This window comes from Pseudomonas sp. LFS044, from assembly GCF_047978245.1.
Classification (GTDB): Bacteria; Pseudomonadota; Gammaproteobacteria; order Pseudomonadales; family Pseudomonadaceae; genus Aquipseudomonas.
Genome location: NZ_JBFPFX010000003.1, coordinates 56,158 through 113,828, shown reverse-complemented (window position 1 = coordinate 113,828; position 57,671 = coordinate 56,158). Strand labels below are relative to the sequence as shown.

Below are 57,671 nucleotides of genomic sequence, written 5' to 3'. Positions count from 1 at the left end.
TGTCATCGTCGTCAATCATTGGTTTACTCCTGTAGAGAGAAACACCAAATGGTGTTCGACGATGATTTAGCCTGTCGAAGATAACGGGGGTGGTGTAAATAATTATTCCCTGGTGCGGTCGACGGCTTGTCCTTCCCTGACCCAGAACAACGTGGCCCCGGCCACCGCCGCTGGCATCATCAGCACGTTCACCCCTGGAATCATCAACGCCAGGTAGGTGATACCGCCGAAGCCCAGCGACTGCCAGCGCTTGCTGCGCAGCCAGGCGAGCATGTCCTGCCAGCTCATCTTGTTGTTGTCCGCCGGGTAGTCGATGTACTGGATGGCCATCATCCACACGCCGAACATCAGCCACAGCGGCGCGGCTATCACGTTCACCACTGGGATGAACGACAGGATGAACAGCGCGATGGCCCGTGGCAGGAAGTAGCCGAGCTTGCGCATCTCGCGGCCGAAGGTACGGGGCACCATGGCCACCAGCTCACCCCAGCTGAACGCCGGGAAGTGGTCTTCGCCACGCACCACGACTTCGACTTTTTCGGCCAGGAAGCCATTGAATGGTGCAGCGAGGATGTTGGCCACCAGGGTGAAGGTGAAGAACACCATCAATACCAGCAAGGCGACGAACAGCGGCCAGAGGATATAGCTGAGGAAGCTCAGCCAGTTGGGCAGGGTAGGCATGAGGGCATCGAGCCACAGGCCGAACTGGTGGCCGGCGAAGTAGATCATGCCGCCGAACAGCAGCAGGTTGATCGCCAGGGGCAGCAGCACGAACAACCGCAAATTGGGGCTCAGCACCAGTTTCAGGCCTTCGCGCAGGTATTGGGGGCCAGAGAGGACGGGGGCTTGCATCGAGATACTCCGCAGAGAAGGGAAAACGCGCTGACCTTACCGGCTTTGCCGCGCCGACGAAAGGTGAGCAAGGTTCGGGAAACCGGCTGTAACAAAAGCCTTGGAGCCCCTGTCAGAGGTGAAATTCACATATAGAGGATGCCTATGAGGTGGATTGTCGAAGGATATTTCCTTAATCTTTGCCACCTCGCTACAGTGCGCTCAACTTTACGGTTTCTGGACCTGCGCGTTGTAGCCTTCCCCAAGTGCTGCGTGGGTCCTTTTTAATTTCCAGCTGGCGCAGCCGGTCTACCGATGCCGGCCCCTGCGGCCCGCTCGACAGGAGTTCGACATGTCTGAAGTACGTCATTCGCGCGTCATCATCCTCGGTTCCGGCCCTGCCGGTTACAGCGCCGCGGTGTACGCCGCCCGCGCCAACCTCAAGCCGCTGCTGATCACCGGCATGCAGGCCGGTGGCCAGCTGACCACCACCACCGAAGTCGACAACTGGCCGGGCGACCCCCATGGCCTGACCGGCCCGGCGCTGATGCAGCGCATGCAGGAACACGCCGAGCGTTTCGAGACCGAGATCGTCTTCGACCACATCAACGCTGTCGACCTGGCCAACAAACCGTTCACCCTGCAAGGTGACAGCGGCAAGTACACCTGCGATGCACTGATCATCGCCACCGGTGCCAGCGCGCGTTACCTGGGCCTGCCTTCGGAAGAAACCTTCATGGGCAAGGGCGTTTCGGCCTGCGCCACCTGCGACGGTTTCTTCTACCGCAACAAGCCGGTCGCCGTGGTCGGTGGCGGCAACACTGCCGTTGAAGAGGCGCTGTACCTGGCCAACATCGCCAGCAAGGTGACCCTGGTACACCGCCGCGAGACCTTCCGTGCCGAGAAGATCCTGGTCGACAAGCTGAACGCCCGTGTTGCCGAAGGCAAGATCGAGCTCAAGCTCAACGCCACCTTGGACGAAGTGCTGGGTGACAACATGGGTGTGACCGGCGCGCGCCTGAAGAACAACGACGGCAGCAGCGACGAAATCAAGGTCGACGGTGTGTTCATCGCCATTGGCCACACCCCGAACACTTCGTTGTTCGAAGGCCAGCTGACCCTGAAGGACGGCTACCTGGTGGTCCATGGCGGCCGTGAAGGCAACGCCACCGCCACCAACGTCGAAGGCGTGTTCGCCGCAGGCGACGTGGCTGACCATGTCTACCGTCAGGCCATCACCTCGGCGGGTGCGGGCTGCATGGCGGCGCTGGACGTCGAGCGTTATCTGGACGGCCTGGCCAACGCCTCGTTCTGATTCACGCATAAAAAAACCGGCCATCTGGCCGGTTTTTTTTTGCCTTTGATGTGCTGCGGCTGTACCGGCCTCATCGCGGGCAAGCCCGCTCCTACAGGCTCAGGCGCATCGACAGGTCGACCGCCTTCACATCCTTGGTCATGGCGCCAATCGAGATGTAGTCCACGCCCGTCTCGGCAATCACACGCAGGGTGCTTTCGTTGACCCCGCCACTGGCCTCGAGCTTGGCCTTGCCGGCAGTGATGCGCACCGCTTCGCGCATTTCGTCCAGGCTCAACTCGTCGAGCATGATGATGTCGGCACCGGCGTCCAGCGCCTGGCGCAGCTCGTCCAGGCTCTCCACCTCGATTTCCACCGGCTTGCCCGGGGCGATGCGGTGCGCCGCCGCGACGGCTTCGGGCACGCCGCCGCTGGCAGCGATGTGGTTTTCCTTGATCAGGAAGGCGTCGTACAGGCCGATGCGGTGGTTGTGGCACCCGCCGCAGGTGACCGCGTACTTCTGCGCCAGGCGCAGGCCGGGCAGGGTCTTGCGGGTATCTAGCAAATGCACCTGGGTGCCCTCGACCAAGTCTGCGAGCGAGCGCGCACGGGTGGCCACACCCGACAGCATCTGCAGGAAGTTCAGCGCGCTGCGCTCGCCGCTGAGCAGCGAACGGGCCGGGCCTTCAAGGTGGAACAGCACCTGATTGGCCGTGGCGCGTTCGCCATCGACCACCTGCCAGTGCACCGCCACGCGCGGGTCGAGCTGGCGGAACACGGCATCGACCCAGGCGGTGCCGGCAATCACGCATTCTTCGCGGGTGATGATGGTGGCCTTGGCCAGGCGCTCGGCCGGGATCAGCTGTGCGGTGATGTCGCCACTGCCTATGTCTTCCAGCAGCGCGCGGCGCACGTTGGCTTCGATCTCGGCGGTCAGGTCGGCAAGGCGTAGGTTCGGCATGGTCGGCTCCACAAGCTAGGTGCCGCCGATTATAGGGCAGGGGGGCGTGGTGTACAGCCGCCTTGCGGCACACCTTTGGTCAGGTCGCGTGAGCATTTTGCAAAAAATACAGTCATTTACCCGCAAGCCAAGTGCTGCTGGCGGGCGTCGGCAATTTTACCGATAATGGCGCCCACTATTTGGCGTCATAGCTTTGACGATCCGTCGCCCTATCAAACACGTCACCCTGCAAGGAGTTCGGGATGCATGAAGAAGGCAAGGTGGTGTCCCTGGTGGCCGCCATCGATCGCGGCGCGCGTACGCCCTTGCCTTGCCTCCCGGTGCTGCTTTTGCAGGTGCGCGACAAGGCCGCCCTGCAATTGCGTCAGGGCCTGCTGGCGTTGTTCAACAACGCCGACAATACCCTGTTCGAGATGGCCGACAAAGCCACCGAACGCGCCGACCAGAACCTGTATTTCGAAGCCATGCGCGACTTGCGCCTCAAGCGCAAAAGTATCGAGCGCGGCTTTCTCGACAGCTTTCACGACAGCTTTGCGCGCATCTGCCAGGCCGCCCCTCCGGGTTTCATGGCCGCGACCGATAGCCTGCGCAACACGGCGCAACGCGAGCGTGCAACGACCATCGACGGCATGGTTGCACGCGTGCTGGCGCGTGACGGTGTTGCCCTCGGCCAACTGAGCCTGCGCTTGCAGGCCCTGCTCGAGTGCCCCGTGGATCCGCAGCGCAACCCGCTCGGCCCTGCTGCGCTGTGCGGGTACTTCCTCGAAGCCGGGCGTAACCTGGGGGTGGGCCTGCGGGTCAAACTGATCCTGCTGAAGCTTTTCGAACGCTATGTGCTGCGTGACATCGACGTGCTTTATGGCGATGCCAACCAGTTGCTGGCTACCGCCGGCGTGCTGGCAGAACTGGCCCCGGCGCCACGTCGACGAGTTGCGGACCGCCGCCTGGGCGCGCGGCGGGTGCCCCCAGGGGACGCGCCGGGCGATACCCTCGGCGCGGACGATGCCGGGCAGGCTTTCTTCGCCTCGCTGCAGGGCTTGCTTGCACCGGCGCGTGGGCGCATCGCACCACGCTTGCAGCGGGTCGCCACGGCCCAGCCGATCAGCAACCCCGACCTGCTGCGCCTGCTTTCGCACCTGCAGCACTATGTGCCGGCCACCCTCGATGAGGACGGTTTCGATCTCGGCCAGCAACTCGAACAACTGCTGTTGCGGGTCAGCGTGCGCAGTGGCACCCGTCGGCGTATTGCCCCGGCCGATGAAGACACGATCAACCTGGTCGGCCTGTTGTTCGACCACATCCAGGGCGACGACAACCTGCCAGCCAGCCTGCGCGCGCTGATCGTTCGTCTGCACATCCCCCTGCTCAAGGTGGCGCTGCTCGACAAGGGGCTGTTCAGCCGCGCCAGCCACCCGGCCCGTCGCCTGCTCAACGAGATCGGCGACGCTGCGATTGGCTGGGAGAGCGGCAACGAAGGCTTGCGTGATGGCCTGCACCTGCGCGTGGAACACATCGTCCAGCGCCTGCTCAATGACTTCACCGACGACTGCGCACTGTTCGCCGAACTGCTGGAAGACTTCCTCGCCTACAGCCAGGACGAACGTCGACGCAACGAGTTGCTCGAACAACGCACCCGCGACGCCGAAGAGGGGCGGGTGCGTGCCTTGCAGGCCCGCCAGCAGGTGCAGCAGGCACTCAACCAGCGGCTGCGCGGGCGTGTGCTGCCCGAAGTGGTGGTGCAGATGCTGGTGCAAGCCTGGAGCCAGGTATTGTTGCTGGCCTGGCTGAAAGAGGGGGAGCGTTCCCCGGCGTGGGTCAAGGCGTTGGCCACCATGGATACGTTACTTGCCAGCATCATTCCCAACCGTGACCCGCAGGCACTCTTGCAGCAGGTACCGGGCCTGCTCAAGGCCCTGCGTGAAGGCCTTGCCAGCGTGGCACTGGATTCGGTGGCGACGCGCGACTTTTTCCAGCAGCTCGAGCAACTGCACCTGCGTGCTTGCGCGGGGCCCCGACAGCCGCCTGTCGAGGTGGCCGAGGTGCTGGTGGCCGAAGACATCGTGCTGGCCATCGCTGACGAGGCCGCTTGCGCCCCGCTGCACCAACCCGGGGACTACGTTGCCCACCTGCGTGCGGTGCAGCGGTTGCGTATCGGTAGCTGGGTGGAAGTGCTTGATGAGGATGAGCCGCTGCGCTGCAAGCTGGTGGCGCGCATGGAGAGCAGCGACCGCCTGGTGTTCGCCAAGCGCAACGGGATGAAGGTAAGCCAGTGGACCGTGGCAGGCCTCGCCCAAGCGCTGCGTCGCGGCGAAGCACGGGTGCTTGATGACCGCCTGCTGTTCGAACGGGCTTTGGATGCCGTGCTCCAAGGCTTGCGGCAAAAGCAGGTGCATTGACCCACGGCTGCAGGATTCACATGCACAGCGCCGCCCTCGCAGGGCATACTGCGCTCGTGTACCCGGCGCTTTACAGGATCTGCCCCATGCAATTGGACCGTGCCACCGGCTGGTTCCACGGAAACGGAATCACCCACTGCCCTTCGCCGAACTTCAACGCGCGCCCCGAAGGCGAATCGATTTCCCTGCTGGTGATTCACAACATCAGCCTGCCGCCGGCCTGCTTTGGCAGCGGCAAAGTCCAGCAATTCTTTCAGAACTGCCTGGACCCCAACGAGCATCCCTACTTTGCCAGCATCAGCCACCTGACCGTGTCGGCGCATCTGTTCGTCGAGCGCGACGGCGCGGTGACGCAGTTCGTGTCGTTGCTCGACCGTGCCTGGCATGCGGGCGTGTCATGCTTCGACGGGCGTGAGGGCTGCAACGACTTTTCCATCGGTATCGAGCTGGAGGGCACCGATGACCTGCCCTACAGCGATGCCCAGTACAGCGTGCTGGAGCAACTGACCCGGCAGATCCAGGCGGCTTGGCCGGCCATCGACATGGCCCGCATCCAGGGCCATAGCGATATTGCCCCGGTACGCAAGACCGACCCGGGCCCTGCATTCGACTGGTTGCGATACCGAGCCGCCGTGCAAGCCAAAGAGGACAAGGCATGAGTTTTCTGGTGTTGATGCTGGCGCTGTGGTTCGAGAAATTCTCCGCCCTGCGCCATCAGGTGCAACGCGATGGTTTCTTCCTCGGTGAACTGGTGCGCCTGGAGCGCAGCGGCAAAGTGCACCCCTGGTGGAGCCTGGCCATTCTGGTGCTGGCCCCCGTGGCGGTGCTGGTATTACTGCTGCATGTGCTCGACCCGGTTGCCTATGGCTTGCTTGCCCTGCCGGTGCACCTGCTGGTGCTGATCTACAGCTTGGGCCGCGGGGATGCCAAAGCCGCCCTCGGGCCTTTCCGCGATGCCTGGCGGCGTGGCGACGACCAGGGGGCGCTGCATGTGGCCGAGCGTGACCTGGGGCTGGTGGCCGAAGAGCCCCATGGCTTGTTGGTGCGGGTGCAGGGTTACCTGCTGTGGCAGGCGTATCAAAGCTTCTTTGCCGTGATCTTCTGGTACTTCGTGCTCGGCCCAGGGGCGGCGCTTGCCTATCGCTTGTTGGCGTTGACTGCCGATAACAGCCACCAACCTGCGCTCAAGGCCCGTGCCGAACAGTTGCGGCACATCATGGACTGGCTGCCGGTGCGGGTGCTGGCCGTGAGCTTTGCCTTGGTCGGCAATTTTGTCGCGGTGACCCGCGTGATGCTGCACGAACTGCTCAACTGGCACATCAGTGCCGCGCATTTGGTGGCCAGGGTCGGGCGGATTGCCGACGACATCCCCGACGAAGAGGAAAGCCTGCGTGGGTTGGGCCGGCTGGACAGCCTGTGGGAACTGCTGCTGCGCTGCGCGGTGCTGTGGTATGCCGGGTTTGCGCTGTGGACGGTGCTTGTGTAGGGGCGCCCCGGCAAGGCCGCTCCCGCACCTTGCTGCTTTTGGTTAACCTTAAGTTACAAACCTCCGATCAGTTCTGCGCTATACAGGTGGCCTAGTGCTACCCCTCGCAGAACAAAAAGAATCCAAGGAGGTGCCAGTGAAGCGTCTGCTCTACCCGGCCATTGCACTGATGAACCGGCTGAGCTTCGGCCAGAAGTTCAGCCTCATCAGCGTCCTGTTTTTCCTGCCCATGCTGGTCACCAGCAGCTACCTGATGCGCGACGCGTACCAGCAGTACCAGGCCACCCGTGCCGAGTTGCAGGGCATCGACCCGCTCAAGGCCAGCCTGGGATTGCGGGCAGACCTGGAAACCCTCGGCAACCTCCTGCAGATCAACGCCGTGCTCGGTCAGTCGGGCCAGGCCGGTGACCTGGAAGCTCGCATTGCCACGCTGCAGGGCAAGGCCCAGGCGCAGTTGCAGGCATTGCAAGGCCATGACTCCGTACCCCAGGCCAAACTCGACGAACTGGCTGCAGCCTTCGCCATCGCCGAGGCCGAATCGTCCTTGCAGAACAAGGTCGCCCTGGTCGAGCAGTTGCTGACTCAAGCCCAGGTGCTGAACAAGCTGATCGCGAGCCAATCCGGTTTGAGCCAGGACAGCCAGGCTTCGCTGCGCCAGCTGAGCGAGTTGCTGGGCACTGCCACAGCCCAGGTCACCCAGGCCTTGGGCGAGGGCCGGGCGATGGGCGCGATTGCGCTGGGCAGAGGCTTCATCGACTCGTCCGGTAGCGCCCGCTTCGAAGACTTGCTGCAACGGCTTGAACGGTTGGCAGCAGACTATGGGCTACGTGTGGATGACGCCCTGGCCAGTGATGCCGGCCTCAGAAAAAGCCTGGCTGATGTGGCCGAGGCAAGCAGGCGTTCAGTCAAGCAAGCGGCTGCGTTATTTGAAGAGCAGGTGGTGGTCGCGCAAACCCTGGATGCGCCTTGGCCGGAATTTTATCAACAGGCCAGCGCGTTGATCGCCGACACTTATCGATTGAATGAGGCGATCGTTGCGTATCTGCAAGAGCAATTGCAGGCGCGCCTGGCCCAGCAACACCTGCGCATGCTCGCTTTGGGTGCAGTGCTGGCGGGCGTATTTGCGCTGATTCTCTACTTGTATGGCGGCTTCTACGTATCAACCCGGACGACTTTGCGCAGGCTGAGTGGCGCGATGGACAAGGTGGCGGCGGGTGACATGACCGTCAGCTTCCAGGCCCACAGCCGCGACGAACTCGGCGAACTGGCCCAAGGCTTCAGTGAAACCGTACGCCGTATCCGTAGCCTGATCGACCAGGTCGGCCACACCGTGGTGGCAGTCGAGGAGCAGGCCGGTCAAGTGCTGGCGGTGTCGGCGCGCAGCAATCAGGCCGTCAGCGGCCAGCGCGAACAGATCGAACAGGTCGCCACGGCGATGAACCAGATGAGCGCCACCGCGCAGGAAGTGGCGCGCAGCGCCGCCTTGGCCGCCGATGGCGCGCAGCAGGTCAATCGCGAGAGCGCCAATGGCCGCACGCTGGTGGAAAGCCAGCAAGGCAGCATCGGCCGCCTGGCCGCAGAAATCGACCAGACCGTGCTGGCGATCAATCAGCTGGCAGATGACAGCCGGGCGATTGGCCAGGTACTGGAGGTGATCCGCAGCATCGCCGAGCAGACCAACCTGCTGGCGCTCAATGCCGCCATCGAGGCGGCGCGGGCCGGTGAGCAAGGGCGTGGATTTGCCGTGGTCGCCGACGAAGTGCGTACCCTGGCCAGGCGCACCCAGGATTCCACCGCGCAGATCGCGCTGATGATCCAGCGCTTGCAGGACGGCGTCGGCGCGGCGGTACGGGCCATGGGCAGTAGCCATCAGATGGCCGCCGGTACGGTTGATGAAGCGCGGAAGGTGCAGCAGGCGCTGGGCAACATCCTGGGTGCGGTCGAAGGCATCGTCGAACAGAACCAGCAGATCGCTGCAGCGGTCGAGCAGCAGACGGCGGTGGCCCATGACATCGACCAGAACATAGTCGCGATCAACCGGGCAGCGCAGGACACGACCCAAGGGGCTTGCCAGACCGAGGATGCCAGCCGGGCATTGTCGGGGCAGGTGGTGGAGTTGAAGCGGTTGATCGGGGCGTTCAGGGTTTAGTCAGGCATTGAGAAATGTGGGCGCGGGCTTGAGCCGCGAAGAGGCCCGCCCTACCAACCAAACAACTCACAGGCATTTTTGCTAGTGGCCTCAGCCAACAGTTCCGCCTCGATGCCGATCACCTCGGCCAGTGCCTGGGCGATCTCGGGCAGATGCTCGGGGCTGTTGCGCTCGCCGGCAAACATCACCGGCGCCATGTCCGGTGAATCGGTCTCCAGCACGATGCTTTCCAGCGGCAAGCGCGGCAGGGTCTTGCGCAAGCGCAAGGCTTGCGGCCATGTCCCTGCACCGCCAAGGCCAAGGCGAAAACCGAGCTTGATGTACTCCCGCGCTTCTTCATAACTGCCGGCGAAGGCGTGAATGATCCCCGCCCTTGCCGGCTTGTAGCGCTTGAGCGTGGCAATCACCTGCGCATGGCTGCGGCGCACGTGCAGCAGGGCGGGCAGGTCGAAATCACAGGCCATCTGCAACTGTGCTTCGAACAGCGCTTGCTGGCGCTGCTTGTCCAGCGTTTCGACATAGTAGTCAAGGCCGAACTCGCCCACGGCGCACAACCGCGGGTCACCGCGCAGGCGTTCGAGCCACTCGCGCAAGTGCACCAGGTGCTCGGGGCGATGCTTTTCCAGGTAGATCGGGTGCAGCCCCAGCGCGGCATGAATGCGCGCATCGCTGCAGGCCAGGTCCCAGACCCGCTGGAAGTTCGCCTGATACACACCCAACACCACCATACGCTCCACCCCGCGCGCCGCCGCGTTGGCCATTAGGCGCGGGCGGTCGGCGTCGAAGTCGGGGAAGTCCAGGTGGGTGTGGGTGTCGATCAGGCGCATGTTCAGGCCGCTGGAATGCGTTGCTTGAAGGTGCGACCGATGGCGTGCACGCCGGGTTCGTAGCGCTTGTCTTCGATCGCGGCCAGGGCCAGTTCCAGGGCCGTAGCGGCGATCAGGCCGTGTTGCTGGGCCATGGCGTTCACCGGCAGCGGCAGGAAGTCCAGCAACTGGTTGTCACCGAAGGTGCCCAACTGCAGCTGGCGAGAATCGGCCGGGCGCGCTTGCAGTGTGTCGAACACACCCTGCAGCAGCACGTAGGACGTGGTCACCAGGGCATCCGGCAGGCCGCCCAGTTCGTCGATCAGTTGCTGCATCAGGCGCTGGCCGCACTCGCGGCTGAACGCCTCGCCCTGATAACGGCGGACATCGCCGGCGAACCCTTGCACCGCTTCGTCAAAACCACCGGCGCGGGCCTGGCTGACCGACAGTTCGGGGCGCGCACCGATCAGGGCGATGCTCCGTGGTGCGGTGGCCAGCAGGCTGTCGGCCAACTGGCGGCTGGCATCGCGGTCGTCGCTGATGACCGAACAGAAATGGGCCGGGTTCAAGCGCCGGTCGATGGCGATCACCGGCAAGCCGTTGTCCTGCAGCTCACGGTAGCTGTCATCCTCTGGTGGCAGGCAGCTGGCGACGAACAGGGCATCGCAACGACGGGCACGGAACAGCTGCTGCAACTTGCGCTCACTGTCGGGCTGGTCATCGCTGCTGGCGATCAGCAACTGATAGCCACGGGCGCGGGCGCCTTGTTCCAGTTGCTTGGCGATGCGTGCGTAGCTGGGGTTCTCCAGATCCGGGAGAATGAAGCCCAATGTGCGCGTGTGCCGGCTGCGCAGGCCCGCCGCTTGCGGGTTGGGCGTGAAGCCATGGGCCTCGACCACCGCACGCACGCGCTCGACGGTGCTGTTGCTGATGCGCTGCTGTTCGGCCTTGCCATTGATGACGTAACTGGCAGTGGTCACGGACACACCGGCCAGACGGGCGATATCGCTGAGTTTCACCGAATTTTCCTTGTTATTACCGGGGCTGGCTGTACAACCAGACCACGTAGTTTGACCCGGGCTGGCCGCCACGCGCAGACGACCATTGTCGCAATTGTCCGACAGGATGGGGCTTTTTCCCCGGAAGATTATCGAGTAACGTGGCCGCTTGGTCAGATTAAACGTTTCAGCTATTAATTTTTCTGCCTCGACGGCCGTTTGTGCAAGGCCGTTGAACTGGCTGAATACGTGAATTTCACAACAATACCTCAGTACCCGGCGCAAAAGCGCAAACCGGGGCTGCAAAAGGAGAAGGTCATGCTCGAGCTCGCCAATGAGCAGATAGCCATGGGCCAGACGGCCGCCGACAAGGCCGAGGCATTGCGCCTGCTGGCCGACCGACTGGTTGCCGACGGCCTGGTTGCCGAGGGGTATCTGCAAGGTTTGCAGGCGCGCGAGGCGCAAGGCTCGACGTTCCTTGGCCAGGGCATCGCCATCCCCCACGGCACCCCGCAGACCCGCGACCTGGTTTATGCCACGGGCGTGCGCTTGTTGCAGTTCCCCGACGGTGTGGACTGGGGCGACGGCCAGATCGTCTACCTGGCCATCGGTATTGCCGCACGCTCCGACGAACACTTGCGCCTGCTGCAGTTGCTGACCCGCGCCCTCGGTGAGACCGACCTGGCCGAGGCCCTGCGCCGCGCTAGCTCCGCCGAAGCGCTGCTGAAACTGCTTCAAGGCGCGCCCCAGGCGCTGGCGCTCGATGCCCAGCTGGTAGGCCTGAACCTGCCCGCCGAAGATTTCGACGAGCTCGCCTGGCGCGGTGCCCGGCTGTTGCAGCGGGCCGGTTGCGTCGACAGTGGTTTTGCTGCCGTGCTGCAACAGGCCGAGCCACTGCCCTTGGGCGAAGGCTTGTGGTGGCTGCACAGTGAGCGCCAGGTTCGTCAGCCTGGCCTGGCTTTCATCACCCCGCAGCAGCCGCTGCGTTATCGCGACCAGCCCCTCAACGGCCTGTTCTGCCTGGCCAGCCTCGGTGCCGCCCACCAGGCGCTGTTGGAGCGCCTGTGCGAAGTGCTGATCGAAGGGCGCGGGCAGACGCTCTACCAGGCCACCAGCAGCCGTGCCGTCCTTGAAGTGCTGGGTGGTGAGGCCGCTCCCGACTGGCCCAGCGTGCGCATCGTGCTGGCCAACCCGCATGGCCTGCATGCCCGCCCGGCGAAGATTCTTGCGCAGCTCGCCAAAGGTTTTGCGGGCGAGATCCGCATACGCGTGCTGGACAGCGCGCAGCCGGCAGTCTCGGTCAAGAGCCTCAGCAAGCTGCTGAGCCTGGGTGCACGCCGTGGCCAGGAACTGGAACTGCTCGCCGAGCCTGCTATTGCCAGCGATGCCCTGCCGGCCTTGCTGGCAGCCATCGAACAAGGCCTGGGTGAGGAAATCGAACCCTTGCCGAAAACCGCTGCGCCGGTTGCCGCCACGCCTGTCGAGGTGCTTCAAGCGCCTGCCGCCGGCAGCCGTATCCAGGCCGTGGCTGCCGCCCCGGGCATTGCCAGTGGGCCGGCGCATGTCAGCGTCGAGCGTGACATCGACTACCCGCTGCGGGGCGAATCGCCGACCCAGGAGCGGCTCAAGCTGCGCCATGCGCTGGAGGCGGTGAACGCCGAGCTGCAGGCCTTGGTGCAGCGCAGCGACAAGGCCATCGGCGAGATTTTCGTCACCCATCAGGAAATGCTCGCCGACCCGGCGCTGGCCGACGACGTCGAGCTGCGCCTGGCCCAGGGCGAGAGCGCTGCGGCCGCGTGGATGGCCGTCATCGAGGCGGCAGCGCGCCAGCAGGAAGCGCTGCACGATGCGCTGCTTGCCGAGCGTGCTGCCGACCTGCGCGATATCGGCCGCCGGGTGCTGGCGCAGCTGTGCGGTGTGCAGGCCCAGGCCGAGCCCGAGCAACCTTACGTGCTGGTGATGGGCGAGGTCGGGCCTTCCGATGTCGCCCGGCTTGATCCGGCGCGGGTCGCCGGTATCGTCACCGCTTATGGCGGCGCCACGGCGCACAGCGCGATCGTCGCGCGGGCCCTGGGCATTCCCGCGGTGGTCGGCGCTGGCGCCGGCATCTTGCTGCTGGCGCCGGGCACGCCACTACTGCTCGACGGCCAGCGGGGTGTGGTCAGCGTTGCGCCAGCGGCGGACGAGTTGCAACGTGCCCTGGCCGAGCGCGACCAGCGCGAACAGCGCCTGCAGGCCGCCTGGGCCCAACGCCACGAACCGGCGGTCAGCCGCGATGGCCATGCCATCGAGGTATTTGCCAACATCGGCGAGAGCAGCGGCATCGACAAGGTGGTGGAGCAGGGCGCCGAAGGCGTCGGCCTGCTGCGCACCGAGCTGATCTTCATGGCCCACCCCCAGGCGCCCGACGTTGCCACCCAGGAAGCCGAGTACCGGCGGGTGCTCGATGGCCTGGGCGGCCGGCCGTTGGTGGTGCGCACCCTCGATGTGGGTGGCGACAAGCCGTTGCCTTACTGGCCGATCGCCGCTGAGGAAAACCCCTTCCTCGGTGTGCGTGGCGTGCGCCTGACCCTGCAACGCCCGCAGATCATGGAAGACCAGTTGCGCGCCCTGCTGCGCGCCGCCGATCAACGGCCTTTGCGGATCATGTTCCCCATGGTCGGCCAAGTGCATGAATGGCGGGAGGCGCGGGCAATGGTCGAGCGCCTGCGCGAGGAAATCCCGGTCGCCGACCTGCAACTCGGCATCATGGTCGAAGTGCCGTCCGCCGCCTTGCTGGCGCCGCAGCTGGCCCGCGAAGTGGACTTCTTCAGCATCGGCACCAACGACCTGACCCAGTACACCCTGGCCATCGACCGTGGCCACCCGAGCCTGTCGGCCCAGGCCGACGGCCTGCACCCGGCGGTGCTGAACCTGATCGACATGACCGTGCGCGCCGCCCATGCTGAGGGCAAGTGGGTGGGCGTGTGCGGTGAACTGGCCGCCGACCCGCAGGCGGTGGCGGTGCTGCTGGGCCTGGATGTCGATGAACTCAGCGTGGCTGCCCGCAGCATTGCCGAAGTCAAAGCCCTGGTGCGCCAGGCCGAATATCAGACGGCCCGCGCCCTGGCGCGCGAGGCCCTGCAACAGGACAGTGCCGCGGCGGTTCGCGCGCTGGTGGAGCGTTACTGAATGGCCAAGATCCTTACCCTGACCCTGAACCCGGCGCTGGACATCACCGTCAGCCTCGACGCCCTGCGCCCTGGGCACGTCAACCGTGCCCAGGAGCAGCACAGCCATGCCGCAGGCAAGGGCTTGAATGTCGCCCAGGTGCTGGCCGACCTAGGGCATGAGGTGACCGTCGCCGGCTTCCTTGGCCAGGACAACCTGCAGCCGTTCGAAGCGCTCATCGCATGGCGCGGCTTTGCCGACTGTTTCGTCCGGGTGCCGGGCGAAACCCGCAGCAATCTCAAACTGGTCGAGGCGGATGGCCGCGTGACCGATATCAACGGGCAAGGCCCAGACGTTGATGAAGCTGGCCGCGCCGCCCTGGAACGCCTGCTGGCGCAGGTAGCCCCCGGGCATGACGCGGTGGTGGTGGCCGGCAGCCTGCCGCGCGGGGTGAGCCCCGAGTGGTTGCGTCAGTTGCTCGGGCAGTTGAAGGCCCAGGGCCTCAAGGTTGCCCTCGACAGCAGTGGCGAGGCCCTGCGTGCCGGCCTGCAGAGTGCCCCTTGGCTGGTCAAGCCGAATACCGAGGAGTTGGGCGAGGTGCTGGGCGTCGCTGTCGACAGCCCAGCCGAGCAACTGGCAGCCGCACAGCAACTGCTGGCCACCGGTGTCGAGCACGTGGTGGTGTCGGCCGGCGAGCAGGGCGTCAGCTGGTTCGCCGCTGCCCAGGCGCTGCACGCCCAGCCGCCGCAGGTGCGGGTCGCCAGTACCGTGGGGGCGGGCGACTCGCTGGTGGCGGGTATGGTCCACGGCCTGCTGCTGGCCGAAGCGCCTGCACAGACCCTGCGCCGCGCCACCGCCATCGCGGCCCAGGCCGTGACCCAGGTCGGCTTCGGTATCCGCGACCGCGAACAATTGGCGCGGCTGGAAGCCGCCGTGCAACTGACAGAACAACAAGAGGGTTGCCGATGAACATTGCCATTGTCACCGCCTGCCCCAACGGCCAGGTGTCCAGCGTGCTGAGTGCCCGCCTGCTGGCGGCTGCGGCCCAGCGCCGTGGCTGGAGCACGAGCGTGGAAGTGCAGGATGCCGAGCATCCCGAACGGCAGCTGACGCCCGCGCAGATCGCCGATGCCGACTGGGTGCTGGTGATCAGCACCGGCCCGGTGGATCTGGCCCGTTTTGCCGGCAAGCGCCTGTACCAGAGCACTCCGTCGCAAGCGCTGGCCGACCGTGAAGGCTTCCTCGACGAGGCAGCTGCCAAGGCCCAGGTACAGGCAGATACCGATCTTGCCGAGCCGCCGCTGGCCACGGCTGGGGTCAAGGTCGTCGCGGTCACCGCATGCCCGACCGGCGTCGCACACACGTTCATGGCCGCCGAGGCCTTGCAGCAGGCTGCGCAACAGCTGGGCTACCAGCTCACTGTCGAGACCCAAGGCTCTGTGGGCGCCCGCAACCCGCTGTCGGCCCAGGCCATCGCCGAAGCCGACGTGGTGCTGCTGGCGGCCGATATCGAAGTGCCCACTGCCCGTTTTGCCGGCAAGCGCATTTATCGCTGCGGCACCGGCATCGCCCTCAAGCAGGCGCGTGCCACGCTGGACAAGGCCCTGGCCGAGGCCAAGGTGGAAAGTGCAGCTGATACTGCGGCCGCAGGCAGCGCTGGCAAGCCCGAGAAGGCCGGTGTCTACAAACATCTGCTGACCGGCGTTTCGTTCATGTTGCCGATGGTGGTGGCGGGCGGCTTGCTGATCGCCTTGTCGTTCGTATTCGGTATCGAAGCCTACAAGGAGCCGGGCACCTTGCCGGCCGCGCTGATGCAGATCGGCGGGGAGGCGGCATTCAAGCTGATGGTGCCGCTGCTGGCCGGTTACATCGCGTGGTCCATCGCCGACCGCCCGGGCCTGGCCCCGGGCATGATCGGCGGCCTGCTGGCCAGCACCCTGGGTGCTGGCTTCATCGGCGGTATCGTCGCGGGTTTTCTGGCAGGCTACAGCGCCAAGACGATCGCCCGCTGGGCGCGCTTGCCGAGCAGCCTCGAAGCACTCAAGCCGATCCTGATCATTCCGCTGCTGGCCAGCCTGTTCACGGGCCTTGTGATGATCTACGTGGTTGGCCAGCCGGTGGCGGCCATGCTCGTAGGCCTCACCCAGTTTCTCGACAGCATGGGTACGACCAACGCCATCCTTCTCGGGCTGCTGTTGGGCGGCATGATGTGCGTTGACCTGGGCGGGCCGATCAACAAGGCGGCCTATGCGTTTTCGGTCGGGCTGCTGGCATCATCGAGCTACGCGCCGATGGCGGCGACCATGGCTGCGGGTATGGTGCCGCCAATCGGCCTGGGTATCGCCACCTTCCTGGCCCGCCGCAAGTTCGCCCAGAGCGAGCGCGAGGCAGGCAAGGCGGCATTGGCGCTGGGGCTGTGCTTTATCTCGGAAGGGGCAATCCCGTTCGCCGCAAAAGACCCGCTGCGGGTGATCCCGGCGAGTATCGCCGGTGGCGCGTTGACCGGCGCGCTGTCGATGTATTTCGGCTGCAAGCTGATGGCGCCGCATGGCGGGCTGTTCGTGCTGTTGATACCCAACGCCATCAACCATGCGTTGCTGTACCTGCTGGCGATCGTCGCGGGCAGCCTGGTGACGGCTGTGGTGTATGCGGTTATCAAGAAGAGTGAGCAGGTCGAGCTGGCGGTGGCGCCGGTCAAGGGCTGAAGCAATCTGGAGGTATCACCGGCCTCATCGCCGGCAAGCCGGCTCCCACACAGTCCCCCACTGTTCTCCAGGCACGTGGCGTACCTGTGGGGGCCGGCTTGCCGGCGATAGAGCCGAAACAGGTGCCCGCTATCGCCCATGCTTGCGCCGTAACGGCACCAGCAAATCTCCCAGCCCGTTGTGATCCACTTCGTGCATCAAGGCCAACAACCCACCCAGCTCACCCGCCGGGAATCCCTTGCGGGCGAACCACGCCAGGTAGTCACCCGGCAGGTCGGCAATGATCCGTCCCTGATACTTGCCAAAGGGCATGGTGCGGATGACCAAGAGTTCGAGTGTTTCCGGTTTCATCGGCAGCGCCTGGCAATGGAAGTGCGCCGACCATACTGCAATCTGCACGAGCGCCCAAGCGGCAATCATGCAGAACACCGTTTTCCGACCTTGCGCTATTACTCGTAAGCAGTTGTTTTATAAGCATTATTTTTAATTTCAGAATTTGGCACGAAGGCTGCTCCTGTTTACATGACTATCACCTGCCAAGGAGTTTCGCCATGAGCAACCCCAACAAAGACGTGATCGACGTACTCAACGACCTGATCGAGTACAGCAAGGACGGCGAGAAGGGTTTCAAGGCCTCGGCCGATGACGTGAAAAACCCTGAGCTGAAAGCGTTCTTCGTGCAGCGTGCCGGCGAATGCGCCAATGCTGCAGGCGAACTGCAGAGTGAAGTGCGTCGCCTGGGCGGCGACCCGGAAACCTCCACCAGCATCAGCGGTGACCTGCACCGTGGCTGGGTCAACCTCAAGTCGATGGTTACCGGCAAGGACGAAGAAGCGGTGCTCAACGAAGTCGAGCGCGGTGAGGACCATGCCCTCAAAGCCTACAAGGAAGCCCGTGAGAAACTGGTCAAGCTGGGCCGCTCGGTGTCTGACCCGAGCTATGCAGTGGTAGAGAAACAGCTGCAAGGCGTACAACGCAACCATGACCAGGTGAAGGCACTGCGCAACGCCGCACGCGCCCGCTCCTAGTCAGCAGAGCCCTCTACCCGGTTGCGGCCATTGGCCTTGGCCCGGTAGAGGGCTTCGTCCGCGGCACCCAGCACCGTCGCCAGGTCGTGTTGGGTGCCAGGGATGTAGACGCCAATGCCGATACTCACGGTGACCGACCGGGCATCATCGGCAAATGGCGCCAGGTCCTCCACACTGGCACGAATACGCTCCGCCAGCAGTAGCGCGCCGGCCGCTTCAGTCTCCGGCAATATCACCTGAAACTCCTCCCCACCGTAGCGTGCTGCCAGGTCCGCCGGGCGACGTATGCAGTGTTCGATTGCCTTGGCCACTTCGCGCAACGCGTGGTCACCGCCAGCGTGGCCATGGCGCTGGTTGAACGCCTTGAAATGATCGATATCCACCATCAGTACCGCCAAGGGCTTGCGGTTGCGTTGCGCGCGCGCCCATTCCAGGCGCAGTACGTGGTCGAGCCGACGGCGGTTGGCCAGCCCGGTCAGGCTGTCGGTGGCGGCCAGGGTAGCGAGGCCCTGTTCCGCTTCCTGGCGGCGGCGCAGTTCGCGGCCCAGCAGCAGGCTCAGCCAGAGAATGCCGATGCACAGCACGCCTGTGGCTACGCTGACCAGAATCGCCGTGCGCCGCCAGGACTCGAACACTTCATCGGCGGAGTGGACCACCATCACGATCAGCGGCAGGTCGGCAACGCGGGAAAACGTATATATGCGCTGGGTTCTGCTGTTGCTCGAACGCGCGGTGAAGCTGCCGCTGTGCTCGCTGAGGATGCGCTTGAAATTCGGCCGCTCGCTGTAGTTGCTGCCGATCATCGGGTCTTGTGCGCGCGACGGTTGGCGGGCGAGCAACTGGCCACTGGTGTTGAACAGGTTGATGCTGCTCTCCTGGCCGATGTCCAGGCGTTGAAACAGCTCGCTGAAGTAGGACAACCGCAATGCGCCTGCGGCCAGCCCGGCGAATTCGCCGTTGGCGCCGGAGATACGCCGGCTGAAGCTGATGCACCAGTCCAGGTCGCCAAGCCTGGCCCTGAACGGCGGGCCGACCAGCAGGCCGAGGTTGGGGTTGTGCAGGTGGGCCTGGAATACCCCGGTGTCAGCGAAGTTGGCCTTGCGCGGCACGCTACTGGTGGAGTCGCCCACCACGTCACCTTGCTTGTCGAGCCACAGCACGTCGCCGCGCTTCTTGTCCACGAAGGCCTCATTGAACAAAAGGCGCTGGCGCAATGGGCCGGGTATTTCCGGCAGTTCCTTGCGCCCGACCGCCCAGATCAAACCCTGCAGGGACTGATCGTAAAGTTCGGCATTGCGCAAGATATCGCTTTCGATCAGCTGGACGATGTTGTTCGAAGCGCGGATGGCCGACTGCTCGACACTGTCGCGCTCGCGTGCCAGCAGGTAGCTGACGATCGCCACGATAGCGAGCACGGCAAGGCAACTGCCCAGGTTGAGGATCAGCTCGGGGTGCGACCTGTAGAGTGCGAGACGCGGTAATCGAGTGGGCATGCGCGCTACTGCTGAGGCAGGGCCATTTGCGGCGGGCGACATTCTAGGGAAGTGGTGATTGTCGGACAAGATTTGTCCGACGGAATCGCGCTGATCGCAGGCCGCCGCTGGCCCGGTGGGCGCTGGCGTGCCGGCGAAACGGGGGCAAAGCCCCCGCCTGCGATCTCAGATCAGAACACGTTCAACGGGTAATCGACGATCACCCGCAGTTCGTCGTTGTCGCTGTTACTGTCGATCGACGCATAGCCCTGGCTGCCACGGTGGGCGGCGTAGCGCACCAGCACCGACAAGTCCTTGAAGTCGCCTTCCTGGAACACGTACTTCACGTCCAGGTCACGCTCCCAGTGTGTGGCGTTCTTGCCATCGGCGCGGTAGTAGTCGTAGTGGGTGTTGTTCTGGTCGGCCTTGGTCAGGTCCGCCTCGCCGCGCGAGTACGACACGGTGGTGCTCAAGCCCGGTACGCCGACACCGGCGAAGTTGTACTCGTACTGCAGCTTCCACGAACGTTCGTTGGGTGCGTTGAAGTCCGAGTACATGCGCGAGTTGTCCAGGTACACGCTGTCGCCCAGGTTGATGTAATCGAACGGCGTGTCGCCGTTGACGCGCTGGTAGGCGGCGGTGACGCTGTGATAACCGGCGTTGACGGTGAAGTGCAGGCTGTAGGTGTTGTTGTCGATCTTGCCCAGCAGCGCCTGGCCGGTGTCCTGGGTATGGTAGAAGTGCACGCCCGGGTTCAGGCTGACCATGTCGTTGACCACGTAGGTGTAGTCGAAGTCAGCGTAATACTGGTTCCAGATGTCCTTCAGCTCGGCGGCGTACAGGTTGGTGGTGATGTTCTCGGTACCGCTCCACGACGCGCCCGCCCAGTTCAGGTGCTTGCTCTTGTCGTGTTCATCCAGCGACCCGTAATAGGTGTCGATACGGCGGTGGCCACTCTGGTTGTACGGCTTGGTGAAACTCACCTGGCCGCCTTCGAGCAGCAGGCCATCGACGCTGGTATTGGTCAGGCTCACGCCGCGGAAGGTCTGCGGCAGCATGCGGGTTTCACCGCCGGCGATCACCGGGTTGGTGAGGAACAGGTCACCGGCCTTGAGCTCGGTGTCGAACGCCTTGAGCTTGACCGCTGCGCCAGCAGTGGAGAACGAGTGCGGGGCCGCGCCCAGTTCACCGTCATCTTTAATATGCTCGGGCAGAATGCTGGTGCCGGCATAGCCACCACCGCCGTCGAGCTTCAGGCCCAGCATGGCATGGGCATCGAGCCCAAAGCCGACCACGCCTGGCGTGTAGCCGGACTCGAAACGCGCAACCGCACCCTGGCCCCACTCGCGCTTGTCGCGCACGCCAGCGTTGAGGTTGTTGCGGTTGAAGTAGGCATTGCGCAAATGCAGGTTGAAGGATGAGCCTTCGATGAAGCCATCAGCCTTGTCTTCATCTGCCTGGGCGGCGAAGGGCATCGTTGCAGTCAATGCAATGAACAACGGGGTAAAACGAAACGCGGAAGGCACCGGTACTAGCTCCTTTGGTCTGACGGTGTGGCAGTTTTTATTTTTGAATGTGCAACTTTCTTGTTAGAGACGTAACGGCCGGGCTGATCGTTAAAGCACATAAAAAAAGCCGCTGATTGGCAGCGGCTTTAAAAGGCTAACATATCGGCACCGGTGGTGCCCATGGCATAGCCGAGGGAAAACGGGAGCGGTAGCGGCGCGCGATCAGCTGTCGGCATTAACGTCGCTGGAGACTTTCGAAGCGGTCTGTTCTGCGTCTTTGCCTGCGTCGGCCTGGTGCGCGACGGCCTCGCGGGCTTCCTGGTGAACAGCTGCAAGTTCTGCATTACGGGCAACGAAAGCCGGGGATTCTTCGGCCATGGCCAGGGGCGACAACAACAGGGAAGACAGAACGAAAACGCTGGCAATACCCATACTGTTGGACATTTGAAACTACCTTCTTGCGCAGGCAAGTGCTAATGAGGACAGGGCTAAAGTTAGTCCCTTCAGCGCCTGGGAAACAGCACCCGGCGCGATAAGCACTGTTGCGCAAAAGGTAACGATTGTGGGGAAATTACTCAGGCTTTTGCCGCTAACCTGCGTGCTTGAGCGTTCGGCAGGCGAATACCGAACGTGTTGGCACCCGCTTCGCTGCGTACAAACACCTCCCCGCCATGCATCAACGCAATCGCCTTGACGATCGCCAAGCCCAACCCATGGTTACTGCCGCCATTATTGCTGCGCGCGGCATCGACCCGATAGAACCGCTCGAACAGCAGCGGCAGGTGCTGGTCATCGATCGCCGGCCCTGGGTTGCTCACGGCAATGCTCACCTGCTCCGGTCCATTGTCGATATGCACCCGGATCATCTGGTTCGGCGCCGTGTGCTGCACGGCGTTGTTCAGCAGGTTGATCAGCGCACGGCGCAGCTGGGCTTTCTCGATGGGGGCCTGGGCATCGCCGCTGACGCTGACGCTGACCTGGGCGTCTTCGAGGATGTAGTCGAGGTAGTCGAGGGTGGTGGCTACTTCTTCAGCCAGTGATGCCTGGGTCAGGGCGGTGGCCTTGCTGCCTTGGTCGGCGCTGGCGAGGAACAGCATGTCGTTGATGATGCTGCGCAGGCGCTCCAGTTCTTCCAGGTTCGACTGCAGTACTTCGAAATAGTGTTCGGCGCTGCGGCCACGGGTGAGGGCGACCTGGGTCTGGCCGATCAGGTTGGTCAGCGGCGAGCGCAGTTCGTGGGCGACGTCGGCGTTGAAGGCTTCCAAACGCGAATAGGCGTGGCTGACCCGGTCCAGCGCGGCATTGAAGGCGCCGGCGAACTGCGCCAGTTCCGGTGCCAGGTCGACGGTCTGCAAGCGGCCGTTCAGGCGTGGCGGGGCCAGGGCCTGAGCTTCATCGGACAGCGCCCGCAGCGGGCGCAGGCCGATGCGGGCTACCCAGTAGCCAAGGATCGAGGCCAGCAGGACGCCGAGCGCTGCCAGGCCGACGATGGCTACCAGCAGGCTGTGTTGGGCCTGCCAGAAGGTTTCGGTGTCGATGGCGATCAGAAACCGCAGCGCCGGGCGTTCGCCCAGGGCCGGCAGCTCGCTGACCAGCACCTTGTAGGGGTACAGGTGGTCGGGCAGGTGCAGGTCGCGCATGCCCGGCGGGCCTTCGGCAAAGGCGCGCACCAGTTCGCTGGGGCGGCCGTATTCGAAGGCGGGGTTGCTGCCGACCACCCAGAAGCGGATGCGCTTGTCTTCTTCGCTGAGCAGGTTGAGCTTGTTGCTGACCTTCGCCCAGTGTTCGGCCGTGCCAAAGCGGTTGAGGGTGGATTCGAGCACGCTGTAGCGCGCATCCAGCTCGGCCGCCGGCAGCAGGTCGAGGCTGCGGTCGACCTGGCGGTACAGCGCTGAGCCGATCAGCAGGAACACGCCCAGCGCTACCAGGATGAACAGCGCCGACAGGCGCAGTGCGATGGAGTTAACCGGCACGGTTTTCCAGGACATAGCCCATGCCTCGGATGGTATGCAGCAGCTTGTTGTCGAACGGCCCGTCGAGCTTGGCGCGCAGGCGCTTGATCGCCACTTCGACGACATTGGCGTCGCTGTCGAAATTGATGTCCCAGACCAGCTCGGCGATGGCCGTCTTCGAAAGGATTTCGCCCTGGCGCCGGGCCAGCACGCTGAGCAGCGAGAACTCCTTGGCGGTCAGCTCCAGGCGCTGGCCGGCGCGGCTGGCCTTGCGCGCCATCAGGTCGATCCACAGGTCGCCCACCTGCACCTGCAGCGGCTCATGGCTGCTGCTGCGGCGGGTCAGGGCCTGCAGCCGGGCGACCAGTTCGAGGAAGGAGAACGGCTTGCCCAGGTAGTCGTCGGCGCCTTCGCGCAGGCCGTGGATGCGGTCTTCGACGCGCTCGCGGGCGGTGAGCATGATCACCGGCGTCTGCTTGCGGGCGCGCAGCGCGCGCAGCACGCCATAACCATCCAGCCCCGGCAGCATCACATCGAGCACGATCACCGCGTAGTCGCCTTCCAGCGCCAGGTGCAGGCCGTCGATGCCGTCGCGCGCGAGGTCGACGGTAAAGCCCTGCTCGCTCAGGCCGCGATGCAGATAGTCGGCGGTTTTCTCTTCGTCTTCGATGATCAGCACGCGCATGGTCTTGTCTCAGTGGGTACTTGGCGCTGCCGCCGGTGCGGGCTGGCGGCGGTGGAACAGGCGCTCCAGGGCCAAGTATATGACCGGGGTGGTGAACAGCGTCAGGGCCTGGCTCACCAGCAGTCCGCCGACCACCGCGATGCCCAACGGCTGGCGCAGCTCAGAGCCGGTGCCGAAGCCGAACATCAGCGGCACCGCGCCCAGCAGTGCCGCCAGGGTGGTCATGATGATCGGGCGGAAGCGCACCAGGCACGCCTGGCGGATCGCCTGCTCGGGCGTCATGCCGTGGTGGCGCTGGGCTTCGAGGGCGAAGTCGATCAGCAGGATGCCGTTTTTCTTGACGATGCCGATCAGCAGCACCACGCCGATCAGCCCCATGATGCTGAAGTCCTGCCCGCTGGCCCAGAGCAGAATGATCGCGCCCAGGCCGGCGGAGGGCAGGGTGGAAATGATGGTCAGCGGGTGGACGAAGCTCTCGTAGAGCACGCCGAGGATGATGTACACCGCCACCAATGCGGCGAGGATCAGGTACGGCTGGCTCGACAGTGAGCTCTGAAACGCTTGTGCGGCGCCCTGGAAGTTGCCCGCTATGGAGTCGGGCATGCCCAGCTCGCGCTGGGTGCGCTCGAGTATCTGCACCGCATCGCCCAGGGCTACGCCGGGGGCCAGGTTGAACGACAGGTTGGCGGCCGGGAACAAGCCATCATGGCTGATCGAAAGCGGCCCGGTGCTGGGCGCCGCGACATGCGCCAAGGCCGACAGCGGCACCATCTCGTTGGTCAGTGGCGAGCGCAGGTAGAAGAAGTTCAGGCTTTCGGCCTTGCCGCGTTGCTGGGCGTCCAGTTCGAGGATGACCTTGTACTGGTTGGTCTCGGTCTGGAATTCGCTGATCTGCCGCTGGCCGAAGGCGTCGTACAGCGCCTGGTCGACGTCGGTGGTGGTCAGGCCGAAGCGCGCCGCAGCCTGGCGGTCGATGTCGATGCGGGTGACGCTGGCGCCCAGTTGCAGGTCGTTGGACAGGTCGCGTAGTGCCGGGTTTTCGCGCAGGCGGTCGGTGAGGCGCTGTGTCCACAGGTTGAGCGCGACGCCGTCGTTGCTCTTGAGCACGTACTGGTACTGGGTGCGCGAGGGGCCGGAGCTGAGGTTGATGTCCTGGCCGGCGCGCATGTAAAGGACGATACCCGGCACCTGGGCGAGCTGCGGGCGAATGCGGTCAATCCATTCGCTTGCCGACACATCCCGTTCGCCGCGTGGTTTCAGCGAGATCCAGAAGCGGCCGTTGGCGATGGTCTGGTTGCTGCCGGTGACCCCGACTGAGTGCGAATAGGCGCGCACGGCAGGGTCGTTGCCGATGATCTTGGCCAACGCCTGGTGCTTCTCGATCATCGACGGGTAGGAAACGTCCGCGGCAGCTTCGCTGGTGCCGAGGATGAAGCCGGTGTCCTGCAGCGGGAAGAAGCCTTTGGGAATGCCGACGTAGCCGGCAACTGCCAGCGCCAGGGTGATGACGAAGACCCCGAGGGTCATGCGCCGGTGGGCCAGTGCGCGGTCCAGGCCTTTTTCGTACCAACGCAGCAGGCGCGGGCCAAAGCCCCCCTCGTGTTCGCCAGGCGGGCGGCGCATGAGCAGTGCCGAAAGGGTCGGGGCCAGCGTCAACGACACCACCACCGAAATCAGGATGGTCGCCGTGGCCGTCAGGGCGAACTCCTTGAACAGCCGGCCGACCACGCCGCCCATGAACAGCAGCGGAATGAACGCGGCGATCAGCGAGAAGCTGATCGACACTACCGTGAAGCCGATTTCGCCGGCGCCCTTGAGTGCTGCCGAGCGGCTGTCGTCGCCGGCCTCCAGGTGGCGGTGGATGTTCTCGACCACCACAATCGCGTCATCCACCACGAAGCCGACTGCGATGACGATGGCCACCAGCGTCAGGTTGTTGAGGCTGAAGCCCATCACGTACATCAGTGCGCAGGTGGCGATCAACGACACGCCCAGCACGCTGGACACGATGAAGGTGGCCGACCACTGGCGCAGGAACAGCGCCATCACGCCAATCACCAGCGCAACGGCGATCATCAGGGTCAGTTCAACCTCGTGCAGGGAGCTGCGGATGGTCTGGGTGCGGTCCTGCAGCACCGACACTTCAACCGAAGCTGGCAGCATCTCCTGCAGGCGCGGCAGGGCGTCGAGCACCCGGTCCACGGTGTCGACGATATTGGCGCCAGGCTGGCGGAAGATCACCAGGTTGAGCCCCGGCTGGTCGCCGGACCAGGCCTTGACGTAGGCATTCTCGGCACCGTTGATCACCTTGGCCACGTCCTTGAGGTGGACCGGCGCGCCATTGCGGTAACTGACGATCAGCTGTGCGTAGTCTTCGGGGTGAAACAACTGGTCGTTGGCGGCGATGGTCGACACGCTGTGCTCGCCATAAAACGCGCCTTTGGCCAGGTTCAGGCTGGTCTGCTGGATGGCCTGGCGCACGTCGGCCAGGGTCAGGCCGATGGCTGCGAGCTTCTCGGGCTGTGCCTGCACCCGTATCGCCGGGCGCAGTTGCCCGGTGATGTTGACCAGGCCGACCCCGTCGATCTGGCTGAGCTGTCGCGCCAGCAGGGTTTCGGCGTAGTCGCTGAGTTCGTTGCCGGGCATCTGCGCCGAGCTGACGGTGAGGATCACCACCGGGCTGTCGGCCGGGTTGACCTTGCGCCAGGTGGGCGGGCTGGGCAAGTCCTGGGGCAGGCGGGCGGTGGCGGTGTTGATCGCCGCCTGGACTTCCTGGGCCGCGGTGTCGATGTTCTTGTCGAGGGTGAACTGCAGGATCAGCGTGGTCGAGCCCAGCGCGCTGCTGCTGGTCATCTGGGTCATGCCGGGGATGGCGCTGAACTGCACCTCAAGCGGTGTGGCCACCGATGAGGCCATGGTCTCGGGGCTGGCGCCAGGCAGTTGCGCGGTCACCTGGATGGTGGGGAAGTCGGCCTCGGGCAGGGGGGCCACCGGCAGGCGCGGGAACGCAATGGCGCCCAGCAGCACCAGGGCGAAGGTCAGCAGCAGGGTGGCAATGGGGTGGTCGATGCACCAGGCCGAAACGCCGTTGCGGGTGTTCATGGCTGGCTCCTGCGGTCGGCCATTTCGGCAGGGGCGGGCGCGTCCGGGGTGATCTCGATTCTGGCGCCGGGCTTGAGCCGCGACTGGCCATCGAGTACCAACTGATCACCGGCCTTGACCCCGGCGACGATGTTCAGCGTGCTGTCCTGGTACAGCACCTTGACCGGCACGCTGGTCACCTTGTCGCCGTCCACGCGGTAGACGAAGTGGCCATCGATGCTGCGCTGCACCACCGTGGGGGGCACCACCAGCGCGTTTTCGTCAACTGCCGTGCGCAAGCGCAGGGTGACCAGTTGCCCTGGCCACAGGCGACCGTCCTTGTTGGCGAACTCGGCCTTGACCCGTACCGTGCCGGTGTTGGCTGAAATCTGGTTGTCGATCAGCGCCAGGTGGCCTTCACCGAGCAGGTTGCGTTCGCCATCGGCGTCCATGTAGGCCTGCACCAGTGCCGGTGTGGGTGCCTTGAGCAGGGTTTGCAGGGTGGGCAGCATCTGCTGCGGCAGGGAGAACTCGACCGCAATCGGGTCGATCTGGGTCACGCTGAACAGGCCTTGGGTATCGCTGGTACGTACCAGGTTACCGGGGTCGATATTGCGGATGCCGACACGCCCGGTGACCGGTGAGCGGATCTGCGTGTAGGAAAGCTGCACTTCGGCATTGGCGATGGCGGCCTGGTTGCCTTTGACCGTGGCCTGCAATTGGTTCACCAGCGCCTGCTGCTGGTCGAGGGTCTGCTTGGATATGCCGTCATCGGTGCTGAGCAGGCGGTAGCGCTTGAGGTCGACCCCGGCCACCTGGATCTGAGCCTGGCTCTGGCCGAGCTGGGCGCGGGCCTGATCGAGGCTGGCACGGATGCTGCGGTCGTCGAGGGTGGCGAGCAGGTCACCTTGCTTGACCCACTGACCTTCCTTGACCAATACCTGTGTCAGTATTCCCTCGACCTGCGGGCGAACCTCGACGCTGTGCAGCGACAGCACCGAGCCGATGGCGCTGGCGAAGCGCGGGACGTCCTGCTCGGCGACACTGACCACGCGCACCGGGATGGCGGCTTGCGCGCGGGGCGCTGGCGCCTGGTGGCGCTGGCCGTACCAGATGGCCAGTGCTACCAGGGCCAGCAGTGCCAGGCCGGCGAGAAGGAGAGAGCGGGAAGGACGTCGCATCGGTGCGGGCACCTTGGCCAGGGGATAGAGAACGGTTGTCGGTACTCAAACTTATAGCCCCCGTACCGGGTCGGCAGCGTGACCGCTGGCTGACAGGGCTGACAGGTTGGTGCCAGTCGAGGTTTTGCGCGCCCGCGCGGCGCTTCGCGAAGCGCTTGCCTTGAGATCTTCAGCGCCCATGAGATCGAGCGCCGCCCGCGCGGCGCTTCGCGAAGCGCATGCCTTGGAATCTTCAGCGCCTTTGAGATCGAGCGCCGCCCGCGCGGCGCTTCGCGGGGCAAGCCCGCTCCCACATTTGTTGCAACGCGCCGTTCCAGTCAGGCCATGGTTGTTCGCTTTGACGCATGACTGAAGACAGGTGAGGCGGCAGCAGTGCCAGCCGAAAAACCTCGTCGGGCCACCAAGGCTGACAACTATGGCCTATCAGGCCATGGCACGTTGCAACAAATGTGGGAGCGGGCTTGCCCCGCGAAGCGCCGCGCGGGCGGCGCTCGATCTCAAGGGCGCTGAAGATCCCAAGGCAAGCGCCCCGCGAAGCGCCGCGCGGGCGGCGCTCGATTTACGCCACACCCCAAAACTCAAGGCATGCACCCAGCAACCCCTCAAAAACCGATAAATGCGTAATACACCGGCGGTTCGTCCGTCGTTTGCAGCCCGAGCCCCTGGAGCCTCGCCGCTAGCTCTTCATCCTGCACATGCAACGTCCACCGGCAATCATCAGGCTCAGGCACCTGCCCAAGCGCCCGAGCAAACGCCCCCATCTCCGGCAGATACGCAGTAAACCCGTTCCCCTTCAACGCACTGGTCGTCATCCCCAGCACCTGGCACACGGCAACCTTGCTGGCGATATCGTCCCGGTCAGCCTGCCGCGAAGCCTGTACCAACGCTGCCAACTGCGGGTCGACCGGTTGCGTACCGACGATCAGCTCAGGCCCTTGCTCCCAAGCCTCTGGTGGGCAGTCCTTGTTCGCTGGCTGCAATGGAATGTGCGGGTTGATTTCCACCGGGTAGATGCGGCACACCAACGGCCGGGTCTCGTAGATGGTGCACAGGTCATTGTCGTCGAGGTTACGGCAGCGCCCGGGGTTGAAGGCGGCAAAGGTCACCGAAACGCGCATGTCGCTGCCGCCGCAAGGCACCGGGTACGAGCGGCGCAGCACATGCTCACGCTGATCGGCCGGCATGCCCGGGCCGTCTACCACGAACGCTTCGATCAGCACCACCACCTGGCCGCCGGCCGCTGCCCACTGGCGGGACTCGTCCAGCGTCAGCGGCACATGGTGGCCGGTGCAGCACTTGCCGCAGCCGGTACAGGCAAAACGCAGGCTGTCGTTCACTTGGCGTCAGGGTTCCATTCGCTGACGAAGGCGCGCTGGTGCTGGCGGTCGTACAGGCATAGCTCGCTGCCGGTGCGTTGCTGCATGTGCTTCTGTGGGTAGACCCCTTCGATAACCAGCGCGCTGAAACCCACCTGGTCATCGAATTCCGCAGGCTTGCCGCGGGCGTGGGCATCCTTGAACTGGCTGGCAGCCAGGCAGGCTTTCAGCATCTGCTGGCGTTGTTCGGTCCAGGCCTGGTTACTGGAGGCCTGGGCAACACCGCTGAAAACGGCGCAGGCAATCAGGAGGGAGCTGAAACACTTCATACGCAATTCCGGGAAAACTTCCAAGGGGCGCGAATTATGCCCGAGTCATCCCCGGCAGCAAGCCAGGGAGTTTGTCGCTGAATATAACAACACGGCTGTCAACGCTCGGCAAACACCACAGTGCGCGCCGCCACCACCAGGCAGTCGGTCAACTCGGGCGAGGAGAACTTGGTGAGGATGGCATTGGCCCCCGCCTGCCTGGCCTTCTCGGCGCTCATGGCGCTGTCCAGCGAGGTGTGCAGCAGCACGTAAAGGTGCTGGAAGTCTGGCGTTTCACGCAGGGTGCGGGTGAAGGCGTAGCCGTCCATTTCCGACATCTCGATATCGGAAACGATGATGTTGATTTCCTGCCCGGTGCCCTGCAACTCCAGCAGCACGTTGATGGCATCCTTGGCACTGCGCGCGGTGTGGCAGTCAATGCCGAGGTTGCGCAGGGTGTGCACCGATTGCTGCAACGCCACCTGGCTGTCGTCGACCACCAGGATATTGGCAGCGGCGAGCAGGCTGGCGTCCTCTTCGCTCAGCACGCCTGGGGCCGGCTCCGGCTCGGGTGGGGCGATGGCATGGATGACTTTTTCGATGTCCAGCACCTGCACCAGGGTGTTGTCGACCCGGGTCACGCCGGTGATGAACGAGCGGCTGCCCGAGCCATACGGCGGCGGCTTGATGTCGGTGCTCAGGCAATGGACGATGCGGCTTACGCCCTGCACATGCAGGCCCTGGCGTGAGCGGCTGATCTCGGTGACGATCAGGCAGCCACCCTCGGGGTCGGCCAGCGGGCGTTCACCGATGGCGCGGGACAGGTCGATCACCGACAGCGGGTTGCCGCGCAGGGTCGCCACGCCTTTCACATGCGGGTGCGATTCGGGCAGCCTGGTCAGCGCCGGGCAAGGGATGATCTCGCTGACCTTGAGCAGGTTGATTGCCATCAGCTTGCCGCTGCGCAGGGTGAACAGCAGCAGGGACAGCGAATCCGCGCGGGCATTTTGCGTGGCCATGGTGACCTTCGTGGGAAACAGGGGATAACGGGTTATCGGCCTGTTTTGGCTGGGCTTTAACTTGGCGGCAGCCCTATCGTCGGCAAGCCGGCCCCCACCTCAACCGCATCGGCTTCAAGCCCTGCGCCGCATACCTTGTAGGAGCGGCTTCAGCCGCGAAGCAGGCGCCGCGGTGGATGGCACCGGCTTCGCCGGTGTTCGCGGCTGAAGCCGCTCCTACAGGATCCCCGCCAGATCAGTAAGGTAGCGATTGTTCTGTGGGAGCCGGCTTGCCGGCGATGGCCGCGCAGCGGCCCCTAGCGCTCGCGCAAGGCCTCCTTGGCACGGTTCAGCGGCTTGATCAGGTAATCGAGAATGGTCTTCTCACCGGTGCGGATATCGACCGTGGCAATCATCCCGGGCACGATCGCGAAGTGCTTGCCTGCCTTGTTCTGCAGGCTGTCCTGCTCGGTGCGGATGAACACCCGGTAGTAGTAGATCTCCGGTTTCACTTCATCCTGCAGGGTGTCCGGTGAAATCCCCACCACCTTGCCATCCAGCCCGCCGTACACCGAATAGTCATAGGCGCTGATCTTCACCTTGGCCGCCTGGTCGGGGTGGATGAAGGCGATATCGCGGGGGGCGATGCGGGTTTCGATCAGCAGCCGTTCATCCATCGGCACGATCTTCATCACCTGCCCACCCGGCTGCACTACGCCGCCCAGCGTGTTTACCTCGATGTCCTTGACGATGCCGCGCACGGGGGAGCGCAGGGTCAGGCGGGTCAGCGAGTCGCTGCGCCCGCGGATCACCTCCGAGAGGCTGTCGGCTTCGGCGCTGGCCTTGGCCAGCTCTTCACGGGCGCGTACCAGGTAATCGGAGCGTGCCTCGTTGGCCTTGAGCTCGAGCTCCGAGCGCTGGCGATTCAGGCGGATCACTTCGACGCGGCTGGATGCACCCATCTTGGCCAGGTTCTCGGTGATTTTCAGCTCGCTGCGCACCAGCCGCAGCGAGTCCTCGATGCCGGCCAGGGTCTGTTCCAGGCCGCGGCGGCGGGTCTGGTACAGCGCAGTTTCGGCGTCGATCAGGTCGGCCGAGTCGCGCAGGCTGTCGGGGAACACCAACGGTTTGCCGGTGACCTCGGCGCGCAGGCGCGCCACGCTGGCCTTGGCCGCGCGGTACTTGGCCTCGCTCTCACCAACGCTGGAGGCCGTCTTGGTCGGGTCCAGCTGGGCGAGTATCTGGCCGCGCTCGACCATGTCGCCTTCGGCCACGTTCATCTCGGCGATGATGCCGCCTTCGAACGACTGGATCACCTGCTCTCGGGAGCTTGGGATCACCTTGCCGGTGCCGGTGGACACTTCGGTCACTTCGAACCAGGCCGCCCAGCCCAGAAAGGCCGCAAGCATCAGCGCGCACACGGTGATGACCCGGCCCGCGCGCAGCACGGCCTGGTCGTCCTGGCCATCCAGGTAGGAGGCGGGGAGTTCATGGTTGCTCATGCCTGCGCTCCTTGCAGTTTGGCCAGTGCGGCGTCGCGCTTGTCGTCGATGACGATGCGCCCACCATCGAGCACGATGATCCGCTCGACCCGCTGCAGCACGCTCAAGCGGTGGGTGGCGATCACCAGGGTACGGCCCTGGCAGAAGCGGTCCAGGTTATCCAGCAGCTTGCGCTCGGTCATGTCGTCCAGCGAGGCGGTGGGTTCGTCCAGCAGCAATACCTGCGGCTGGCGCACCAGCAGGCGCGACAGCACCAGGGCCTGGCGCTGACCGCCGGAAAGGCCTATACCGCCCTCGAGGATCAGGTGGTCCATGCCTTTGGGCAGGCGGCGCACGAAGTCCAGGGCGCCGGTGGCGGCCAGCGCGGCCACCAGTTCCTGGTCGCTGGCCTGGCCGGCACCCAGGGTGAGGTTCTCGCGCAGGGTGCCGTGGAACAGCCGCGAATACTGCGGCAACAGGCCCACGTCACGGCGCAGGTCGGCAGGGTCGAGGTGGGCAAGGGCGATACCATCCAGGGTGACTTCGCCTTGCACCAAGTCCATCGCGCCGCCCAGTGCCTGCAGCAGGGTCGACTTGCCGGCGCCATTGCGCCCCAGCACGGCGATGCGTTCGCCGGGCTGGATGTCCAGCTGGCCGATGTTCAGCACCGGTGGCGCCTCGGCGTCGTAGCGGAAGTTGGCCTGGCGCAGCCGATACTCGCCGCGGATGGCCGGCAGGTGCACCCGCGCTTCGCCTTCGGGGTGGTCGACCGGCGACTGCATCAGCTTGTCCAGGCCTTGCAGTGCCACCTTGGCTTGCTGCCAGCGGGTCAGTACATGGGTGAGCTGGGCCAGCGGCGCCATCATGCGCGAGGACAGCATCGACGCTGCCACCAGGCTGCCGGTGGTGAGGTCGCCGGCAATCACCATGGGCGCGCCGATGACGATGACCACGGCAAACACTGCGCCTTGCACGTTCTGGGTCCAGGTCACCAGGCCATTGGTGAGGGTGCGCAGGTGCAGGTTGGTGTGCGCGCAGGCGGCGTTGTACTGGTTCCACTGGCGCTCGAAGCGCGCTTCGGCCTGTAGCGCCTTGATCTCGTCCAGGCCCTGGATGCTCTCTACCAGCATGGCGTTGCGCAGCGACGACTCGCGCATCGAGGCGTTGGCCAGGCGCGCCAGCCGGCGTTGCGCCAGCAGGCCCGGCAAAAGCATGGCCAACAGGGCTACCAGCGGAATGAACACCAGCACGCCGCCGATCAGCCAGAACACGAACAGGAACAACAGGAAGAACGGCAGGTCGGCCAGCGCGGTAGCGGTGCTGGAGGTGATCAAGTCGCGGATCGACTCCAGTTCGCGCAACTGCGAAATGAACGAGCCGGTGGATTTGGGCCGTGCCGAATTGCGCAGGCGCAGGGCGTGGCCGTAGACCAGGTCCGACACCCGCAAGTCGGCGCGCTTGCCGAGCAGGTCGGTGACCTTCAGGCGCAGCAGGCGCATGCTGAAGTCGAACACCAGCGCCAGCACCACGCCGCCGAACAGCACGTACAGGGTTGGCAGGGATTCGGCGGGGATGACCCGGTCGTACACCTGCATGGAAAACAGTACGCCGGCCAACGCCAGCACGTTGGCCACCAGCGAGGCGACCATCACCTGCCCGTACGGGCGCAGGTCGCGCAGCACGATGCGGGCGAACCAGTGGCGGTCGTAAGGCGCGGTGTAGTCGTCGGTGCGCACGTCGCGCAATGGCCGCGCCGGGCGCATCAGCGCAACGCGGTTGATGCGCCCTTCGAGCGCTTCGCGGGGCAGGCGTGAGGTCAGGCTCTGGTCGCCAGCGAACACCACAGCCAGCTCATCGGCCTCGGTCACGGCCTCGACCACGGCCAGCTGGCCGTCGTCGAGTTCCAGTACCAGCGGCGTACGCCATTGCCGCAGGGCCTTGGCGTCGAAGCGCACAAAGCGCAGTGCCAGGCCGGCCTGGCGCGCCATGTGGCGGAGGATCTCGTCCAGCGGGCGGGCATCCTCCACGGCCGCCAGGCGGATGCGCTGGGGCGAGACATCCAGGCGATAGTGGTGGGCGACCTGCAGCATGACTTCCAGCCATGGCCCGAGGTCCGGGCGATGAACCACGGCTTGCTCGGGGGGCTGCTGCTGGCTGGCTTGGCTCAGGTTGACGGTATCGTTCATGGCTCGATCTCCACACCTTGCAGGTTGCGCCCTTCAAGGCCGAAGGCCATGCGCAGGGCACCGGTGTTGTACAGGCAGTCGACATCCAGGCGCAGCAGGTCGGATTGCGTGCCGGCGAGCTCGAAACGTGACTGATAGATTTCCTGCTCGGCGTTGAGCAGGTCGAGCAGCGGCCGCGTGCCCAGGTCCAGGTACTGCCGGCCGTACAGCTCACGGGCTTCCTTGATGCTCACCTGGCGTGCTTCCAGCGAGCTCAGCCGGCGGCCCAGCCCCGAGGTCTGCGCCATGGCTTCGGCCAGGCCGCGGCGGGCTTGCAGGCGTGCGGCGTCCTCGGCGGAGTCGGCGGCGGTCAGGGCATGGCCGGCTGCGCGGCTGCGGGCGCTGATGGCACCGCCTTGGTAGATGGGCACTTCGAGGTTCAGGTAGATGCCCGCCTGGGTGCGGTCGATGCGGTTGTTGTCGCGGTTGTAGTCGTCGTCAAGGTAGTGGTTGACCTGCGGCTGCAGCGACAGGGTCGGGTAGGCTTCGGCCTTGGCCTGCGCCAGCTCCGCCCTGGACTGCGCGCGCAGGGCCAGCGCCATGAGCACCGCGGGCAGGCGGTCGTCGCCGCTTGCCGGGCGCTTGCACGCCTGGGTCAGTTCGGGCGGTGTTTCTTCGGCCAGTGCGGGCGGCGCTACGCGGCCGAGCAGGGCCGCGAGGATCGACCGCCAGCGCTCGTACTGCGCTTGGTATTCTTCGAGGGTCGCGCGCGCACCCTCCACGCGGGACTCGGCCTGCACCACGTCAGAGCGGGTGCTGGCGCCCATGTCGCTGCGCTGGCGCGCCATGCCGGCGATGTCGCCCACGCCACGGATCTGCTCACGGGCAATCACCATGAGCTGCTCGTAGCGGCGGGTTTCGATCCAGGCGTAAGCGGTATCACGCGCCAGGTCGTCGACCACCAGCAGGATGTTGGCCTGGGCGCGGGCGGCGGCCGCGTGGGCCGCATCGACGGCGCTGTCGACCTTGCCGAAATCGTAAAGCATCTGTTTCAGCGACAGGTTCAATGCCTGGCTGCTGCGGTCGCCGCCGTAACCTGTGTCATAACCGGTGCGGATACCGCCGGAAATCTGTGGGTAGTAACCGGCGCGGGCTACGTTGATGCCTTCGCCTTGCTTGTACAGGTTGCCGATGGCTTCGGCGATGCTCGGGTGCCACTGTGCGGCTGCCACCACCGCTTCAGCCAACCCCAGGCGGTCGCCATTGCTGGCGGCCTGGCCGGAGGGTGGGCGGGCGGGGATGGCATCGGGGGCGTCCCGTAACAGCGACGGCCCGATACTGCGCAGCTTGGGATCTATGTCATCGGCTGCGTGGGCAGCCAGGTTGGTGTTCAGCACCAGGAGCCCGAAGGCTCCCAGCAACAGCGGTGTCAGCGGACTGCTTCGCTTCACATAATTCCCTTACTGCTGATCGTCCTTGCCGCCGGGCGTGACGCCCGGCGGGTTACTGCGGCCTCAGACGACATGGATGCCGTTTTGCACCCACAAGTGGTGGCTCGGATCCTCCTGGGCCGTGTATTGGTTATAGTCGATCCCGTCGGCTGTCTGGTTCCCGGTGAGGTTCCAGGTGTCGGTCATGTGCACCGAATCCTTGTCATCACCCTTGATCAACAGGGTGTTGTTGCTGGTTTCGGTAATGGCCACCACATCCGCAAGGTTGAGGGTCAGCGCCACCGAGCTGGTGTCGTTGAGGTCGATGACCTCGATGTCGTGGACCCGCCCGACCAGGTTGCCCAGGTCGATGCTGGCATCGCCGCCACCCCACAGCAGGGTGTCGGTGCCGGTGCCGCCCTCGACGCTGGCGAAGTTCTGGTCGACCACCACCAGGGTGTCATCGCCTGCACCTCCTTCCAGCGTGATGTGGCCACCCTGGCTGCCATCGAGGTGGTCGTTGCCGTCGGTGCCGGCGATCACCTCGCTGGAGGCGGCCGCCGCAACGCTGGCCACGGCGCTGCTGTCGTCGCTGTTATCGGCCAGCGCCGAGAACGTGGTCAGGCCCGCAGCGTTGTCCAGGTTGACGGTCAGGGTGGCGGTGTCGGTGGTGCCGTTGGGGTGGGTCAGCTCGTAGGTGAAGGTGTCGTGCTGGCCGATCACCGCCGAGGTCAGTCCACTTTTGAGGGTGTAGGTGTAGCTGCCGTCCGCCTGCACCAGCAGCGTGCCATAGGTGCCGACCACACTGACCCCGTTGTAGCCAGGGATGGTGTAGGTGTTGGCGGCCGTCAGCACGCTCAGTACCGTCAGCGCAGAGCCCAGGTTGTCGGCGCCGCCGGCGTCGGTAATCAGGTTGCCGCTGACGGCGGTGTAGTTGCTGACCACGAACTCGTTGAGATGCGTGGTGGTGGTGTTGAGGCTGGTGGTGATCGAACTCAGCAACCCGATGCCGCTGGAGTTGACGCGGACCTGGTAACTGCCGGCACCCTGGCCTGTGAAGGTGTAGCCTGCGCCACCGCCCAGCAAGGTGAGCAGCGAGCTGCCCGGCACCGACTGCACCAGCACGTACTGGCCAGTGCCGGTGTTGAGCTTGTACAGGGCGATGGTGGTGTTGCCGAGCAGGGTCAGCAGGTTGGTCGAGTTGACCACCACTTGCAGGTCGGCGCTGGTGTCGGCGGCTACCGTGGTGGTGTAGATGGCTTGGCGGGAGCCGATCACAGGCAGGCTGAGTGTGCCCAGGTTGGCGCTGCTGGTATCGACGCGGTTGGCCAGCGTGATGTTGGTGCTGTCGATGTCGTTGACCGCATCCACCACCGTGGCGGGCGCGCTGAGGTTGCTGTCGCTCCAGATCTCCGAGGCTTGCGGGCTGTCGATGCGCACGTAGAGGTTGGCGGCATCGGTCAGGCCGTTCGGGTGCACCAGTTGGTAGCTGAACACATCGACCTTGCCAACGCTGGAAGGGCTGGCGTTGGGGGTGTAGGTGTAGCTGCCGTCGGCGTTGATCACCAGGGTGCCGTACTGGCCCTGCACCGTGGTGCCGGCGCCTGCTGCCACATAGCTGCCGTTTTTCAGCACTTGCAGCACGGCGCCGCTGTCGGGGCCGCGCGAGTCGGTAGTGCCGTCGGTGCCCGGGTCGGTGATGACGTTGCCGGTCGCGGCAGTGCCGGTGCCGGTGAACTGCGTAAGGCTGGTGGTTTCGATGTCCAGCGTGGTGGTGACTTGGGTCACCAGGCCGATACCACCGCTGCCGACGGTCAGGCGGTACTCACCCGCCTGCAGCTCGCCGATATCGACGCGCAGCCCCAGCGGCAGCACGATCAGGTCAAGCAAGCCCTGGCTGCCGCCAGTGGCGATGGTCACCCAGGCGCCGCTGGCGTTTTTCACCTGCAAGGTGAACGTGGAGTTGTTGAGCAACGCCAGCACACTGTTGGTGGTCAGCGTCAGGGTTGGGTCCACCGTGGTGCCGGCCCCGACGGTCCAGGTGAAGGTCTTGCTGAAGCCCGAGATCAGGGTGGTGAAGCTGTCGTTGAAGGTTTGCGATGCGGTGACCGGCGCCAGGTTGACGGTGGCCGTGGCCAGGTTGTCGCTGGCGATGACCGGGGCATTGGCATCCACATCCGGGGCGGTGATGTTGGCGTTGCCGGACACGTTGTTGCGTGGGTCGGTGAGGGTGACCGTCAGCGTCTGGCCGTTATCCTGGGCAGGGCTGAAGGTCACGGTGAAGCTGCCGTTGGGCTGTACCGTCGCGGTTTGCACCAGGCCGCTGGAGCTGCGCACGGTAACGGTCGCACCGGGCTCACCGCTGCCGGTGAGGGTGCTGCCGTCGGCGCTGATCACCAGGTTGCTGGCGGCCGCCGGTGGGGTGATGTCCGGCGCGGTCAGCGCAGTCCCGGTCGAGACATTGCCTGCACCATCGGTGAGGGTAACGGTGAGTGCCTGGTTGTCCACCTGTGCCGCCGCCAGGCTGACCACGAACAGGCCGTTGGCGCCGACTGTCGCGGTGCCCAGCACGGTACCGGCGCTGTTGCGCACGGTGACGGTGCTGCCGATCTGGCCAGAGCCGCTCACTGCGGTACCGTTGGCGTTGATCGCCGCCACGGGCGCGGCGGGCGGCGTGGTGTCCGGCGCGGTGACGCTGGCACTGCCCGATTGGTTGAGGCCGGCGTCGGTCTGGCGCACGACCAGCACTTGCCCATCGTTCTGGGTGGTGGTGAGGGTGACGCTGAAGGTGCCGTCGGCTTGAACCACGGCAGTCCCCAACGCGCCGCTCGGGCCGGTGACGGTTACCGTCGCACCCGGCTCACCTCTGCCGGTCAGCACGGTGCCGCCGCCAGTCACTGCCAGGTCGGTCGGTGCGGTCGGTGCCTGATAGTCCGGCGCGGTGAAGCTGGTGCTGCCCGACACATTGGTTGCGGCATCGGCCTGGGTCACCCCGAGCACCTGGCCGTTGAGCTGTGCGCTGGCCAGGTTGATGCTGAACGCACCACCGGCATTGACCACGCCGGTACCCAGCACGTTGCCGCCGGCATCGCGCACGGTGACGGTGGCACCGGCTTCACCCGTACCGGTGAGGACCAGGCCGTTGGCCGACAGGGCAGTGACCACCGGGTTGGCCGGTGCGGTGATATCGGCCGCCTGCAGGAACACCGGTTGCGATTCGCCACCCACCAGCGCCACGGCTGTCACCGAGAGGTACTGCCCATCGAGCTGCGCCGTGTTCAGTTGCAGGGTGAAGCCGCCATTGAGGTTGGCAGCGCCCGTACCGATCAAGGTGCCAGCGGCATCGTAGACACGGATGGAGGCGCCGGATGTCGCAGTACCGGTCAGGGTCAGGCCGTCTGCGCCCAGTACCACGTTGGCAGGTGGCGCAGGTGGTGGGATCAGCGGGGTGACGTACGTCGCTACCGCCGAGGTGTTGATGCCATCGCTTTGCGTCACGCCCAGGGTTGCGACCGAGCCCGGCGCTGGCGACAGGTTGACCGAGAAATTGCCACTGGCGTCAACCAGTGCCGTACCCAACACAGTGCCTGCCTGGCTGACGGTAACCGTTGCGCCGGCTTCGCCGCGCCCGGTAAGCACGTTGTAGTCGGTGTTGATAGCCAGGTTGGTGACTACCGCTGGTGGTGAGGTATCGGCGGCCAGCAGCGTGGCGGGCAGCGAAGCGTTGCCGGCGTCATCGGTGGAGACCACAGTCAGCAGCTGACCGTTGTTCTGCGCCGGGTTCAGCGGCACGCTGAAGGTACCGTCGGCCTCCACTTCGATGCTGCCAACCACGGTGTTGTCCGGGCCACGCACGGTGATGGTGGTGCCGGGTTCGCCGGTACCCGTCAGTACCGTGCCCAACGGGTTGAGGGCAAGCTCCGCAGGCTGTACCGGTGGCACCAGGTCTGGCGCCGTGACCTGCAGGGGCGCTGAAGGGTTGCCTGCAGCGTCCTGGGCAATGACAGTCAGCACCTCGCCGTTGATCTGCGGCGTGGTGAGGTTGAGTACCAGTACACCGTCCGGGTCGATCACGCCTTGGCCGACCATGTCGCCACGGTCGTTCATGACCGTGACGCGTGCGCCAGCTTCACCGGTACCGACCAGCTGCGTGCCGCTGTCGTTGAGGGTGGCGATGACCGTGGCCGGTGGCGTGGTGTCGGTGGCCGTGATCGTGCTGATCGGCGAGAGGTTCTCGCTGGCGTCCTCGAGGGTTACCTGCAGCAGTTCGCCGTTCAGTTGCGGTGAGCTCAGGTCCACCACGAAGGTGCCGTTGGCAGCCACCGTGGCAACGCCGATCTCATCGGTACCGAGGTACACGCGCACTGTGGTGCCTGCTTCGCCGATGCCGCTGAGCTGATCGCCGGCGGCGTTCAGGCGCAGCTCGGTTGCTGCCTCAGGCGGCGTGAGGTCCGGTGCTGTGACCGCGACCGGCGCACTGATGTTGCCGGGTGGGTCGGCCTGTTGCACCGACAGCACTTGCTGGTTGATCTGCGCCGGTGACAGCTCGACGCGGAAGCTGCCGTCGGCGAGCACCTGGGTGGTGCCCAGCGCATTGCCGTTGGCGTCGGTCACGGTAACCGTCGCACCCACTTCGCCGCGGCCAGTGACCACGCTGCCATCGTCGCTGATGGCGACCTCGGTGAGGATGGCCGGTGGGGTGAAGTCAGGTGTTTGCAGGTTCGCGACCGCCGACACGTTGCCGGCTGCGTCGGCCTGGGTCAGGCTGAGCAGCTCGGCGTTGCCCAGGGCCGGGTTGAGGATGACGGTGAAGTTGCCGCTGGCATCCACCAGCGTAGTGCCGATTTCGTCGCCGGCGGCATTGGTGACCGTCACGGTCGCGCCAGCCTCGCCGCGGCCGGTGAGGGTTACGCCGTCGCTCGAGATTGCCAGTTCGGTCAGCACGGCCGGTGGGGTGGTATCCAGCGCGGTGATCGCGCTGGGGTTCGACTGGTTGCCCGCAGCATCGGTCAGCACCACCTGCACCTGCTGGCCGTTGGCCTGGGGTGCGTTGAGGTTGACCTGGAAGCTGCCGTCGGCACGCACGACTGCCGTGCCCAGCACGCTGCCATCGGCGGCGAGCACTTTGACAGTGCTGCCGGCCTCGCCGGTGCCATTGAGCAGGCTGCCACCGCCGGCAAAGGCAAGGTTGGTCGCGGCATCCGGGGCCACACGGTCAGGCGCAGTCAGGCTGACGCTGTTGGACTCATTGCCTGCCGCGTCGGTTTGCTGTGCGCTCAGTAGTTCGCCATTGATCTGCGCGATGCCCAGGCCAATGCTGAAGTTGCCATTGGCATCGACGACACCGGTGCCAAGCTCGACACCGCCTTGACCGATCACGGTAACAGTGGCGCCCGACTCACCACGGCCGGTGAGGGTCAGGCCGTCACTGGCCAGCACCAGGTTGGTCAGCGGCAGCGGCGCAGTGGTGTCCGGCGCCTGCAAGGTGGCTGGCAACGAAGCACTGCCATCGGTGCCCACGGCGCTGACGTGCAGCACTTCACCATTGGCCTGGGCGTTGCCCAGGTTAACCGTGAAGTTGCCGTCGTTACCGACCGGCGCGGTGCCCAGCAACACGCCGTTAGGGCCGTAGACATTGACCGTGGTGCCCGGCGCGGCGGTACCGGTGACCACCAGGCCATCGGCAGACAGCACGAGGTTTTCGGGCGTGTCCGGTGCCAGGTTGCCCGGCGCGGTGACGTTCTGCGTCGGCGAGGTGTTCTGCGCTGCGTCGGTCTGGGTCACGCTGAGGCTTTCACCCGCGATCGCCGCAGGCGTGAGGGTGACCGTGAAGGAGCCGTCACTGCCCACCGCGACGGTGCCCAGCGAGGTGCCATCCGCCGCGCGCACGGTCACCGTGGCGCCCACTTCGCCAGTACCGGTCAGGGTGGTGCCATCGGCGGCGACGGCCAGGTTGGCGACGGCGGCTGGTGGTGTGGTATCGGCCGCGGTGTACGGCGCAATCGGCGACACGTTGCCGGCCGCATCGGTGGCCGTTACCTGCAAGGTCTGGCCGTTGGTCTGGGCACTGCTCAGGGTGACCTGGAAGGTGCCATTGCTGCTGGCCACTGCGCTGCCCAGCACGTTGCCCGCGGCATCACGCACGGTGACCGTGCTGCCGGCTTCGGCACTGCCGCTCAGCTGCAGGCCGGTACCGGCCAAGGCCAACGCGGTCGGTGCTGCGGGTGGGGTGAGGTCGGGCGCGGTGACCGCAACAGCGGTCGAGGTATTGTTGCCCGCGTCGGTCTGGGTCACGCTCAACTGCTGGGCATTGAGCTGCGCACTGGTCAGGGTCAGGGTAAAGCTGCCATTGGCGGCCACCAGGCCCGTGCCGATGATGGTGCCATCGGGGCCGCGCACGGTCACGGTGGCGCCCGCTTCACCCAGGCCGCTGAGGGTCAGGCCGTTGTTGTTGAGCGCAACGTTGGTGAGTGGCGCCGGTGGGGCGAGGTCCGGTGTGCTGAGGGTGATCGCCGGCGAAGTGTTGCCCGCTGCATCCACCTGGCTGACGCCGATGGCCTGGCCGGTCGCCTGTGGCGTGTCGAAGGTCACCGTGAAGCGGCCATCGGCACCGACGGTGGCGGTGCCCACCACAGTGCCGGCGGCGTTGCGCACCTGCACGGTGGCGCCGACTTCACCGCTACCGGACAACTGTTTGCCGTCGGCGCTGAGTACCGGGTTGCCGACCGCTGCCGGTGGTGTGCGGTCAGGGGTTGCCAGGCTGGCAGGGCCAGACACGTTGCCTGCGGCATCGCTGAGCGTGACCTGCAACGGGCTGCCGGTGGTCTGTGCATTCGGCAGGGTGATCTGGAACTGGCCATTCGCATTGACCGTACCGGTGGCCAGGACCGCGCCACTGGCGTCGCGCACGGTCACCGTTGCGCCCGCTTCGCCCTGGCCGCTGACCACGGTGGCTGCGCTGTTCAGGCTCAGGCCGGTCGCAACGCCCGGTGCCTGCAGGTCAGGCGCCTGCAGGGTAGCGGCGAGTGACGTGTTGCCGGCGGCGTCGGCTTGGGTAATGGTGAGGTTCTGGGCGTTGGCCTGCGGCGGGGCCAGGCTGATGCGGAACAGCCCGTTGCTGCCGACGGTGGCGCTGCCTACCTCGTTGCCTTGGGCGTCCACCACACGCACGGTCGCGCCCACCTCGCCGCGGCCGGTAAGGGTGCTACCGGTGCGGTCGAGGACGAGCTGGTCGGGTGCGTTCGGTGCGGTGGTGTCTTCTGCCACCACGGTGGCCGGCACGGACGGCTTGCCGCCTGCCGACAGGCGGGCGCTGACTTGCAAGGTCTGGGCATTGAGCTGGGCGTTGCTGAAGAACACCCGGAAGGTACCGTCGCTGCCCACCGTGGCGGTGCCCAGCGTAGTGCCGCCGGACGTCACGGTGATCAGCGAGCCCACAGTGCCTTCGCCGGTGAGGATGAAGCCATCGGCGCTGATTGCCAGGTCGCTCGGCGTGGCGACTTCGGTGCCGTCAGGGCCCGCCACGTCGACTGAGGTTTCGTTGCCGCCGCCATCACGTACCACAACCTGCGCGGTGTCGCCGCTGGCCAGCGGCGGGGTGATGGGGATCACGAAGGTGCCGTCCGGGCCGGCGGTGCCGGTACCCAGTTCGGTGGTGCCATCGCGCACGATGACGGTGCTGCCGGGTTCGGCCGTGCCGCCGATGGTGCCGCCATCCGGGCTGACCGAAATGTCGGTGGCCGCGGCCGGTGGCGTGGTGTCTGGTGCGGTTACGGTGGACGACGCCGACGGGTTGCCCGCGGCATCGGTGACCACCACGCTTACGGTTTCGCCATTGGTCAGCGCAGGTGCCAGCGGCACCGTGAAGCTGCCGTCGCCTTCTACCGGCACGCTGATCACCGTGCCATCAGGCGTGGTCACGGTCACCGAGCTTGCACCCGGTGCATTACCGGTCACCGCGCTGCCATCAGCGCTGACGGCCACATCGGTCGGCAGTGCCGGTGGGGTGAGGTCCGGAGCGGTGGCCTGGCCGGCAGTGGACGCATTGCCAGCGGCGTCGGTGAGGGTGACGTCGAGCAGCTGGCCGTCCAGCTGCGCAGGCGCAAGCGCCACGCTGAAGGTGCCGCCCACGGGTACCACGACGGTGCCCAGCAGGTCGCCGTTGGCATTGCGTACCTCAACGGTCGAGCCTGCTTCGCCGCTGCCTTGCAGGGTGGTGCCGTCGGCGCTGACTAGCAGGCCGGTCGGGGTAGCGGGGCCAGTGGTGTCATCGGCGGTGAAGGTCGCCGACGGCGAAGCATTGCCGGCATCGTCGGTGAGGACGACCGACAGTACTTCACCATTGGTCTGGGCCGGGGTGAGGGTGACGCTGAAGCTACCGTCGGTTTCCACCACGGCATCGCCCAGCAGTTGCCCGTTGGCATCGCGCACTTGCACGGTGGCGCCGGGTTCGCCTTGGCCTGTGAGCACGCTGCCGTCCAGGCTCAACCCCAGGCCTTCTGCAGGCAGTGGGGCTTCAAGGTCATTGGCAGTGACGGTGCCAGCTTCGGAGGCATTACCAGCGGGATCCGCCTGAGTAATGGCCAGCGTCTGGCCGTTGAGCTGCGGCGGGTCGATGGTCACGCGGAAGCTGCCATCGGCTTGCACCACGGTGGTGCCCAGCACTGCGCCGCCGGTGCCGGTGACGCTCACTTGGGCACCGGGTTCACCGGTACCGCTGACGAGGGTGCCATCGGCGGACAGGGTCAGGCCGGTTGGGGCATCGGGTGTTTCGGTGTCCGGCGCTGGCAGGTCGACTGCGGCCGACACGTTGCCGGTCGGGTCGCGTTGCTCCAGGGTCAACGCCTGGCCGTTGGTCTGCGGTGGGGCCAGGGTGATCTCGAAGTTGCCGTTGTCGGCCACCACGGCGCTGCCCAGTTCGGTACCATCGGGGCCACGCACGGTGACGGTGGCGCCCGGTTCGCCGGTGCCGGTCACGGTAGTGCCGGTGTCATCGATGCTCGGTGTGCCGACGACTTGCGGTGGGGTGCTGTCGGGGGCAGTGAAATCGACCGGGCCAGCGCTGTTGCCGAGGTTGTCGGTGGCCTCAACGGTCAGGCTTTCACCATTGCGTTGGGGTGGGCTGACGGTAACGTCGAAGCGCCCGTCGGCGCCGACCGTGGTGGTGCCCAGCACGGTGCCGTCGGCAGCGCGCACGGTAACGGTCGAGCCGGTCTGGCCTGTGCCGGTGAGGTGGATGCCGGCGCTGTCGATGGCCAGCCCGGAAGGTTGCAGCGGGCCGTCCAGGTCGGGTGCGATGAGGGTGGCGGTCGAGGTGTTGCCTGCGGCGTCGCGCAGCACTACGTCGAGCTCCTGGCCATCGGTCTGGGCCGGGGTCAGGGTGAGGCTGAAGGTGCCGTTCGGGCCGACCACGGCAGTGCCCAGCGGCGTGCCCTGGGCATTGCTGACCTGCACGCTGGTGCCGGGCTCGCCACGGCCGGTAAGGGTCACGCCATCGGCACTGAGCACCAGGTCGGTGGCTTGGTTCGGTGGGGTGATGTCAGGGGCGCTGATCTGGGTCGGCAACGAGCTGTTGCCATCGGCGTCGATGGCCACCACGTCGAGCAGTTCGCCGTTGGCCTGCGCCGGTGTCAGGGCGATGGTGAAGTTGCCATCGTTACCCGCTTGCACGCTGCCCAGCACATTGCCTTGGGCATCGCGCACTTCAACCAGGCTGCCTACCGGGGCAGTACCGCTGATGGACGCGCCGTCGGCTGCCACCACCAAGCCGGCCGGGCTTTCTGGAACCGGTATCTGCGGCACGATGATGCCGAGGCCGACCGATGCGTTGCCCGCAGCGTCGGTTTGCACCAGCACGATGGACTCGCCCGCGTTGAGCGGCGCGTCCAACTCGACCAGGAAAGTGCCGTTCGGGGTTACGGTACCCGTCCCGATCACGCCGCCATCGGCGTTGCGCACTTCGACCGAAGCGCCAGGTTCACCGCGGCCGGAAATCACCACGCTACCCGCGCCCGCTACCACATTGGTAATGATATCGGGGGCGGTGATATCCGGTGCAGTGAAGGCCAACGGAGCAGAGCTGTTGCCGTCGGCATCGGTCACCGTGACGGCCAGTGCTTCGCCATTGGCCTGGACAGGGTCGAGGGTGACGCTGAAGGTGCCGTCCAGCTCGACGATGGTGCTGCCAATGACCGTGCCGTTGGCGTCGCGCACCTCTACCCGGGCACCGGGTTCAGCACTGCCGGTCAGGGTTTCACCCGCGGTCAGGGTAAGGTCGGTGGGTTGCTCCGGCGCTACCAGGTCCGGGGCAGTCAGCGGGCTCGGTTGCGACACGTTGCCCGCAGCATCGGTCAGGGTCACTTGCAGCGACGAACCGTCGATCACCGGTGTGTCCAGCTGCAGGGTGAAGCTGCCGTCAGGCAGTACCGTGCCAGTCCCTATCTCTTGCCCTTGATCGTTTACCACGGTCACCGTCGCACCGGCTTCACCACGGCCGGAGACCGTGCGGCCATCGGCACTGATGACCAGGTTGGTCGGTGCGTCTGGTGCAGTGATATCACCGCCACCGGTGTCGATATCGGGTGCGGTGACGTTGCCGGCAGTCGAGGCATTGCCCGCGGTGTCGGTCGCGGTGACCTGCAGTTGTTCGCCATCGACTTGTGGTGGGTCGAGGGTGACGCTGAAGGCACCGGTTTCACCGACCACGACGCTGCCCAATACGGTGCTGCCGTCGGCCGCCAGCACCCGCACGGTGCTGCCTGGCTCGGCACGGCCGGTGACCACGCTGCCATCAGCGCTCACAGCAAGCTCGCTCGGAATGGCTGGCGCGGTGATGTCAGGCGCGGTGACTTGGGCAGGTACGGACGACGCGCCGTTGCCATCGACTGCACTCACGTCGAGCAGCTCGCCGTTGGCTTGCGCCGGGTTGAGCACGACGGTGAAGGTACCTTCAGCCCCGACCACCACGCTGCCCACCAGCACACCGTTGGCGTCGTGTACTTCGACACGGCTGCCCACTGCGGCACTGCCGGTAATGCTGCTGCCGTCGGCGGCGATGACCAGGTCGGTCGGACTGTCCGGGGCTGGAACCAGGGGTACTTCGAACTGCAGGGCTTCGGAGGCGTTGCCGCTTGGGTCGGTCTGTACCAGGCTCAGCTGTGCGCCGGGTTGTGCAGCAGGGTTGAGGTCGATCAGGAAGGTGCCGTTGGCCAGCACTTCGCCGGTGCCGATCAGGTTGCCATCGGCGTCCCGCACTTCGACGGTGGCACCAGCTTCGCCACGACCGCTGAGGGCCAGGCCATCATTGCCGACCACGATATTGCTGACTTCGGCGGGCGCGGTGATGTCGGGTGCGTCGAACTGCAGTGGGGTGGACGTGTTGCCGGCGGCATCGACCAAGCGCACGTCCAGCGCTTCGCCATTGGCCTGGGCCGGGGAGAGGGTGAAGTTGAAGCTGCCGTCCGGGCCGACTTGGCCGGTGCCGATCACGGTGCCTTCGGCGTCACGCACCTGCACGGTTGCGCCAGGCTCGCCACGGCCGGTCAGGGTGATGCCGTCGGCCAGCGCCAGGTCTGTGGGCTGCTCGGGTGCCTGCAGGTCGGACGAGGTGACCGAGCCAGGCTGGGAGGCATTACCCGCCGCATCGGTGAGCACGACTTGCAGGGTGCTGCCGTCGTTGACGGCTGGGTCCAGGCTGATCTGGAAAGTGCCATCCGGGCCAACGGTGCCGCTGGCCAGCACGTTGCCGTTTGCATCACGTACTTCCACAGCAGCACCGACTTCGCCGCGGCCGCTGATTTGCGCGCCGGCCAGGCCGATCACCAGTTCGGTTGGTGCATCAGGGGCAGTGGTGTCGCCGCCGTCGATGTCCGGCGCGGTGACACTGCCTGCGGTTGAAGCATTGCCTGCGGCGTCGGTGGCAGTGACCTGCAGTTGTTCGCCGTCCACCTGGGGTGGGTCGAGGGTGATGCTGAAGGCGCCGGTCTCACCGACTACGACGGTGCCGAGCACGGTGGTGCCATCGGCAGCCAGCACACGCACGGTGCTGCCAGGTTCGGCACGGCCGGTGACCAACGAGCCATCGGCGCTGACGGCCAATTCGCTTGGGGTGGTTGGGGCGGTGATATCGGGCGCCGTGACCTGGGCGGGCAGGGAGGCCGCACCACTGGCATCGACTGCCGTTACGTCGAGCAATTCACCATTGGCCTGGGCTGGCGCCAGCGGCACGGTAAAGGTGCCATCGAGGCCAACCACGACCGTGCCGATCAGCGTGCCATCAGCGTCGCGCACTTCGATGGTGCTGCCCACGGGGCCGTTACCCGTGATGCTGCTGCCGTCGGCGGCGATGACCAGGTCGGTCGGACTGTCCGGGGCTGGAACCAGGGGTACTTCGAACTGCAGGGCTTCGGAGGCATTGCCGCTTGGGTCGGTCTGCACCAGGCTCAGCTGAGCACCAGGTTGTGCAGCAGGGCTGAGGTCGATCAGGAAGGTGCCGTTGGCCAGCACTTCGCCGGTGCCGATCAGGTTGCCATCGGCGTCCCGCACTTCGACGGTGGCACCAGCTTCGCCACGGCCGCTGAGGACCAGGCCATCATTGCCGACCACGATATTGCTGACTTCGGCGGGCGCGGTGATGTCCGGCGCGTCGAACTGCAGTGGGGTGGACGTGTTGCCGGCCGCATCGACCAGGCGAACGTCCAGCGCTTCGCCATTGGCTTGGGCCGGGGAGAGGGTGAAGTTGAAGCTGCCGTCCGGGCCGACTTGGCCGGTGCCGATCACGGTGCCTTCGGCGTCACGCACCTGCACGGTTGCGCCAGGCTCGCCACGGCCGGTCAGGGTGATGCCGTCGGCCAGCGCCAGGTCTGTGGGCTGCTCGGGTGCTTGCAGGTCTTGCGAGGTGACCGAGCCTGGCTGGGAGGCATTGCCCGCCGCATCGGTGAGCACGACTTGCAGGGTGCTGCCGTCGTTGACGGCTGGGTCCAGGGTGATCTGGAAGGTGCCATCCGGGCCAACGGTGCCGCTGGCCAGCACGTTGCCGTTTGCATCACGTACTTCCACAGCAGCACCGACTTCGCCGCGGCCGCTGATTTGCGCGCCGGCCAGGCCGATCACCAGTTCGGTTGGTGCATCAGGTGCAGTGGTGTCGCCGCCGTCGATGTCCGGCGCGGTGACGTTGCCTGCGGTCGAAGCATTGCCTGCGGCGTCGGTGGCAGTGACCTGCAGTTGTTCGCCGTCCACCTGGGGTGGGTCGAGGGTGATGCTGAAGGCGCCGGTCTCACCGACTACGACAGTGCCGAGCACGGTGGTGCCGTCGGCGGCCAGCACACGCACGGTGCTGCCAGGTTCGGCACGGCCGGTGACCACGCTGCCGTCGGCGCTGACGGCCAGTTCGCTCGGAGCAGCGGGTGCGGTGATGTCGGGAGCAGTCACTTGGGCCGGCAGGGACGAGGTGCCATTGCCATCGATCGCCACCACGTCGAGCAATTCGCCATTGGCTTGCGCAGGTTCGAGCACGACGGTGAAGGTGCCATCGGGGCCGACCACCACGCTACCGACCACTGTGCCATTGGCATCACGCACTTCGACACGGCTGCCGGCCGGGGCAGTACCGGTGACGCTGGAACCGTCATCGGCGACGACCAGGTCGTCCGGGCTGGGCGGTACCGAGGTCAGCGGCACTTCGTATGCCAGTGAGGGCGAAGTGTTGCCGGCGGCATCCACCTGCACCAGGCTCAGCTGAGCGCCGGGTTGTGCCGCGGGGGCGAGGTCGATCACGAACGTGCCATTGCCGCTCACGACACCACTGCCAATCACGTTGCCCTCGGCATCGCGCACTTGCACCGTGGCACCGGCTTCGCCGCGGCCTGCCAGCTGCAGCCCATCGGCACCCACCACGATGTTGCTGACCAGTGCCGGCGGGGTGATGTCCGGCGCATCGAATTCAAGGGGCGCCGAGCTGTTGCCGGCGGCATCGACCAAGCGCACGTCCAGCGCTTCGCCGTTGGCCTGGGCTGGGGACAGGGTGAGGTTGAAGCTGCCGTCCGAGCCGACTTGACCGGTACCGATCACACTACCGTTGGCGTCGCGCACCTGCACGGTTGTGCCAGGCTCACCGCGGCCGGTCAGTGTGGTGCCGTCGGCCAGCGCCAGGTCGGTAGGTTGATCGGGTGCCTGCAGGTCCGGCGAAGTGACCGAGCCAGGCTGCGAAACGTTGCCGGCGGCATCGGTGAGCACGACTTGCACAGTGCTGCCGTCCTTGACGGCCGGGTCCAGAGTGATCTGGAAGCTACCGTCCTGGCCAACAGTGCCGGTGGCCAGCACGTTGCCGTCAGCATCCCGCACCTGCACGGTGGCGCCTGCTTCGCCGCGACCGCTGAGCTGTGCACCGGCCAAGCCGATCACAAGGTCCGTCGGTGCGTCGGGAGGGGTGGAGTCGCCGCCGCCGATATCGGGCGCGGTGACATTGCCTGCCGTCGAAGTATTGCCCGCAGCGTCCTGGGCAGTGACTTGCAGTGCCTGGCCATCAGTTTGCGCAGGTTGCAGGGTGATACTGAACTGCCCATCGGCACCTGCCACGGCGGTGCCCAGCACGGCACCGTCGGCGCCACGCACTTGCACGGTGGAGCCCGGCTCGGCGCGGCCGGTGAGCGTGGTGCCTTGCCCGTTGACGACCAACTCGCTCGGCGCTGCAGGCGGGGTGACATCCGGCGCGGTGATGACGCCGGCCTGTGAAGTGTTGCCGGCGGCATCGGTGAGGGTCACATCCAGGTTCTGCCCGTTGGCCTGGGGTGTGGTCAACGTGACATCGAAGGTGCCGTCGGCGCCTACGGTACCCGTGCCTACCAGGTTGCCGGCGGCATCACGTACGTTCACCGTGGAGCCTGCTTCACCACGCCCCGTCAGGCGCAGACCATCTGGCGATACCAGCAGGTCGATGGGCGTGGCAGGGGGGGTAGTTTCACCCGGCTCGGAACCACCACCGCTGCTGCCGCCGCCACCGCCGCTGTCAGCGGCAGCCGCCGCACCGCCGACGCCCAGCAGGCTGAGCCCGGCAATCGCCCAGGTCGGTGTGGCGCTGCCGGCAACACCAATACCGGCTACCAGTTCATCCAGCGAGGCCACTTCGTCGAAGGTGAAACCGGTGAAGGCGACCGGGTCGTAGTTCGCGTGCCACAGGGTGCCATCTTCGCCGACAAAGACCATGTCACTGCCGACGCCCGCCTGGTCCACCGCGAAGAAGTTGCCAACGGTGACCTTTTCCCCTGATTTGAGCGTGACGATAAGGTCCTGGCCACGCCGGGTGACGGTTGCCACCTGGTCGGGAGCGACAGGCATCTGAACGACACCCGGGCTGTTGAGCGTGATATTGCCGAAGGCGCTCTGGGTGGCGACTGCGGATTGCTTATCGGCGACGACGATGTTGTCCATGGATGCTCCCTGCTGGTGTGCGGTACTAGGGGCGGCTTGTGCGCCCTCTGGCTGGCGCAACCTTTCCCGCTAGCGGAATCGATTGCGCGCAGCTAGGCCGTGTAACGGCCCTGTTACCGGTGGTAGAGGAGATATAGCAGTCCGATGGGAAGCAACCAGAGGCTTTATGGGTTAATCCTTTGGTAGGGACGGGTCTAGCGCAGGCCTAAGCGACGAGCCAGGCGGCTAAGGTTGGCGCGGTCCAGGCCCAGTTCGCGTGCGGCCGCGGCCCAGTTGTCCTGGTGGCGTTGCAGGCAGGCTTCGATCACCTGGCGCTGGTAGCGGTCGGTCGCTTCGCGCAAGCCACCTTCGGGCAAAGACGGGGCGGGTAGCGGTGCAGGGGAGGGGGATTGGGGCACGGCTGCCACGGGGCGAAGGTCCATATCATCAGCCTCCAGGGTGAGGATGCGCGGCCGATCTCGGTGCTGGCCCATGGCCTTGAGGGCGGAGCGGCCGATCAGGTGCTCCAGCTCCCGCACGTTGCCCGGCCAGTCGTAGGCCAGCAGGGCTGCCTGGGCTTCGCTGCTCAAGCGCAGGCTGTTCAGGCCCAAGCGTGATCGATTCTGTTCGAGGAAATAACCTGCCAATAACAGCACATCACGCCCACGTTCGCGCAATGGCGGCACCTGCAACGGGTAGACGCTGAGGCGGTGGTAGAAGTCGGCGCGGTAGTTGCCGTTGCGCACCTCGGCGGCCAGGTCGCGGTTGGTTGCCGCAATCAGGCGTACGTCGACCTGGTGCTCGCGGTCTGAGCCCAGGCGCTGCAGTTGCCCGCTCTGCAGTACCCGCAGCAACTTGGCCTGCACGGTCAGTGGCAGCTCGCCCACCTCATCGAGAAACAGCGTGCCCCCGTTGGCCAGCTCGAATTTGCCGCGGCGCTCGCCGTGGGCGCCGGTAAAGGCCCCGCGCACGTGGCCGAACAGTTCGCTTTCCACCAGCGTGTCGGGTAGCGCGGCGCAGTTCAGGCTGATCAAGGGTTTGTCGGCACGGTTGCTGGCCTGGTGCAGGGCCTGGGCCACCAGCTCCTTGCCTACGCCCGTTTCGCCAGTGATCAGTACGGTCAGGTCACTGCCGCCGACGAGGCGGATTTCTTCCAGCAAGCGCTTGTGAGCCGGGCTTTGGCCGATCAGCTCTTTGCCTTGGCCGCTGGCCTGGCGATAGATTTCGGCGCGGTGGTGTTCGTCCTCGGCGCGCAAGGCCAGGTGTTCGATGCGTTCAGCCACGGTAACGGTGGCGGCGGCCAGGCTGGCGAAGGCCTGCAAGGCATCCAGCTCCAGGCTTTGAAACTGGCCGGGGGTGAGGGCGTCCAGCGTCACCAGGCCCCACGGGCGCTCGTCGACCATCAGCGGGCAGCCCATGCAGTCGTGCACCTCCAGGTCGGCGTCAGGCACGTTGACCAGGCCGTCATAAGGGTCGGGCAGCTCGGAGTCACTGGCAAAGCGTGTGGGCTCGGCGCGGCCGAGCAGGATCTGGAAGCGCGGGTGCTCGCTGACCTTGAAGCGCCGGCCCAAGGTATCAGCAGAAAGCCCATCCACGGCCAGCGGTACCAGCCATTCGCCATCCAGGCGCAGCAACGCTGCCGCGTCGCAAGGCAGCAAGCTACGCATGGCCTGCAGCAAGCGGCGATAGCGCTCCTGGTCAGGCAGGTCGCGTGACAGGTCGCTGACCAGGGGGAGCAGTGCGGTAAGCAGCGGTTTTGCGGTCATAAAGACTCCTGTTGGTCATTATGACTATACGCCGGGGTGGGTCTTTTTGACATGACCTTAGTCAATGCCCTGATTTCACTGGCCTCAAGAGTTGGCACGATTGATGAAATGACTGGGTTAACCATTTGAAGCCCAGGCTCAGGAGTCGTTGCAAATGCTCAGTTCCGAACAACGTGCAATCATCAAAGCCACTGTCCCCCTGCTTGAAACCGGCGGCGAAGCGCTGACCACCCACTTCTACAAGATGATGCTCAACGAGTATCCCGAAGTGCGCCCACTGTTCAACCAGGCCCACCAGGCCAGCGGCGACCAACCGCGTGCACTGGCCAACGGCGTGCTGATGTACGCGCGCCACATCGACCAGTTGGAGCAACTTGGCGGTCTGGTCGGGCAGATCATCAACAAGCATGTTGCCTTGCAGATTCTGCCGGAGCATTACCCGATTGTCGGCAGCTGCCTGCTGCGGGCTATCGAAGAGGTGCTTGGCAAGGAAATCGCTACCCCTGAAGTGATCGCGGCCTGGGGCGCGGCCTACGGGCAACTGGCCGATATCCTCATCGGCGCCGAGGAAGGCCTTTATAAGCAGAAAGAGCAGGCCACTGGCGGCTGGCGCGGTACCCGCGAATTCCGCCTGGTACGCCGCGAGCGCGAAAGCAGCGAGATCGTTTCCTTCTACTTCGCGCCTGTTGATGGCAAGCCGGTGCTCAAGGCCGAACCCGGCCAGTACATTGGTTTGCAGCTGTTCATCGACGGTGCCGAACAGCGCCGCAACTATTCGCTGTCGTCCCTGTGCGATGGCACGCAATACCGCATCAGCGTCAAACGTGAAGAAGGCGGCAAAGTCTCCAGCTACCTGCATGACGAATTTGTCGTCGGTGAAACACTGCAGCTGTTCCCGCCTTCCGGCGACTTCACCCTGGCCGCCAGTGACAAGCCGCTGGTGCTGATCAGCGGCGGCGTCGGCATCACCCCAACCCTGGCCATGCTCGAGGCTGCCCTCGAGACCCGGCGCCCGGTGCACTTCATTCACTGTGCACGTAACGCCCAGGTGCATGCATTCCGTGACTGGGTCGACGGGCTGGCCGAGCGTCACCCCCAGCTCAAGCGCTTCTATTGCTATGCCGAAGATGACGGTTCGCGTGGCGCCCATGCGGTTGGGCTGTTGAGCCAGGACCTGCTGGGTGAGTGGATGCCAGGCGAGCGTGATGTGGATGCGTACTTCCTTGGGCCCAAGGGTTTCATGGCGGTTATCAAGCGCCACTTGAAAGGCCTGGGTGTGCCGGAGCAGCAGAGCCGCTATGAGTTCTTCGGGCCGGCGGCGGCTTTGGAATGATGGGCTGACTGCACTGCCCCATCGCCGGCTTGCCGGCGATGGGGCCGGAGCAAGCAACCTTTATATAAGGAAAAATGAAACCTTCTCCAGCCATCGTTCATCTTTAATCCTCCTTTAATCACTGTATCCTTCACTCCCGGGTGTCGAGGGGCTTGCCCCTGCGCGGCACCTGGGCAGCCGCTTTTTTGCCGGCCGGCGTTGAACCGACGTCCCCGCAGCCGGTCTGAAGCCATCACCGGATAGCCCTGCGCTGCGCTGTCTCGCCGCTTCCTCGACACGCTAACGGCCAAACCTGCGTGTAGACTTGCGCCCAGGCAGGCGGATCACGCTGCCACCTATCCATCGAAGGAATCGGCAATGAACGAACAACTATCGCGCCTGAATCGGGAACGGCGCTTTCTGGTGCTGCTGGGGGTGATCTGCCTTGCCCTGATCGGCGGTGCGCTATACATGCAGGTAGTGTTAGGCGAGGCACCGTGCCCGTTGTGCATCCTGCAGCGCTATGCGCTGCTCTTTATTGCCATCTTCGCCTTCATTGCCGCGGCGATGCCCGGGCGGCGCAGCCTGACCGTGTTCGAGGGGCTGGTGGTGCTGAGTGCAATTGGCGGAATCGTTGCGGCTGGCAACCATGTGTATATACTCGCCAACCCCATGGTCAGCTGCGGTATCGACACCCTGCAGCCGATCGTCGACGACCTGCCGCTGGCCAAGCTCTGGCCGCTGGCATTCCAGGTCGACGGCTTCTGCAGCACGCCATACCCGCCGATCCTCGGCTTGTCGCTGGCGCAGTGGGCACTGGTAGCGTTTGTGCTGACCGCCATTCTGGTTCCGCTGGGTATCTACCGCAACCGGCGCCGGCCTTAGACATAAGTCCCGATTTCGCTGTGGTCTTTTGCACCCACAGACAGAAGGGAAAAGTTGCCTCCCGCTTGCTTCAGATCAACCACAAAGCCTTGCAGGATGCGGGTTTGAGGGCTATCAAGCGGGGTGCGACAAACTGTCGCGAAGTTGAATAATTGCCCCCTATTGTTACGCATTCTGTAAAAGACTGTTGCTCAATAAGTCATAGTCAAGGGTTGGCGACCTCACTACAATCGCCCCCAATTTCCGTTCGGCACTGCTTGCGAGTCGCAGGATTGAAGGAAGCCCCAGCGCTTTCTTTTGCTGACTTCGTCAAGTTTCGCCCAGCGGCGATACCGGGCGGATACCCCTCCGCGTTTTCCCGCACCAAATGGACTTGGTCTGAAGTACAGGCCTGTTGCCTACGAAACCATAAGCACCGCTAACACGCTTGAGCCAAGGTCCTGCAGTCGGACCCCAGGCAGGAGCGAGTACGGGCGCGAAATGCCTCACTTGGCAGGACGAAGTGCTGGCTACCAAAACACAAATTGCATTGAAGCAAGCTGATCTAGAGGTCGTGAGATGAGTAAAAAGCGTTACCCCAGACTGTTTGGCATATTGCCCTTTTTAGGCATGCTTTTACTCAGTGGGTGCAACTGGACCCTGCTCGACCCGAAGGGTCAGGTCGGCATTGAGCAAAAGAACCTCATCCTCATCGCTACCGGCCTGATGCTGCTGGTGGTGATCCCGGTCATCATCATGACCGTGGCGTTCGCCTGGAAGTACCGTGCTTCCAACAAGGCGGCCACCTACACGCCTGACTGGTCGCACTCGACCAAGATCGAGGCTGCGGTGTGGATCATCCCGATCCTGATCATCATTGCCCTGGGTTATGTCACCTACAAGTCCACCCACAAGCTGGACCCGTACCGTCCGCTGGACTCCGACGTCAAGCCGATCCAGATCGACGTGGTCGCACTGGACTGGAAGTGGCTGTTCATCTACCCGGAGCAGGGCATCGCGACGGTCAACAAGATCAACTTCCCGGCTAACACCCCGGTCAACTTCCGCGTCACCTCCGACGCCGTGATGAACTCGTTCTTCATCCCGGGCCTGGGCGGCCAGATCTACGCCATGGCCGGCATGACCACCAAGCTGCACCTGATCGCCAACGAAAACGGCGAGTTCGACGGTATCAGCGCCAACTACAGCGGCGCTGGCTTCACCGGCATGAAATTCAAGGCTACTGCAACCTCTCAGGAAGACTTCGACAAGTGGGTCGCCGAAGTGAAGCAGTCGCCTCTGAAACTGGGCAAGGCCGAGTACGAAGCACTGGCCAAGCCTAGCGAATACAACCCAGTCGCGCTGTACAGCGAGGCGCCAGCGGAGCTGTTCCAGACCATCGTCGACAAGTACGAAGGCATGAACCGCGGCAAGCCGGTCCACGAAGAAGCAGGCAGCAAAGATCTGGCCACCACCACGGGTGTGGAATCGAGTACGCAACCAGCTGCCGGTGCAGAGGAGTAAGAGATGTTCGGTAAATTAAGCCTGGAGGCGATACCCTATCACGAGCCGATAGTCATGGTGACGCTTGCCATGATCGCGCTCGGCGGTATCGCTGTCGTCGGCCTTATCACCTATTTCCGCAAGTGGACCTACTTGTGGACCGAGTGGCTGACGACTGTCGACCACAAGAAAATCGGGGTGATGTACATCATCGTCGCGATGATCATGCTGCTGCGCGGCTTTGCCGACGCCATCATGATGCGTACACAGCTGGCTGCTGCTACCGGCGGCTCCGAAGGCTATCTGCCGCCTGAACACTATGACCAGATCTTCACCGCTCACGGTGTGATCATGATCATCTTCATGGCGATGCCGTTCTTCACCGGCCTGATGAACCTTGCGGTTCCTCTGCAGATCGGTGCGCGTGACGTTGCCTTCCCGTTCCTGAACTCCCTGAGCTTCTACCTGCTGCTGGCAGGCGTGCTGCTGGTCAACATCTCCCTGGGCGTCGGCGAATTCGCCAAGACCGGTTGGGTTGCCTATCCGCCGCTCGCGGGTATTCAGTACAGCCCTGGGGTGGGTGTCGACTACTACATCTGGGCGCTACAGCTATCCGGCTTGGGTACGACGCTTACCGGTGTGAACTTCCTCGTCACCGTGATGAAGATGCGCGCACCTGGCATGAAACTGATGGACATGCCGATCTTCACCTGGACCTGCACCTGGGCCAACGTACTGATCGTTGCTTCCTTCCCGATCCTGACCGCTGCACTCGCTCTGCTGACTGTTGACCGTTATCTGGACTTCCACATTTTCACCAACGAGCTTGGTGGGAACCCGATGATGTACGTCAACCTGTTCTGGGCGTGGGGTCACCCTGAGGTTTACATCCTGATCCTGCCGGCCTTCGGCGTGTTCTCGGAAGTGACTTCGACCTTCTCCGGCAAGCGTCTGTTTGGCCACCACTCGATGATCTACGCATCGGGCGCAATCGCCATCCTGGGCTTCGCGGTATGGCTGCACCACTTCTTCACCATGGGTGCCGGCGCCAGCGTCAACACCTTCTTCGGCCTGGCGACGATGCTGATCTCCATCCCGACGGGTGTGAAGCTGTTCAACTGGCTGTTCACCATGTACCAGGGCCGTGTGCGTTTCACCGCACCGATGCTGTGGACCCTGGGCTTCATGATCACCTTCTCGATCGGTGGCATGACCGGCGTTCTGCTGGCTGTACCAGGTGCTGACTTCGTCCTGCACAACAGCCTGTTCGTAATTGCTCACTTCCACAACGTGATCATCGGTGGTGCGGTATTCGGCTACATCGCCGGCTTCGCCTACTGGTTCCCGAAAGCCTTCGGTTTCACCCTGAACGAGAAGTGGGGCAAAGCTGCCTTCTGGTTCTGGATCTCGGGCTTCTACGTTGCGTTCATGCCGCTGTAC

34 protein-coding genes and 1 pseudogene (2 of these 35 only partly in view) are annotated in these 57,671 nt (G+C 65.0%); 14 read left to right on the top strand and 21 right to left on the bottom strand.

Annotated features, from left to right (window positions below; genetic code table 11):
- Positions 1-19 carry the start of a hypothetical protein gene (locus ACNQPL_RS03305; RefSeq protein WP_416465878.1) on the bottom strand. It extends 506 nt beyond the left edge of the window, so 19 of the gene's 525 nt are visible here — the first part of the coding sequence; it begins with the start codon at positions 17-19; its stop codon lies off the left edge, out of view.
- An 83-nt stretch (positions 20-102) separates the two neighbouring features.
- A complete protein-coding gene (gene cysZ, locus ACNQPL_RS03300) occupies positions 103-852 on the bottom strand; it encodes a sulfate transporter CysZ (RefSeq protein WP_416465876.1) in 750 nt (249 codons plus the stop codon).
- Between the two features lie 331 nt (positions 853-1,183).
- On the opposite strand from cysZ, the gene trxB reads away from it, so the two are divergent.
- Positions 1,184-2,146, top strand: coding sequence for a thioredoxin-disulfide reductase (trxB, locus tag ACNQPL_RS03295; protein WP_346614943.1), 963 nt, complete (start codon positions 1,184-1,186; stop codon positions 2,144-2,146).
- Between the two features lie 91 nt (positions 2,147-2,237).
- Here trxB and nadC read toward each other — a convergent pair whose 3' ends face one another.
- A complete protein-coding gene (gene nadC, locus ACNQPL_RS03290) occupies positions 2,238-3,086 on the bottom strand; it encodes a carboxylating nicotinate-nucleotide diphosphorylase (RefSeq protein ID WP_346614944.1) in 849 nt (282 codons plus the stop codon).
- Positions 3,087-3,328: 242 nt separating this feature from the next.
- Between nadC and ACNQPL_RS03285 the strand changes: the two genes are divergently transcribed.
- From ACNQPL_RS03285 to ACNQPL_RS03265, 5 genes and pseudogenes are all read left to right on the top strand, one after another.
- A complete protein-coding gene (locus ACNQPL_RS03285) occupies positions 3,329-5,482 on the top strand; it encodes a DUF1631 domain-containing protein (RefSeq protein WP_416465874.1) in 2,154 nt (717 codons plus the stop codon).
- Between the two features lie 86 nt (positions 5,483-5,568).
- On the top strand, positions 5,569-6,141 hold the full coding sequence (gene ampD / locus ACNQPL_RS03280; protein WP_416465873.1) for a 1,6-anhydro-N-acetylmuramyl-L-alanine amidase AmpD: 573 nt from the start codon (positions 5,569-5,571) through the stop codon (positions 6,139-6,141).
- Positions 6,138-6,968, top strand: a complete 831-nt coding sequence (gene ampE / locus ACNQPL_RS03275) for a regulatory signaling modulator protein AmpE (RefSeq protein WP_416465871.1) — start codon at positions 6,138-6,140, stop codon at positions 6,966-6,968. The genes ampD and ampE overlap by 4 nt, the downstream gene beginning before the upstream one ends.
- Positions 6,969-7,137: 169 nt before the next feature.
- Positions 7,138-8,259: pseudogene (locus tag ACNQPL_RS03270) on the top strand (HAMP domain-containing protein); the annotation flags it as partial.
- 144 nt (positions 8,260-8,403) lie between these two features.
- A complete protein-coding gene (locus ACNQPL_RS03265; RefSeq protein ID WP_416466033.1) occupies positions 8,404-9,117 on the top strand; it encodes a methyl-accepting chemotaxis protein in 714 nt (237 codons plus the stop codon).
- 50 nt (positions 9,118-9,167) lie between these two features.
- Here ACNQPL_RS03265 and ACNQPL_RS03260 read toward each other — a convergent pair whose 3' ends face one another.
- Together ACNQPL_RS03260 and cra are read right to left on the bottom strand one after the other, a co-directional pair.
- Entirely contained in the window at positions 9,168-9,944 is a 777-nt protein-coding gene (locus ACNQPL_RS03260; RefSeq protein ID WP_416465869.1) for a TatD family hydrolase, read from the bottom strand.
- Positions 9,945-9,946: 2 nt separating this feature from the next.
- Positions 9,947-10,942: a catabolite repressor/activator gene (gene cra, locus ACNQPL_RS03255; protein WP_346614950.1), complete on the bottom strand. Its 996-nt coding sequence runs from the start codon at positions 10,940-10,942 to the stop codon at positions 9,947-9,949.
- Between the two features lie 297 nt (positions 10,943-11,239).
- Here cra and ptsP point away from each other — a divergent pair, with 297 nt between their 5' ends.
- Genes ptsP through ACNQPL_RS03240 form a run of 3 tightly spaced genes read left to right on the top strand, consistent with a single transcriptional unit; the run spans position 11,240 to position 16,776 of the window.
- Entirely contained in the window at positions 11,240-14,092 is a 2,853-nt protein-coding gene (gene ptsP / locus ACNQPL_RS03250; RefSeq protein ID WP_416465867.1) for a phosphoenolpyruvate--protein phosphotransferase, read from the top strand.
- A complete protein-coding gene (gene pfkB, locus ACNQPL_RS03245) occupies positions 14,093-15,040 on the top strand; it encodes a 1-phosphofructokinase (protein ID WP_346614952.1) in 948 nt (315 codons plus the stop codon).
- Positions 15,037-16,776, top strand: a complete 1,740-nt coding sequence (locus tag ACNQPL_RS03240; protein WP_416465865.1) for a PTS fructose-like transporter subunit IIB — start codon at positions 15,037-15,039, stop codon at positions 16,774-16,776. The genes pfkB and ACNQPL_RS03240 overlap by 4 nt, the downstream gene beginning before the upstream one ends.
- Before the next feature lie 129 nt (positions 16,777-16,905).
- Here ACNQPL_RS03240 and ACNQPL_RS03235 read toward each other — a convergent pair whose 3' ends face one another.
- On the bottom strand, positions 16,906-17,127 hold the full coding sequence (locus ACNQPL_RS03235) for a DUF3820 family protein (RefSeq protein ID WP_346614968.1): 222 nt from the start codon (positions 17,125-17,127) through the stop codon (positions 16,906-16,908).
- Between the two features lie 200 nt (positions 17,128-17,327).
- Here ACNQPL_RS03235 and ACNQPL_RS03230 point away from each other — a divergent pair, with 200 nt between their 5' ends.
- Complete coding sequence (locus tag ACNQPL_RS03230) at positions 17,328-17,804, top strand: ferritin-like domain-containing protein (protein WP_346614954.1); 477 nt, start codon at positions 17,328-17,330, stop codon at positions 17,802-17,804.
- Here the strand turns inward: ACNQPL_RS03230 and ACNQPL_RS03225 are convergent.
- The 15 genes from ACNQPL_RS03225 to norR all read right to left on the bottom strand — a co-directional run bounded on the left by ACNQPL_RS03225 (position 17,801) and on the right by norR (position 52,552).
- The gene (locus tag ACNQPL_RS03225) at positions 17,801-19,297 is read right to left on the bottom strand and encodes a diguanylate cyclase (protein WP_416465863.1); all 1,497 of its coding nucleotides are present in this window, start codon (positions 19,295-19,297) and stop codon (positions 17,801-17,803) included. The two genes, ACNQPL_RS03230 and ACNQPL_RS03225, sit on opposite strands and share 4 nt — an antisense overlap.
- Before the next feature lie 170 nt (positions 19,298-19,467).
- Positions 19,468-20,802 (bottom strand): OprD family porin, encoded by a 1,335-nt coding sequence (locus ACNQPL_RS03220; RefSeq protein WP_416465861.1) that lies wholly within the window; start codon positions 20,800-20,802, stop codon positions 19,468-19,470.
- 204 nt (positions 20,803-21,006) lie between these two features.
- Complete coding sequence (locus ACNQPL_RS03215) at positions 21,007-21,228, bottom strand: hypothetical protein (protein ID WP_346614957.1); 222 nt, start codon at positions 21,226-21,228, stop codon at positions 21,007-21,009.
- A 131-nt stretch (positions 21,229-21,359) separates the two neighbouring features.
- Positions 21,360-22,772, bottom strand: coding sequence for a heavy metal sensor histidine kinase (locus ACNQPL_RS03210; RefSeq protein ID WP_416465859.1), 1,413 nt, complete (start codon positions 22,770-22,772; stop codon positions 21,360-21,362).
- On the bottom strand, positions 22,747-23,421 hold the full coding sequence (locus ACNQPL_RS03205; protein ID WP_346614959.1) for a heavy metal response regulator transcription factor: 675 nt from the start codon (positions 23,419-23,421) through the stop codon (positions 22,747-22,749). The genes ACNQPL_RS03210 and ACNQPL_RS03205 overlap by 26 nt, the downstream gene beginning before the upstream one ends.
- Positions 23,422-23,430: 9 nt before the next feature.
- Positions 23,431-26,523: a multidrug efflux RND transporter permease subunit gene (locus ACNQPL_RS03200; RefSeq protein WP_416465857.1), complete on the bottom strand. Its 3,093-nt coding sequence runs from the start codon at positions 26,521-26,523 to the stop codon at positions 23,431-23,433.
- On the bottom strand, positions 26,520-27,683 hold the full coding sequence (locus ACNQPL_RS03195; RefSeq protein WP_416465855.1) for an efflux RND transporter periplasmic adaptor subunit: 1,164 nt from the start codon (positions 27,681-27,683) through the stop codon (positions 26,520-26,522). Before ACNQPL_RS03195 ends, ACNQPL_RS03200 begins: the two co-directional genes overlap by 4 nt.
- Positions 27,684-28,285: 602 nt before the next feature.
- A complete protein-coding gene (locus tag ACNQPL_RS03190; RefSeq protein WP_416465853.1) occupies positions 28,286-29,020 on the bottom strand; it encodes a YkgJ family cysteine cluster protein in 735 nt (244 codons plus the stop codon).
- Positions 29,017-29,328: a hypothetical protein gene (locus ACNQPL_RS03185; protein ID WP_416465851.1), complete on the bottom strand. Its 312-nt coding sequence runs from the start codon at positions 29,326-29,328 to the stop codon at positions 29,017-29,019. The genes ACNQPL_RS03190 and ACNQPL_RS03185 overlap by 4 nt, the downstream gene beginning before the upstream one ends.
- 98 nt (positions 29,329-29,426) lie before the next feature.
- Entirely contained in the window at positions 29,427-30,326 is a 900-nt protein-coding gene (locus ACNQPL_RS03180; RefSeq protein WP_346614964.1) for a chemotaxis protein, read from the bottom strand.
- Between the two features lie 296 nt (positions 30,327-30,622).
- The gene (locus ACNQPL_RS03175; RefSeq protein WP_346612059.1) at positions 30,623-31,807 is read right to left on the bottom strand and encodes an HlyD family type I secretion periplasmic adaptor subunit; all 1,185 of its coding nucleotides are present in this window, start codon (positions 31,805-31,807) and stop codon (positions 30,623-30,625) included.
- A complete protein-coding gene (locus tag ACNQPL_RS03170) occupies positions 31,804-33,972 on the bottom strand; it encodes a type I secretion system permease/ATPase (RefSeq protein ID WP_416465849.1) in 2,169 nt (722 codons plus the stop codon). The genes ACNQPL_RS03175 and ACNQPL_RS03170 overlap by 4 nt, the downstream gene beginning before the upstream one ends.
- Complete coding sequence (locus ACNQPL_RS03165) at positions 33,969-35,402, bottom strand: TolC family outer membrane protein (protein ID WP_416465847.1); 1,434 nt, start codon at positions 35,400-35,402, stop codon at positions 33,969-33,971. Before ACNQPL_RS03165 ends, ACNQPL_RS03170 begins: the two co-directional genes overlap by 4 nt.
- A gap of 63 nt (positions 35,403-35,465) precedes the next feature.
- Positions 35,466-50,807, bottom strand: coding sequence for a BapA/Bap/LapF family large adhesin (locus tag ACNQPL_RS03160; protein WP_416465845.1), 15,342 nt, complete (start codon positions 50,805-50,807; stop codon positions 35,466-35,468).
- A 194-nt stretch (positions 50,808-51,001) separates the two neighbouring features.
- Positions 51,002-52,552: a nitric oxide reductase transcriptional regulator NorR gene (gene norR / locus ACNQPL_RS03155; protein WP_346612055.1), complete on the bottom strand. Its 1,551-nt coding sequence runs from the start codon at positions 52,550-52,552 to the stop codon at positions 51,002-51,004.
- 154 nt (positions 52,553-52,706) lie between these two features.
- Between norR and hmpA the strand changes: the two genes are divergently transcribed.
- The 4 genes from hmpA to cyoB form a co-directional block, all read left to right on the top strand.
- Positions 52,707-53,885 (top strand): NO-inducible flavohemoprotein, encoded by a 1,179-nt coding sequence (hmpA, locus tag ACNQPL_RS03150; RefSeq protein ID WP_416465843.1) that lies wholly within the window; start codon positions 52,707-52,709, stop codon positions 53,883-53,885.
- Positions 53,886-54,242: 357 nt separating this feature from the next.
- Positions 54,243-54,749: a disulfide bond formation protein B gene (locus ACNQPL_RS03145; protein ID WP_346612053.1), complete on the top strand. Its 507-nt coding sequence runs from the start codon at positions 54,243-54,245 to the stop codon at positions 54,747-54,749.
- 558 nt (positions 54,750-55,307) lie between these two features.
- Positions 55,308-56,252: a ubiquinol oxidase subunit II gene (cyoA, locus tag ACNQPL_RS03140; protein ID WP_346612052.1), complete on the top strand. Its 945-nt coding sequence runs from the start codon at positions 55,308-55,310 to the stop codon at positions 56,250-56,252.
- A gap of 3 nt (positions 56,253-56,255) precedes the next feature.
- On the top strand, positions 56,256-57,671 hold the 5' portion of the coding sequence (gene cyoB, locus ACNQPL_RS03135) for a cytochrome o ubiquinol oxidase subunit I (protein WP_387524700.1). Its footprint extends 603 nt past the window's final position; 1,416 of the gene's 2,019 nt are visible here — the first part of the coding sequence; the start codon lies at positions 56,256-56,258; its stop codon lies off the right edge, out of view.

Bases quoted from the DNA above. Each gene is read 5' to 3' on its own strand.
- ACNQPL_RS03240 (WP_416465865.1), top strand. From the start codon at position 15,037: ATGAACATTGCCATTGTCACCGCCTGCCCCAACGGCCAGGTGTCCAGC.
- ptsP (WP_416465867.1), top strand. From the start codon at position 11,240: ATGCTCGAGCTCGCCAATGAGCAGATAGCCATGGGCCAGACGGCCGCC.
- ampE (WP_416465871.1), top strand. From the start codon at position 6,138: ATGAGTTTTCTGGTGTTGATGCTGGCGCTGTGGTTCGAGAAATTCTCC.
- trxB (WP_346614943.1), top strand. From the start codon at position 1,184: ATGTCTGAAGTACGTCATTCGCGCGTCATCATCCTCGGTTCCGGCCCT.
- norR (WP_346612055.1), bottom strand. From the start codon at position 52,552: ATGACCGCAAAACCGCTGCTTACCGCACTGCTCCCCCTGGTCAGCGAC.
- ACNQPL_RS03195 (WP_416465855.1), bottom strand. From the start codon at position 27,683: ATGCGACGTCCTTCCCGCTCTCTCCTTCTCGCCGGCCTGGCACTGCTG.
- pfkB (WP_346614952.1), top strand. From the start codon at position 14,093: ATGGCCAAGATCCTTACCCTGACCCTGAACCCGGCGCTGGACATCACC.
- ACNQPL_RS03230 (WP_346614954.1), top strand. From the start codon at position 17,328: ATGAGCAACCCCAACAAAGACGTGATCGACGTACTCAACGACCTGATC.
- ACNQPL_RS03235 (WP_346614968.1), bottom strand. From the start codon at position 17,127: ATGAAACCGGAAACACTCGAACTCTTGGTCATCCGCACCATGCCCTTT.
- ACNQPL_RS03145 (WP_346612053.1), top strand. From the start codon at position 54,243: ATGAACGAACAACTATCGCGCCTGAATCGGGAACGGCGCTTTCTGGTG.
- nadC (WP_346614944.1), bottom strand. From the start codon at position 3,086: ATGCCGAACCTACGCCTTGCCGACCTGACCGCCGAGATCGAAGCCAAC.
- ACNQPL_RS03265 (WP_416466033.1), top strand. From the start codon at position 8,404: ATGAACCAGATGAGCGCCACCGCGCAGGAAGTGGCGCGCAGCGCCGCC.
- ACNQPL_RS03215 (WP_346614957.1), bottom strand. From the start codon at position 21,228: ATGTCCAACAGTATGGGTATTGCCAGCGTTTTCGTTCTGTCTTCCCTG.
- ACNQPL_RS03260 (WP_416465869.1), bottom strand. From the start codon at position 9,944: ATGCGCCTGATCGACACCCACACCCACCTGGACTTCCCCGACTTCGAC.
- ACNQPL_RS03205 (WP_346614959.1), bottom strand. From the start codon at position 23,421: ATGCGCGTGCTGATCATCGAAGACGAAGAGAAAACCGCCGACTATCTG.
- ACNQPL_RS03185 (WP_416465851.1), bottom strand. From the start codon at position 29,328: ATGAAGTGTTTCAGCTCCCTCCTGATTGCCTGCGCCGTTTTCAGCGGT.
- cysZ (WP_416465876.1), bottom strand. From the start codon at position 852: ATGCAAGCCCCCGTCCTCTCTGGCCCCCAATACCTGCGCGAAGGCCTG.
- ACNQPL_RS03285 (WP_416465874.1), top strand. From the start codon at position 3,329: ATGCATGAAGAAGGCAAGGTGGTGTCCCTGGTGGCCGCCATCGATCGC.
- ampD (WP_416465873.1), top strand. From the start codon at position 5,569: ATGCAATTGGACCGTGCCACCGGCTGGTTCCACGGAAACGGAATCACC.
- ACNQPL_RS03160 (WP_416465845.1), bottom strand. From the start codon at position 50,807: ATGGACAACATCGTCGTCGCCGATAAGCAATCCGCAGTCGCCACCCAG.
- ACNQPL_RS03175 (WP_346612059.1), bottom strand. From the start codon at position 31,807: ATGAGCAACCATGAACTCCCCGCCTCCTACCTGGATGGCCAGGACGAC.
- ACNQPL_RS03210 (WP_416465859.1), bottom strand. From the start codon at position 22,772: ATGTCCTGGAAAACCGTGCCGGTTAACTCCATCGCACTGCGCCTGTCG.
- cyoA (WP_346612052.1), top strand. From the start codon at position 55,308: ATGAGTAAAAAGCGTTACCCCAGACTGTTTGGCATATTGCCCTTTTTA.
- hmpA (WP_416465843.1), top strand. From the start codon at position 52,707: ATGCTCAGTTCCGAACAACGTGCAATCATCAAAGCCACTGTCCCCCTG.
- ACNQPL_RS03200 (WP_416465857.1), bottom strand. From the start codon at position 26,523: ATGAACACCCGCAACGGCGTTTCGGCCTGGTGCATCGACCACCCCATT.
- ACNQPL_RS03225 (WP_416465863.1), bottom strand. From the start codon at position 19,297: ATGCCCACTCGATTACCGCGTCTCGCACTCTACAGGTCGCACCCCGAG.
- ACNQPL_RS03180 (WP_346614964.1), bottom strand. From the start codon at position 30,326: ATGGCCACGCAAAATGCCCGCGCGGATTCGCTGTCCCTGCTGCTGTTC.
- ACNQPL_RS03170 (WP_416465849.1), bottom strand. From the start codon at position 33,972: ATGAACGATACCGTCAACCTGAGCCAAGCCAGCCAGCAGCAGCCCCCC.